This window comes from Halobacillus sp. HZG1, assembly GCF_035818575.1.
Classification (GTDB): Bacteria; Bacillota; Bacilli; order Bacillales; family Halobacillaceae; genus Halobacillus; species Halobacillus litoralis.
In genome coordinates this window covers 56,182-112,367 of record NZ_JAYLVQ010000070.1, presented here as the reverse complement: position 1 = coordinate 112,367, position 56,186 = coordinate 56,182, and the positions used below count along the sequence as shown (strand labels likewise).

The window sequence follows — 56,186 nt, the reverse complement described above, 5'->3', positions numbered from 1 at the left end:
AAAGAACCAAGGATTAGAACTCGGGACTATAGAAACAGGACAAACGTTCCCTTTTGAATCATTTTCTGAATATTTATTCACATTCAGGAAATCTATGGTATATTGTTTGTGAAAGCGTTTGCACTAATGATCGCGTATCGCTCTCAGAAACTCATATAAGGAGGATGAATGATTTGAGGATGAAAAGACAATGGTGGAAAGTTGTCATCAGTGTTGTGCTCGTATTTTTGCTTGCGGTTCCGACTTCTTTTTCGTCGGTCACTTCAACGAAAATTTTTGCGGAAACTTATGAAACCGTTACCATTCACTACAAACGATTAGATGGAAATTATGAAGGGTGGGGGCTGCACCTATGGAATCAGGACGCTTCCAATCCTGCGATTGAACAAGGGACGGATTGGTCGGACCCTGTGGAGTTTACGAATGAAACCGACTACGGAGTATCCGTGGAGATTCCGGTCATCGATATTCAGAACGGATTGAACTTCATCGTACATAAGGGGGACATGAAAGATACTCCGAACGACAGAAGTTTTCCAACGAGCGGTGAAACGGAGTTCTGGCTGGTCCAAGGCAAGGAGGACGTTTATTTGGAAGAACCTGTGCTGACCACTTACGTCGAGTCTGCGAAAATCAAGGACGATACGCTCATTTCAGCAAAAATGAGTCAGGTGATCGAAAGTGCAGATCGTTCTGACTTTGTTCTGAAAGGCGCAGATGGAGAAGAGGTCATGATTGAGTCTGCAGACGTAGATGGACAAGATGTACAGCTGCAAACAGCGGAAGCCCTTGATCTTACTCAAACGTACACCATCCAGTATGGAGAAGAAGTAACCAATGTCATTGTCGACTGGAAGCTGATGGATGAAAAGTTTGCGTATGACGGGGATGACCTCGGTGCGACGTTACATGACGACGGTACCGCTGAGCTGAAGCTTTGGTCACCAATCGCGACGAATGTCTCTGTCGTTCTTTACGATAAAGACGACCAGTATGAAGTCGTGAATCAGGACATCCCGATGGAAAAAGGGGACGATGGCGTCTGGTCTGTGACGCTCGATAAATCCAATACGGGAATCAAAGACCTCAATAGCTACTATTATCAATACAAGATCGAAGCTTATGGCGAAGAGAAGCTTGCTCTCGACCCATATGCGAAATCGATGGCGGCTTCGAACAATGAGGACAACGATGATGTCGGAAAAGCGGCGATCGTCGAACCTTCTGACATCGGTCCGAAACTTGATTTTGCCAAAATCAAAGGCTATGAAAAACGTGAAGATGCGATCATCTGGGAAGCACACGTCCGTGACTTCACATCTGACCCGAGCATCGAAGGAGAACTCGATTCCCAGTTCGGAACGTTCAATGCTTTTGTAGAAAAATTGGATTATGTAAAAGAGCTCGGTGTCACCCACATACAGCTGCTTCCTGTCATGAAGTATTATTTCGGAGATGAGTTCGACAGTAGCACGCGTGAACGGGAGTATTCTGCTTCAGGGAACAATTACAACTGGGGCTATGACCCTCACAGCTACTTCGCTCTTTCCGGCATGTATTCGGAGCGTCCGGAAGACCCGGAAGAAAGAATCGAAGAGTTCAAGAATCTGATTGATGAAATCCACAAACGCAAGATGGGTGTCATTTTGGATGTCGTATACAACCACACGGCAAAAGTAAGCATCCTGGAAGACCTTGTCCCGAACTACTATCATTTCATGGATGAGGAAGGGAATGCCAAAGTCGGTTACGGCGGAGGAAAAGTGGGAACGACGCACGAAATGTCCCGCAAGCTTATGGTCGACTCCATCGAATATTGGGTCGATGAATTCAAAGTGGACGGGTTCCGCTTCGACCTGATGGGTGATTTGGATGCCGAAAGTGTCCAGGCGGCCTACGACGCAGCGGAAGCCTTGAATCCGAACATCCTGATGCTTGGAGAAGGCTGGAGAACGTATGCGGGAGATAACGATGGCGAAGGTGTTCAACCGGCCGACCAGGATTGGATGGATGAAACAGATGGAGTCGCTGTGTTCTCTGATGAAATCAGGAATGAACTGAAGTCCGGTTTCGGCAGTGAAGGCGAACCGCGTTTCATCACAGACGGCGCTCGTAACATCGATACCATTTTCAACAACATCAAAGGTCAGCCTGGAAATGTGACGGAAGATGACCCGGGCGATATCGTGCAGTACATCGCAGCTCATGACAACTTGACGCTTCATGATGTTATTGCACAGTCTATCAAGAAGGATCCTGCGAAGCATGAAGAAGAAATCCAGAAACGGATTCGTCTTGGTAATTCTATGATTCTGACAAGTCAGGGAATCTCTTTCCTTCATGCCGGTCAGGAATACGGCCGCACGAAGCAGTGGAAAGCCGATGGCGTTCCAGAAGATAAGTGGACCTACATGGAAGATGAAAACGGGAATCCGTTCGAGGATCCTTACTTCATCCATGATTCCTATGATTCTACCGATGTGATCAACCAATTTGACTGGCAGGCGGTATCACAGCCGAGCATCCAGCAGGAAACGATGGAATATACGAAAGGTTTGATCGAATTGAGACGCTGGACAGACGCTTTCCGCCTCGGTTCTGAGGAAGCCGTCGAACAAAACGTCACGCTATTGGATGCACCTGAAATCCAGGAGACGGATTTGATGCTCGCCTTTAAAGCCGTCGATCCTGGCAAGAAAGCAAAAGGAAGCTATTACGTATTCATCAACGCCGATGACGAAGAGCGTACGTTGACGCTTAGTGAGAACTTGAATAAAGGAAAAGTACTCGTCGACAATGACGAAGCTGGACGTAAAAAAGTGAAAGATCCGTCCGGTTTCGAGCTCAGCAAAGATGGCATTACCATCGATCCATTGACGACGGTTGTGATTCATACGAAATAAAAAGAAACCAGCTTCCTCTTGGGGAGCTGGTTTTTTGATATGGCAAAGTGACTTAACGGAGCGCTAAAGTGCCCTAACGCACGACCAAAGTGACTTAACGGGAAGTCAAAGTGCCCTAACGCACCACGAAAGCGACCTAACGCCACCTCAAAGTGACTGAACGATCAAGAAGCGGACTTCTCCTTGTACCGAGCCGTCTTCTTTTTCGATTCATTCACTATGATGACTGATAAAAGGACGAGCACGACGCCGGCATATTGGTAGACCGTCATCACTTCCGCATAAACGAAGTACCCGACAAGGGTCGCGACGACCGGTTCAATGGTGGCGACGATGGAAGCGCGGCTCGATTCCACATGCTGTAGCCCTTTCGTGTAAAGAAGAAAGGGCATAACCGTCGAGATGAGCCCAAGGCCGAGGATCAAAAGCCATACCCGCCCATCAGTCAGGACATCTGCATCGTTCCATAGACGGCTGAAAGGAACGACAGCGATCGTTGCAAAGACGAACGTGTAAAAGGTAACCGTCAAGGATGGATACTTCTTCAAAACGACCTTTCCGAAGATGCTGTAAAGCGCGTAAAACAAGCCGGAACCCAGTCCGAACAGGAAGCCGGCCAGCGACAAGGAAGCTTCCAATTCCGGAAGCAACCCGATGACGAATGTACAACCGATAAACGTGGTGACAAGAGCCATCAGTTTTCTTCCTGTCCACGTTTCTTTGAAGAACATCCTCGAAAAGATGGTCACGAAAACAGGCGCTGTATAGAGGAGCACGAAAGCGATCGACATCGAAGTGGCTTCGATCGCGCTGAACAGACACCAGTTGAACAGGGCGATGCTGATGACCCCTGTGCCGAAGAAGTAGCTTGTATCCGCGGGCTTTATTTTCAAAAGTGCTGTATTGGAAACGAGGATATAACTGAACAGCATCACCATCGCAGAGGTCACCCGGAGAGCGACGACCTGGATGGGGGAGAGGCCATATTCGTACAATTCGTTCACAAACAGGCCGATGATCCCCCATAGGGATGCGCCGAGAAATATGAGGATAAACGCGCGGTTTCTCGTCACCTGGATCCCTCCTTCTTCCATGAATGTCCGTCTATTATACAAAAATTTAGAAAGGTTTGAATATAGCTGTTGCAAAAAAATAGAAATTCTTGTTTGATAGAGGATAAGGATGAAATCGAAACACAAGGGGATGGAACAATGAATCCAGTTATGAGAGATATTAAAACACACATCGAAACCGAACGGCTGGTCCTGAAAATGCCGGAGCCAGGAGATGGAACAGCAGTCAATGCGGCGATCCAGAGATCTGTGAATGAACTGAAACCATGGCTCGGATTCGTCCAGGAGACACCGACCGTCGAAGATACGGAATCGAACGCAAGAGAAGCGCACGCGAAGTTCCTGCTCCGGCAGAACCTGAGGTATCTCGTTTTTCTAAAAGAGGATATGACCTTCGTCGGTTCGACAGGTTTTCATCGAATGGACTGGGATGTGCCGAAGTTTGAACTAGGCTACTGGATGGATACCGCTCATAGTGGAAAAGGATACATGCGGGAAGCGGTGGAAGCTTTGACGACCTATGCGTTGCATGACCTGGGGGGAGCGCGGGTGGAAATCCGCTGTGAATCGGAAAACAAAAGAAGCCGCGCCATCCCGGAATCTCTCGGCTTTGAACTGGAAGGAATCCTGCGCAACGACGATCTCTCTGTCGATGGGAAGAGTTTAACCGATACGTGTATCTATGCCAAAGTCCGTGAAAAAGGGGAGTGATCCCGTGTATGACATCACGATCATTGGTGCCGGCGTCAGCGGAGTATTCCTTGCTCACACGTTAGTCAAGGAACATCCGGATGTGAACATCCATGTGATCGATAAAGGAAAACCTCTGGTTGAACGGACGTGTGGATTGCAGCAGGATGGCTGTACCTGTGAAGGCCCGTGCGACCGCTACATAGGATTTGCCGGGTTGGGCAAATCGGAAGGGAAATTCAATTATACGAACGACTTCGGAGGACAACTGGGAAAGAAGATCGGGGAAGAGGCAACGCTCTCGCTCATGGAAGAAGTCGATGAGCTTTTATGTTCTTATGGTGGTGACCTTGTGGAAAAATATAGTACGAAAAATGAGAAACTCTCCAAAAAAGCCGCCCAGCACTCTTTACGGGTTTTCTCAACAGAAGTCCGCCACCTGGGAACGCAGCTCGCCCGAGGGGTTTTTCAAAGCATGTATGAGGTGATGGCTGAACGGATGACATTTACCTTCGAAGCGGATGTGACGGCGGTCACAAAAGAAAGCGGTCGATTTTCCATTGATACCAACCACGGGCGGTTCCAAAGCAGGAAAGTAGTGTTCGCAACAGGCATGAGCGGGGGAGAATGGCTGAAATCCATGACTCAGGATTTAGGGCTGAGAGCGGGCGAGACACGGTTGGATCTCGGGATTCGGGTGGAGATGCGCGGCAATCAGCTTGATGCCATCCTTCAGGAAACGTTTGAAACGAAACTGCATTACATAAACGAACGCTTTTCAGCGACCACTTACTGCATGAATCCACGCGGGAGAATCATACGCAAGTATCAGCATGGCCTGGTGATGGCAGATGGTCAGAATAAGAACGAGGAGGAACCGAGTCAGAATTTGAATTTCACTCTTTTCGTACCGCGGTATTTCAAAAATCAAGCCGAAGCTATGGCACAAGCTCATCGTGTCATTGGTGGTATCAATCAAGGGCAGGACAGGATTGTGGCTCAGAAGTTGGGAGATCTATTGGCAGGAAAAACGTCGATTCGTCTTGATTCAGAAGTGATCCATCCTTCGCTGGAAGCAGAAGCAGGAGATCTCCAAAATGAAGTTCCGCCTCTTTATTTAGAAGCGCTTCTTGAGTTTTTTGAGGCATTGGAAGGGCTGCTGGGAGAGAAAATCGATCGTGACACCATCCTATATGGAATGGACAGCAAATTCTATGAAGCGAAGATCTTTACAGATGAGCATTTTGAAACGGAGCTGCAAGGATTGTATTTGATCGGGGACTGCTCCGGGGAGACACACTCTTTGTCGCAGGCGGCAGCGAGTGGCATTTACTTAGCCCGCTGTATGGAAGCTTAGCCTTTTTACAAGGAGGCTAAGCTTTTTTCTACGGTTAGGATTGCTTCTTTCACTTGGGCTTGCGTTTGAATTCCCATCAGGTGAATCGATTCGCTGGGACGAGTGGCATAGTAGGAAATGGTCTCGATATCCTCCAGGGAATCTACATCCAGCTCTTTGAGCGTGAGAGGGAGCCGCATGGATTTGTAAAAGGGAATCAGCTGCTCGATTTGATCGGTTTTCCCTTCAAGAGCCAGCTGGACAAGGATGCCGTAGGCTACTTTTTCTCCATGTAAAAACTTATGTGTTCCGGGCACTTTCGTCAGGCCGTTGTGGATGGAGTGCGCGCCGGATATACGACCGTAACCATCTCCAAAACCCCCGACCATACCTCCAGCCATGATGATCGTTTCAGTGACTCGTGTAAATGAGGACGTGCATTGAGCGTTTTCATTGGCTACTACAGCGTCTTTTCCTTCCTGGAATAGAACGTCTCTGCACAATTTTGCAGCGTGGAGAGCCATTTCCAAGGGGAGAGGCTTTTCTTGTATATGGCTCGTCAGGACATCGGCCTCATACCATTTGGCGATCGTATCTCCAATCCCTGCACGGAGGTATTCTACTGGTGAGGTAGCGAGCATATCCGGATCGACGATGACCATGTATGTACTTCTTTTGTAAATGATATATTCAAGGAAATTCCCATCTTCATCGTAAAAAACGCTCAAAGGCGTCCATGCGGCACAGTTGGATACCAGGGTGGGGATCAGAATCACAGGCAGGTCCAGGTGAGCCCCGCATGCTTTCGCAAGGTCGAGGATTTTCCCTCCTCCGACACCGATCAGGACATCTGTGGTTGTGATTTTCTCCGCGATCCTTTTCACTTCTTTATGTGTGCATTCCCCTTCATAGAGGATGGTTTCGACAGCAAATGGAAATTCAGGGATGTAAGGTTTGGCCATGCTCCATGAATCGCTTCCATGGATGATGGTCCCATGCGTGAACGTTTCATCCTTCACGAGTTCAGGTACTTTTTGCAAAAGGCCGGGTTCGCAACGGTAATAAGTCGGCGCCCCTTGTACTTGGATCGTTTCCATTCAAAATTCCTCCCTCTAAGATATGACCATTATTATCCATACCTTAAAATGCCATGTCAACGGAGAAAAAATATAATTGAAAAAATTGAGAAAATTATTTACAAAACCTATCACTTGCGTTAAAGTGTTAAAACATAAACGAAATTCTTATCAAGAGTGATTGAGGGAAAAGGCCCGTAGAGATCACAGCAACCTTCCATTTGGAGTGGTGCTAATTCCTGCAGAATATTTTTATTCTGGGAGATAAGAGTTTAGCAGTCTTTCATGCGAAACTCTCTCCCTAAAGGGCGGGAGTTTTTTTGTAGGACTTGAATTTGTTAAATGAAGGGGGAAGCCGATGATTTCATTGGAACAACTGAGCAAAGTCTATCCATCCAAGGAGAAAACCGTAATCGGAGTCGATGACGTCTCCTTGGACATCAAGAAAGGTGAGATTTTCGGAGTCGTCGGGTACAGCGGAGCTGGTAAAAGTACGCTGCTGAGATGCATGAACATTCTGGAACGCCCGACAAAAGGGAAGGTCATGGTTGATGGAATCGATCTCATGACATTGAATCCTAAAGACCTGAGGAAGGCGAGGCAATCCATCGGGATGATCTTTCAGGGTTTCCACCTGGCGATGGCGAAAACCGTTTTGGAAAATGTCGCCTTCGCTTTAAAGGCTTCAGGCGTCAACCGCCAGGAAAGAAAAAGGAGGGCCCAGGAGCTCTTGGACCTTGTCGGTCTGTCAGATAAAGCTGATGCGTATCCCGCCCAGTTAAGTGGAGGTCAAAAACAGAGAGTGAGCATTGCGAGAGCGCTCGCCAATGACCCGAAGGTGCTTTTATGTGATGAAGCCACTTCTGCTCTGGACCCGAACACGACACAATCCATACTGAAGTTGTTAAGAAAGATCAACCGCAAACTCGGACTCACAATCGTTCTCATTACCCATGAAATGGAAGTCGTGAAAGAAATCTGCGATCGCTGTGCCGTGATGGAAGACGGAAAAATCGTAGAGCAGGGGTCTACGTACGAAATTTTTGCAGCACCTGAAAACGAACTGACGAAACGCTTCATTCAAACGGTGATCGACTTCCGGATCCCGGAAAAGATTCTCTCGGAAAGAAAGGGGACCATCGTACATATGACGTTCAAAGGGGACTCGGCGAACGAATCGATTGTGTCAGACCTCTTGCAAGGATTTAAAGTACGGGCCAATATTCTCCACGGGAAGATCGATTACATCCAGGACCAGGCGCTCGGTAACTTTGTCATGGAATTGACTGGAGAACAGAAAGTTGTTAAACAGGCGATCGATGATTTGAAAGGGAAACTTGGAGAAGTGGAGGTGCTGCAAGATGATCGAACAGCTGATCAATCTCTGGCCAGAGCTGAATAAATCATTCCTGGAAACACTGATCATGGTAGGTATCGGACTCCTCGTCGCTTTAATTGCAGGGCTTCCGCTTGGATTACTTCTGTTTGTGACAGACCGTGATTTATTTTTGGAGAATCGAACGATCAAAAGCATCGTCGGCGTCGTAGTGAACCTGATCCGTTCGGTTCCGTTCATCATTTTACTCGTCTTTCTTTTTCCTTTTACCAACTTCCTGATCGGAACAACGACAGGGCCGGTGGCGGCATCCGTAGCCCTTTCTGTAGCTGCGATCCCTTTTTACGCAAGGATTGTGGAATCATCGGCGCGTGATATTGACAAAGGGGTGATCGAAGCGGCCATCGCCTGCGGGGCTTCTCCTTGGTTGATCATCAAAGATATCATTTTCCCGGAAATCAAACCGGGGCTGATCAGCGGATTGACCATCACTGCCATCAGTTTGATCGGTTACTCGGCCATGGCAGGGGCCATCGGGGGCGGTGGAATTGGAGACCTGGCGATTAGGTATGGTTACTACCGTTACGATAATTTTGTCATGTTTACAACCGTCATCCTGCTTATTGTTCTTGTACAAATTGTTCAATACACAGGCGATTACATTGCCAAAACGGTAAAAAAGAATTGAAGAAAACTTAGGAGGTACCATCATGAAAAAACTCATTTTGTTAGGTGTTACATTATTATCCATTGCCTTTCTAGCAGCATGCGGGGAGGAAGAAGAAAGTGCGGACGCTTCTGGAAAAGACACGATCCGATTCGGCGCTACGGCTGGACCGTACAGCGACATGGTCACGAAAGCGATCGCTCCATTGTTGGAAGAAAAGGGATACGAGGTGACGAACAAAGAATTCACAGACTATGTTCAACCAAACAAAGCCCTTGCCAATGGAGATTTGGACGCCAACCTTTTTCAACATAAAATTTACTTAGAGTCGTTCGCCAAGGAAAACAACCTGGATCTATCCGAAGTCATCATCGTACCGACCGCACCAATGGGGATTTATTCCAATACATACGAGGATATCGAGAGTATTGAAGAAGGAAGCACGATGGGCGTACCGAACGATCCGACGAATCTTGCCCGTGCATTGATTGTGCTTGAAGATGAAGGCCTTGTTGAGGTTGATGACAGTGTCGATCCTTTACGTGCATCATTGAACGACATCACGAAGAATAAGAAAGACATCAAGTTTGTCGAAGTTGAAGCAGGGCAATTGCCTCGACTCGTTGATAGCGAAGATTTGTCCATGGTTCCAGGGAACTATGCTTTGGCAGCCGGAATGGACCTTCTGAATGCTCTAGCTTTGGAAGACATGCCTGATGATTACCGGAATCGCGTCGCAGTGAAGACGGAAGATTTGGACGCTCAATTTGTGAAAGATATTAAAGAAGTGGTGGAGTCAGAGGAGTTTGAAAAAATCATCGATGAAGAATTTAAAGGCTTCGGAAAACCACAGTGGATGAAAGAATAGAAAGGAAGGCTGACGTTCACTCGTCAGCCTCTTTTTTATATCGTTCCAGACAACCATCCGCTTTGTTTGGAACAGGTCAACATTACTTCAATCATCGGAGAGTACGTTCATAAAAAAAGAACCGCCTGGATCTTTATGATTCAGGCGATTCTCACTATGCTCATCATTAATTTCTTTGAATTTAATCCTGCCAGGTATTGTGCCTGATTTAAAAAGGATTGGTCGCCCATTGAAGCGACTGTTTGATGAAGATTCTAGGGTGTAATTTCAATTGAGAAACCATGTACTCAGCAAGGTCCTCGGGCTGCATGTACTTCTCTTTATCCTGACCTTCCATGTCTTCGCCTAAAGCGAGTTCTGTCGCGACAAGACTCGGGTTTAAGGTGAAGACGCGGATATTATCTCTTCTTACTTCCTGCATGAGCGCTTCCATCATGCCTTGAAGAGCGAACTTCGACCCACTGTAAGCCGTAGAACCGGCCGTCCCTTTAAGCCCGCTGCTTGAAGAAATATTGATGATATCCCCTTGGTTTTTCTCCTTCATCATTGGCAGGACCGCTCTCGTGACATGGTATGTACCATAAACGTTCACCTCAAACGTCCGTTTCCATTCTTCCGGCTCGAGATCAAGGAACTTCCCGTAAACACCGATCCCTGCATTGTTGATGAGAATGTCCGCTTCACCAATTTCTTCTTTTAACTGCTGTATGGCTTTTTCAACTTCTTCAAGGTCAGAAATGTCAGCGGATGCCACTGCTGCCTGTACACCATAGGAACGGGCTTCTTCTGCAACCTCCTCAAGACGGCTTTCGGTCCGGGCGATCAACCCGACATGAACGCCTTCTTTTGCCAACTGCAAAGCCGTAGCCTTTCCGATTCCGCGACCTGCACCGGTAACATAAGCGATTTTTCCTTTGATTTCTTGTGCCATGATACTCACTCCTTTACCTATTCTTTCTTCAAGTCTAAGAGTTTCCTTTTTTGAAAGCAAAAGATAGCATCTACCTTCAGGAGGAATCCTTTGATAGACTAGGATAGGGATGAGGGATTTTATGGAAACTTTTGAGCTTTTGAGACCACTCTTTCTATTATTAGTGACGGCCTCCGTACTGCTTACTCTATTTATCATGTTTCAAAAGGAAGAGAAGGTGAATGGATGGACACTCTTCTTCATTACATCGATGAGCTTAATTATGGGCAGCGTCTGCCTGTAAAGCAGCGGTTTTTTTCGTGGATGAGTTCGGAATGAGTGGCAATCCTGTTTCGTTCTATCTATACATCGCTTTATTCCCTGTAAGTCTATTGAATGTTTTGTTGTACACTTTTAAACCGAATCATAGGGTAGAAGCCTGAGATGGAGCACTTAATAAAGTGGGCTAACCAGCGGTATTCATGAATAATGGTTTTGAACATATGGTTAAATATTCCAACTATTAAAAATGAGGGAATCATTTTGAGGATAAATTTGAAAATTACAACTGTCATTTCAACTATGATTCTGTTGTTCCTTTTAATAGGATGTGAACAGGGAACAATGGATTTTTATGAAAGAACAGAGGGGATTGACCTCTCTGGTGAAAATATCGATTCTATATCAATACATTCTTCTGAGGACGATGTACTAAACACTTTTGGAAAGCCAATGGAAGTCGAGGAAATAGAAGATCCAAAATCAAAATATTTAAGTTACGATGGGGTGGAGTTTGGGTTTGTCGATGACAAGGTAATTCGATTATTCGTTCGGAGAACACACGAAAACTCCAAAATCTATGAAACTGCCAAAGAAATTAAAGTCGGGGATACAAAAAAACAGGTAATTAAAGAATACGGTGAGAACTATTACGAAAGGGTTGAAAGTGGCTTGAATACCCTTGGATATTTTGATAAAGACAATAGGATAAATATAGAGTTTGGGTTTAATGAAAAAGAAGTGATCGCTGTTATTATTAAAGAAATTGGTTGGAAGGAAGATCATTAAGCGAACAATTAGTGGAAGTCAGTGATTAGTTCGTTAAAAGAGGTTAACGAGAAGGTATTTTGGAAGGAAAATAGAAATATTATGTAAGCCACTCATAAGGAGGAAAAGTAATGGAATTAGGAGCATTTTCCGTTAGTTTAAATGTGAAAGACATCCATCGATCCAAAGAATTTTACGAAAACCTCGGGTTTGCAGCCACTGGAGGAAATATAGATCAGAATTGGCTGATCATGAAAAATGGGGACAAGGTGATCGGGTTGTTTCAGGGCATGTTTGAGAAAAACATTTTGACTTTCAATCCAGGGTGGAATAATAATGCTGAAGAGCTGAACGGTTTTACAGATGTTCGTGATTTGCAAAAAGAACTGAAGGAAAAGGGAGTAGAACTGATTAAAGAAACTGATGAATCTACAGAAGGGCCGGCCCATATTACATTAGAGGACCCGGATGGCAACCCCATTTTAATCGATCAACATCGATCATAATAAGAGGCTATGGAAGTGGAAGATTTGTGATAAGAGTGGAAATGGAAACTTGAAGGTAGCCAAAGTATATGGGGACTTTTTAGGGTTTACATACATATCACTCGAAACAGGAATTTGTTTTAGTGGCGAATTCTGCTTCCACATCTTTTTCATTTATTATTCAACGCCACTCCCTTGGATGATCTACAATAATGCAGTCCTCCATGGTGACCATATTATCGCTGGTATAGAAAAGCAGGGGAGACTTCCTGCTTTTTTTGAACCTGCGGAAGAGGTGTAGGTTGCCCATAATATCTTAACATCGAGTCTTCAATAACAAAGGATGTAGTTCAATAAATCTTTAGATCTTTAATTACATAAGACTGAAATATATCGAGGTATGGAGCTATTAGACTGATAGAACAAAACCTTCTACAAAAGCCGTGGAACTTAGAGGTTTGGCAGTAGCGATCTAAGGAGTGGTGTATGGTTATGAAAAAAACTCTGATATTATTTGCAGGCTTGTTTTTGATTTCTGTACTGGCAGGATGTATTGGTGAAGATTATGATGTTGGGGTTCCGACGGCTCATTTAAATATAGAGGCTCACGTGCTTAGTCAATCTGTACAATTACCAGAAGCGAATATCCATTGGTATTCATCAAGCGGGAAAGTAGAAGAAACGATAGAAGATATCGAAGAATATGCACAATCACAAGAGGAAATAAAAGTTTTCCCGGGCCAGGACGCTTCTTTAGATTTTAAAGAGAATAAAGAAAATGGCGGAGATATATGGTCGGCCCCAACGATCTCAGCTGTTCTATGGAAAAATGGAGAAAAAACCGAAATTGAGATGAATGAGCAAAGAGAATTTCAGTTTCCGACGGAAGAAGGGAATTATATTTTTGAAGCTTCATTTAAAGATGGAAGTAACGAGGCCCATTACGTAGGGAATATATTTATTAAAGATGATACACAGACTTCCCGTTAAGCTATCAAGAATTAGAGAATCAAAAGAGTATGTAAGAGAGCCGGCATGAATGTGGGCTCTCTTATTTGTGATAAGCCTAGTACCGGACGTTTTGCTCAAAAAATGAATTAGTTAAATGGTTAATTATGTTAAACTTACCCCAGTGGTCCTGTCATTGATTAAATAATGGAGAAGTAAACATATGTAATTGCGCAGGCCGTGCCACTAAGTGCAAAGACGTTTTTTAATGAAACTATCCGTTTTAGTAAAATGGGCGATTAGAAGGAGAGGTTATATGGTAACTGTCCTTAAAATCATAGGTATCCCGCTCTATATTTATGGAGTGAGTTTGTTGATCTATCCGCTCTTTGATGTGGATGTAGGTGGATTAGGACAGGTCGTATTAGTGATCCCTGTTACTTTAATCGCGTATTGGCAAGTTTTCTTTGCAAGGAACAATGAAAAATAGTTATTCACGGTTTTGTTTCTCAGGTGTCGCTGCTACAAGATAGCGATCGAACACTACTTAGTAAGTTTACATGATGTAAAGTGACCAAGGTAAGATTGAACGTGTAGAATGAAAATCCAATAGAGCCTTTACTTTTCCAAATGGTGTAGAAAGGTGTAATGAAGCGAGGTGGTATGATTAGAAAATCAAACGTCATGCAAAGAAAGAACTCTCTCCTGCTCCTATTTGGATTGGGCATCTCTACATTAGGAGACTTTATTTACCTTGTAGCCATCAATGTTTTAGTGTTAAAGCTTACTGGCTCAGCCGCTGCCGTCGCCGGTTTATGGATGATGGGACCGATCGCTTCCTTACTGACTAAATTCTGGTCTGGAAGTCTAATTGACCGGCTGAACATCCGAAGGATCATGATTGGAACTGATATTCTCAGGGCGGCACTGGTAGCTATGATTCCTTTCTTCCAATCCGTCTTGCCGATTTACATATGTCTGTTATTTTTATCTGTTTCTAAAGCGTTTTTTGAACCTGCCGCCCTTACATACATCACCTATGCTATTCCTGCGGATGACAGAAAGCAGTTCAATTCTTTTAGAAGTTTGATTACTTCGAGTGCTTTTTTAGTCGGTCCGGCTATTTCCGGAGCCTTACTCCTCGTTACTTCTGTTAATATCTCCATATGGCTGAACGCTGTTTCTTTTGTTATATCAGCTATCATGGTGTATTTCTTACCAGACGTAAATGCTAGCACTAATCGAACAGTGCAAAAGATTAGTTTCCAAATGCTTAAAAGTGACTGGGGTGAAGTGTTTAAATACAGTCACAATCACCGATTCATTGTAAAAGTGTACTTCCTGGCGCAGTTTTTTATGATCATCGCCCTTGGTATGGATGCCCAGGAAGTTGTTTTTACCCAACAGGAATTAGGTTTATCTGAAACAGATTACGGTTTGCTTATAAGTCTCACAGGAGTCGGTTCTATTTTAGGGGCGGCTGTGGTTTCCTCCCTTGCTAAACGAATATCCATAAAGGCTTTAATGATCAGTGGCTATTTGATGGTTTCGATCGGCTATCTCGTTTATGCTTTTTCCTTTTCCTTTGTGTCAGTAGCCCTGGGGTTCATGGTCTTAGGTTTTTTCAATTCCTTTTCAGGGACTGGATTTATGACATTTTACCAGAACAACGTACCCGTAGGGATGATGGGCAGAATTTCAAGTATATTCGGTATTTTCCAGAGCTTACTACAGATTCTTTTTATTCTTCTAATTGGTTTCACAGGGGAGATCATTCCCATTAGGTACAGCATTATTGGTGCCTCGACATTAATGCTGTTCGTAAGCATGTGGCAGATCAAGCTCGTTCTTATGCCAGACAAATCGGATTACTTTGAAGATCGATCCGTACTTAAAAATACGTCTTGAAATCGTTAGCTGAACAGGGAGTATGAAGTACAGTGTTTACGAATCATCTAAAGAAATAAAGAAAACAGGAGTGGCGTATGGATAATTACAAATTCAGGGAATTTCTTACAATTGCACAAAAACTAAATGATATAAAAATCATTCCATTGTTGATGGGATCGGTGGGACTTGAAGTCATAACAAACATGAATTGGGAAGCCCAGGACTTGGATATTCATGTTCCAGGGGATAAAAGGGGATGGGAGGTATCTCCTGAATCGAACATACATAACTGGGATGATATTGTAACGGTGATGAATTCGATGGATTATACTTTGGTTGATCTGCATGAACATGAGTTTGCAAAACTGGGGTTATCGGTTGAGTTTGGAATCATGGATACGCTGCCGAGTTTCGCAGGCATCCACCTGAATGAATTGGAGATGCATCATTGGGGAGAGGCCACATATTATTTACTGAACCGAGAGCAATATCTTAGGGTTTATGAATCTTCATCCAAGGATAGTTACCGGGCGGATAACAATAATCGTAAAGACTTTAGAAAAATTGATGTCTTAAAAGGAATCATCTAACGGAAGAGGTTACTCTACGGGGCCATGGTTTATTCTCATGGATGTCACCGAAAAGATCATCGACCGCCTGCTTTCCCTATAAAAAATATGTCATGGATTTAAGGGTTTTAAAATTCGATGTTACATTCTTTTCGTTCGATTAAATTAAGTTTAAAAATATTTGATAAATGATGAAGGACTAACAATATCCGTTAGAAAATCTTGTATAATGGGTATGAAGTATAAATCGGTATTCAGGAGTAAATGGACGGAGTATTAGAAGGGGACCTTGCTTTTTGTGGTTTTTTCCATCGAGATGTTTCCGGTTAAGTAAAAATCCAGAGGAGGTGCCGATGATTGAATATGATGAACGATAAAGATAAAGAGACCTATGACAACCTTATACATTCCTTTAAAAATGCTGTGTCGATAGAGGAGAGCCGCTATTATTTCGGGGAAATCCAACTTTATTTGGACAACCTTCAATCAGCCGACGAACATTCCATAACGAAACCCCAATTGGAAGAGTATCAACGGTTGAGAAAGGAGTTAATTGAGGCAACGTCGAAAAAGGAAGTAAGGTATTATGAAGACCAGATCCATGAGTGGTTAAATAGAATTCATTATAGTAAGCTGACATAAGTTGTTATTGCAGTCAAAAATTTGCAAAATAGTATTTATTTTCTGATAATAATAGTGTAAACTATAGTCAAGGTGTTCATTATAGTGGGAGACCTGTATTTAAAAAAATAACGGACTTAAACGGAGCGGCGAGCTTGGTTGAGGATTTAGTGCATAGTAGCGTATGTTTCTAAGTTTCTACCAACTGCCGCTCTTTTAGTCTAGGGGGAAAATTTCTTATGAATACACTAATCATTGCGGGGTGTATTGGAGGACTGACAGGTATTGTCGCTCATTTGATGAGAAATGGAAAAGTTCTGATTTTTCCTAAAAAAAGAGCACGTCCCAAGGGAATTTATCTAGGGTTCCTGGCAGATTTCTTTATTGGGGCGGCCGCTTCCATTTTCGCCGTCACCTATCTGACCCCTGAGTCGGATGCGTTAAGATCGCTTATTGGAATCTCTATATTAGCGGGGATGACAGCCGAAAATGTGTTATTAAAAAGGGAATTGAATGTAGAGAAAGCGAAAGTAGAAGGATTGGATCGTATCAATCAGAGATTAAAATAAATGCTCAACTGGTCCAATCCTTATTTTTTCTTTCGAAAGAAATCCCCACTCGTATCCTCACTTTTATCTACTCCTCAAACAAAACGCCTCTGGTCAATCCTTAAATGGAATTCTCATAAGCTAAACCCAAAGTAAAAGACAGATGCAACCACAAAGCTGACAGCGAGCGCTGCTTTGACCAGCTTTTTTATCGTCTGCTGATTCAACTTTCCAAGTAATTCATAGATCATGGCAAACGATACGACCACTATGATCATTTCATTTCCGAAAGTAAGATAAGGAAAAAATAAAATCCATACCGTAGAGCACAAGGGCAAATATAGACCCAGCTTTATGAAAAACTTTCCTACTTCCAACCGCTTCACCATTTTATTGATGACCAGGGATAACGGGAAGAGTACGACCAGCAGGAGAAGAAACAATGCTATGTAAGTGCCATGTATTTCTTCCAGCGGAAATTCGAAATAGTGCTTATCATATGGAATTCCCGGTGATGTTGTGAACCTTGGAAGCAGCATCAGAAAGGCAAGGTTCCAAACGATTAAAACGGCTAGGAAATTCCGCAATTGCTACACTCCTTCTTACCTATTGTCCTGATATCCATACTCGATCTGTCGATTTTGACTAACCTCCACTTTTCTTTACCTACACAAATATATCTTGAAAATAAGTCATAAACAAGCCGGGTTTAGTGAAGTGAATAGACAAAAGAGCCCGCATTTTTGCGGGCTCTTTTGTCTATTGGAATACGTGTTTTCACTTAAGCTTTCGTTTTATAAGAGGTGATGTGATCCTGCAGCGTGTCGTCTTTGCCGAACAGGAAGTGTTTTTCCATATCCGGGGAATACGTGGAGTTCACAGCTTTGCGGCCGACGGTTTCTGCTACTTCCCGGAGCATGGCAGGGGAAGCTCCACAGCAGAGTCCAAAGTAGTTCACGCCAATGCTTTGCGCTTCTTTGGCCCACTCTGCGAGTTCATACCGGTTCGTGTAGAGCGGATCCAGGGACGTAGGGAACGTGGTTTCCGTTGGGAGTGTACAAGCACATCCACCATCCGGCAGGTTGAAGAAGGTCGGGTGTTCTTCTGTCGTCCGGTAAGGAATGGGAAGGGCACCTACATATCCGTCCACCGTCTGACGGATTTTCTCTACATACGGCTGCATCGTCGCTGGTCCGCGGAAGCAGTTCATCCCGACGACAAGCGCTCCTTTTTCTTCTAATAAGCGGCAGGCTTCTTCCACTTCGTAACCATCTCGGAGAATATTTTCGCCCATCAGACCGAAGGTGATCACAGCAGGCAGGTCCTGCTTTTGAATTTCCTCGAGGGCGATCAGCGCTTCTTCATAATAATAGAAGGTTTCGCCGTTCACAAAATCTACGCCTTCTTCCTTACACCAGCCGATCATCTCGGCAAACATGCTCCTCGTTTTTTCAACAGCTTCAGGATCATCCGGATTGAACAGATTCGTATTGGAAATGTTCCCCGCAACGAGTGCTTCTTCTTCAGGGTGCTCCTTGGCGACTTCTTTGGCCAGGCGGATCGCCTGACGGTTAAGCGGCTCCAGCAATTCCTCTTTGCCGATGATTCTCATCTTCTCGCGATGGCCATTATAGGTAAAGGCTAAGACGACGTCAGAGCCTGCGAGCATATAGTCGCGGTAGGTTTGTTTAAGAGCCTGTGGGTTATCGAGAGCCACCTCAGGTACAAACGATCCGGCCTGTAAATAGCCTCTTCGCTCGAGCTCAAATAAGTATCCTTCTCCACAAATCACGGGTCCATCTTGTAACCTTTGTTCTAATGATCTTTTCATGTCCTTGCACAACCTTTCCATTTTGTAAGAGTTATTTATTTAGTAAGCGAATGTCCTCTTTAGACACGGTGACTTTCTGTCTGTGAGGGACTCCATCATTTTGCGCCCGAGAGCTCTTTTTCGAAAAAAATAAAAGGACCTCCCTGGATAAGGGGGTCCTTTATATATAAAGAGTCTCCTTATCTTCAAGGTATAACAACTACCTTCTGGATTTAGCACCGTGCCAATGGCTGGTGGCTGAGGTATCAAAGGGCCAGTCCCTACACCTCTCTGGATAAGTTTGATGGATATGTAGTTTTTGGAAAAACAATTTCGCTTGCGATTTACATTACAGGAAATCGGAATAAGAATCAATAGAATTTTCAGAAAAAGTTTCGGATTACTTTTATGAAAGTGCTTGCAGGGTTTGGATGGATCACTGGGCCTTGCGTTTTGGTGCTTCTGAGTGTGTTCGTAGACTTATTCATGAAAATAGCACTCGATTGGAGGTGAAGAAAGCTCTCTCCAAAAAATTAGAAACTTATGGTAATCTTGGATTTAGTAGACGAAAGGGAGAGGATTCCCAGTCTGTTCCTGGTAACAGTTTCAGTATGCATGAGGCTGTAGCTTACTCGTAAAGGTGATGAGGAGATGAATAGAATAAAGGATTTCACAACATTTCAATGGATCATTGATGAAACAGAACGAATAGATTTTGAAAATGGGGTAGGGAGCAGGGTGGAAAACTTTATCCCGAGCCGATTCACTCATTACGCTAAACTCATGCATCCAATCTACCTCGATGAAAATATCAAAGATACCAGCATCTTGTGGAGTCAATGTAACCCGGATGAAGAAGTGAGCTTTAATTTTGGTGAGCGCATCCTTATGAAAGATCTGGCTGAAGCCTATGAACTACGATACACAAAAGAGTTTAGCTTCGCATCGATTTATCATTGGTTAGGTGGTTACCCCAGATATATTCTCGGACCAGCAGAAGATACCATGGATGAGAAATTGGTTCCAGAAGTCGTTCGCGTACTGCAGCCCTTTACAGGCGTCCCCTGTTATTTTCAATATGATCTAGTTAAGGTGAAGAGGTATGAGGAAAATCATGGCTATGGGTATTTGTATCGAGGAGAATTAACGGAGGTTGAACAGTTCACTGGTTATGAAGAGGTGCACGATTTCCCGAATTATTGGTACCCGGAAAGCAAGAACTGGTGCCTCTTCACAGGAATAGACTTCAATTTCACGTTATTCGGTGGAAACAAAAAGATGCTGGAAGCACTTCAAGCAAATGCTGAAATTGAATGCATGGAAGTAGATAAAAGGACGAGAGTCGATGACAAAGCAGATGTACACCATTTACCTTAGGTTCGAATGATAGTAAATAAATGGAAAACGAAAATCGGCTCCACGGGGGAGATGACATTGTTTCAAAAAGGAAACGTAAACGTCCGTAAGTTAAAAGAAGAAGATAAATACTTGTTAGCAAAGTGGCTTTCAGACCCGACGGTACTTGAATTTTATGAAGGTAGAGATCAACCTTTTGATTTAGCGAAAGTGAATCAAGTATTTTATAGTTCGGGGGATTTTAAAGATAAATGTCTGGTAGAGTTTGGAGGCAAAGGGATAGGATACATACAATTTTATCAACTAGATGATAAAGCAAAAAATGTGTATGGATTGACCAACGGGAATGTGTATGGAATCGACCAATTTATTGGTGAAATAGAACATTGGAATAAAGGGTTAGGGACATTACTTGTTACATCCATGGTTCAATTCCTCATCGAAAATAAAAAAGCTGATCGGGTCGTCATGGACCCGCAGACAAGCAATATGCGGGCGATCCGGTGCTATGAGAAATGTGGTTTTAAAAAAGTTAAGCTTCTGCCAAATCGTGAGTTCCACGAAGGGGAGTATAAAGATTGTTGGTTTATGGAGTATTGTAAAGAATCCATATAAGTGCTTTTTTCATGCTCTTTAATTTTATTACTACAAATAATAAGGGGATCACTTATGAAGTGACCCCCTTATTATTTACCTCTGTCATTTAGTAGATTTTATTCCATATTCATTAAAGTGGAGGATCGTTACTCTTTCTTTTTACTAATTTGAAGAGGCTGCTCCTGAAGAGGGAGCCCCTTCTCGATACTACCGATGTCACAAAGAGGTACAAAACTAGTTGTCCCAGGTACGAGCAGATCTTCAATTTCAAGGACATAGTTTTCCAAGCTTCTGAATCTACCTGTAAATATTCCTGCACCTTCATCTACGAAAAAGGTGATCCCGATAGTATCCCCACAACAAAATCGACTGGAAATGATATGAGCCAAACCAGTAACACAACAATTACAGGTTGTCGCATCATTATGATCATAAGAGTTACAACTTCTATAATTAGGGTTGTTATTCACAAAAATACACCTCCCCTGTTGCAAGATATATTATTCTATGAGGTCGCATGCATTCTTGTATAGATTAATAACCTGCTTGTCCTCAATATCGTAGAGAAAATAGACTATAGACCCTCTTGATTACATATAAAAGATGGGAGCCAGCCATCTATTCTGACATTTTTATACTTAATGCCCCAGTGAACAATAGGGTGTATGGATAATGATGTTAAACTTAGCCAAGTAGGGTTAACCACTAGACTTCAAGGGGTTGGGGTGAACCAAAGTTCAAATCTATTAGAATTGAGAGGTAGGATATATGGACATCAGTATTAGAAACGCCGAGCTGAACGATTATGAATCATTATTGCCTTTATTCAGGCAGGTTCACGAATTCCATGTGCAGGCAAGGCCGGATGTGTACAAAAAGAATTCGACTCCGGTTCAACAAGCGTTTTATGAAAACCAGGTGAAGGATAACAAGCAACACCTTTTTGTGGCGGTCACAGGCAAGGAGATCATAGGAGTGATCGTGACGCAGGAAGAAGAAATACCTGAAAATTCTTTTGTCCGAGCGAGGAAAGTATTAACTATCAATAGTTTAAGCGTGGCTGAAACGTATAGGAACAAAGGTGTCGGAAGGAAGCTTGCGGCCTATGTTTTTGATTTTGGAAAAAGCCTTAACGTTGAAAGTGTTGAATTGGGAGTATCTGAGAGCAATCCATCAGCCATCGAATTCTACAGGTCCCTCGGAATGACAACCAAGAGCAGAAAAATGGAGATGGTGTTCAATGAAAGGGACACTTAAAAAGAGATCCTCCACGATCTCGCAGAATCGAATCGTCTAGAGGGAGCGTTCATGCTAAGATTTCAGCGGGATGTTGAATCTTACTAATCGTATGTTCTTGCGGTGAACATATCGCTTTTTGATGGAAGGAAAGTTGAGAATCCAAGGATATAAGTACTTGGGTAAGGGTGTTTATTCGTTTATTGAAACATATGTTATACAAATCAATCCAGATGTGATATTTGGGAATGCGAAACAAAGGGATCCTTTTCTTTTATAGAAGTATGGTTTGGCAGCCTTTCATTCATGATGTTCATTACATCAGTCATGAGGTATGTGGAATTCATTTGGTTATAAGTTCTATGAAAAGGTGTGGGTGCTGTGGTCTTAATGTTTGATAAAGATCGATTCGTAGATGAACGTTTGTTGAGTGTAAGTGTAAAGAATAAAGGTCTTAATTATGGATTAGGCTGCCTGGATGGAATTCGGGCTTTTTGGAACGATGAGAAAGAGCAATTGTTTATCTTTCGATTAGAGGATCACATGAAAAGGTTGCACGGATCCGGGAAGAGTTTGTTTATAAACATCCCTTATACCGTAGACCAATTGTCTTCCATAACGAAACAGTTGCTACTCTTGAATCGAGTCACTCAGGATGTTTACATCCGCCCCATTTGTTTCAAGGGAGCCAATACGTTGCGTCCGGATTTAAATGATCCTTTCAATCATCTGGCTATCTATACACACTATACTGAATATGAACCGAAGCCATATTTGAAGGTCTGTATTTCTTCATGGACCAGAATAGGCAGTAATATGATTCCTCCTCAAACCAAACCCACCGCAGGCTATATGAATTCTGCTTTGGCGAGTGAAGAAGCGGCGACCAATGGATTTGATGGAGCAATCCTGTTAACCGCAGAAGGCAATGTCAGTGAGGAAGCGACGGCAAATCTATTCATTATCCGAGATGGTCAAGTGTACACTCCTCCTGTATCAGATGACATTCTTCCAGGGATCACCAGAGATACAACCGCCCAAATTTTTATGAAAGAGATGAACATACAAGTACGTGAGCAAAGTTTAACAAGGGTCGAATTATATGAAGCGGATGAAGTGTTTTTAACAGGAACAGCGATGGGGATTAAACCTGTAACCGAGATCGATCGTAGAGTGATTGGAAGCGGGCAGGTGGGCCCAATGACAAAGAAAGCTCAAGAAATCTATCAATTAATTGTGCGTGGGAATCTGCCTTCTTATATGAATTATTGTACTCCTGTGTATGAAAAAGAAGAGAAGTTTAGCTGATTTATTTATTCCTAAGGTTTTGAACACGTTTAAGATCTCACCTTGATCGTTTCATGATCATCATTTCTTAGAGGTGTAGGAGCGGATAGCTTTATTTAAGCCAACAGACCAAAAATGGCAGAGGACCATATAAATAATATGTTCTCAAACAACTTGAAAATTTTCACCCGCTTAGTAAGGAAGACCAATCATAATAAATGACAATCACCAGAAAGTTAGCATTCAAGTGATGAGAAAATAGGCACGATCCTTATTTTACTGCGTTAAAAAATACCGAAAGAAATCAATGATAATGTAACAGTGATAAGGAGAATCAACACGCCCACAATATTTAACCACAGGGCATTGACGTGGTTACTTAGTGTTTCTCGATTATTCATAGCAATCAAAAGGAATAAAACGATAAAGGGTAGAATCAATCCATTGGCATATTGAGCAAAAACAATCAGCTGGATCGGGTCATAACCCAGACTGGCAAAAATAGTACCTACAAGAAGCACTCCAATCCAAACCAGGCGAAATTTCGTTGAACGTAAATTCCTTTCCCATCCTAAAGCGCCTGCAGTAGCGTAAGCAGATGCTAAAGGCGCTGTCATAGCAGAAGATATTCCGGCAGCAAAAATACCGATACCAAATACATATTTAGCCCATGATCCAAGTAGTGGCTTCAATTGGTCCGCCATGACACTTGGGTTTTGTATTTCTGTACCCAATGGGAAAGCGGCAGCGGCCGTAATGATGATCGCAACAGAGATGATTCCGCAAATGGTGATTGTAGTAACCACATCAAAACGGCTGTCGTTCAACTCTTCTTCTCCTTTGAAACGCTCTTGTACGACAGAAGATTGTAAGAATAAGGTGTAGGGAACGATGGTTGTCCCGATAAGCGATATAATAAATAAAGTGTTGCCAGTAGAAACCTTAGGGACCAGCCCCTCCGTTATAATCGCAGATAATTCCGGCTGGATGACAATAGCTGTAATGACAAAGCTCAGTGTCATTGTCAGAATCAGTACAATAAAAACGCGTTCAATAATTTTATATTTCCCGATCCATAATAGAGTACCGGCCATCAAGCCTATGATGATAGCCACAATTTCAGTGGAAAGTCGTGTCAATGCAGCTAACCCCAAAGCCCCGCCAACAATATTCCCCGCTTCATAAGCCGCACTTCCAATGACAATAGCCGAGATGATCAAACAAATCGTCAACCATTTCAGCACGGGATGGGAAAATTGTTCTCGCAATATCGTACTTAAATCCTTTCTTGTAATGACCCCTAATCTAGTCACCATCTCCTGAAGAAACATCGTAGCCATAACGGAAAAAATCAAGGCCCAAATCAATGCATAGCCAAACTGCGCTCCAACATTACTCGCTGTCGTCACCGTTCCTGGACCAACAATGGCTGCAGCTACAATAGCACCCGGCCCAATATTCTTCATCCGCCTCTTGAACTTCCCTTTTTTCGCCATTCATTATCTCCTTTCGTGATACTGGTCTGAATAAGAACCGTACATATGAACTTTCACTGATTCAATTCCCTAAAAATGGAATTTGAATCCTGTCTCCAACGGGCATTTTCACTTGTGTAAAATTATTCAAATAATAGTTGATTATGGCTATTCGTGTGTATATAATGTGTATATAGTATATGTACATTATATTCAATAGACAGGAATGAAAAAGAGGGATGACAATGCAGATCATTATATCCAATAGGTCCAAAGAGCCGATTTATGAACAAATTACAAATCAGATTAAATCTTCTATCTTAGCAGGTGACCTGCATGAAGGAATGGCGTTACCTTCCATCCGTCAATTGGCCAAAGATTTACAGATAAGTGTGATTACAACAAAACGCGCGTATGAAGAACTGGAGAAGGCAGGTTTTACTTACTCTATCGTGGGCAAAGGATCATTCGTCGCTGAGCAAAATTTAGAGGTCATAAAAGAGAGAAAGTTTAAAGCGATGGAGGATCAGCTGAGTGCCGTCATAGCCAACAGCCGGGAGCTTGGGCTTACACTTGATGATTTACAGCAATTATTAACTACCTTATATGAGGAGTGAAATGATGGAGAATGTGATTGAATTAAGAAATGCAACAAAGAAGTTCAAGGGGTTTTCTGTAGAAAACATCGATTTACAAGTGAAGCAAGGCTTAATTACTGGTTTCATCGGAGAAAATGGAGCCGGAAAGTCAACAACGATAAAAATGATGATGAATCTATTAAAGCCGGATGCTGGGGAAGTTAAGGTTTTCGGATTAGACTTCAGGACACATGAGAAAGAAATAAAGGAGCGTATCGGCTTCGTATACGATGGGAATGTGTATTTTGAGGGATTGAATTTAAAAGATATAAGAAGAATCGTTGGCCCTGCTTATAGTCAATGGGACGATGATTTATTTTATAAATATGTGAATCAGTTTGATTTGCCTCTCAACAAAGCCATAAAAACCTTTTCAAAAGGAATGCAGATGAAAGCGTCCCTGGCAATCGCATTATCGCATCATGCTGAGTTGATCATCATGGATGAGCCGACGGCCGGATTGGATCCCAATTTTAGAAGAGAGCTTCTGGAGCTCTTGCAGGAGATTATGGTGGATGGGAAGAGAACGATATTTTTATCGACCCATATGACGACAGATTTAGATCGAATCGCCGATTATATAGCGTTTATCCAGCGAGGGAAATTGGTCTTCAATCATTCCATCCAGGACATCTCTGACCAATATGCCTTAGTTAAGGGGCCTTTGGACCTTCTGGATCGGGACACGGAGAAGGATTTTGTCCATGTCCATCGATTTCAAACAGGTTTTCAAGCCTTAACGGATCGTGTGAAAGCAGTGGAAGATACCTTCGGAAATTCTGTTGTCATCGAACGAGCGTCTCTTGAGGAGATTATGTATTTCATGAAAGGGGAGAGGCAGTATGTTTAACTTAATTCGCCGTGATGTCATTTTGCAGAAGAGACAGCTGCTTTTCTTTATTCCATTTATTTTGTTCTTCATTTTTATGAATTCCCACCCAATCATGACATTTCTTGTGGCGAGTATCTTCATTCCTTTTAACGCGTATGCTTATGATGAAAAAGCGGAGACAAACGTTTTATTGAATTCTTTGCCTTATACAAGAAAGGAGATTATCGCCTCACGTTATCTAGGTGCTGTCTTGTATATGATTTTGGCCATTGGCCTATCAAGTCTGGCATTATTTTTATTGGATAAACCATTTACGATGAGAGATATGGCCATTGGAAGCGGGTTGTTCTTAACCTTTTCCGCATTCACATTTCCACTGTTTTACATATTCAAGCAGGGCTATATATTTACAATCGTATTGATTTCTTTTCTTGTGTTAGCAGGGATCGGTCCTTCCATCCTTAACTACGTAGGAAAATATTTGACGCCTTTGTCACAATTTCTCGCAAACTTATCCGGCGAGACTTTATATATCGGAGCATTGCTCAGTGCGTTGATCGTTTATTGTTTATCGTGGGGCTTCTCACAAAAGATTTATCAAAGAAAAGCTTTCTAAAAGTAAGAATAATTGTAGGGAGGCATTCTCTATAGCTCATCGTCGACATTCAATCTAACGTACTTAAGCCAGAGTTAGAATAGCAGGAATGTCGTCCTTTTATAAACTTTTGAAACTTCTCCCAGCTAAACACATTCCGCTAAAATTACAGAAAACCTGGGGTTGGACCTTTATTTGAATTAATTGAGAAGAACAAGGAATGAATCCTTTCTCTAATTCGTTGTTTTCTTCAGAATATTTTGAGATGATGGTTACCGAAAAAAGATCACCCATCGACGGAGGTGAACGATATGGAGAACTTTTATACCCCGGTGGGGAAGACGAGAGCAACTCATGCAAAGCCTGTGAATAGATGGCGATTCTTTGCATGGGGATCAATGGGTTAATATCGTCATAAGATCGCTTATTCATTTGGCTTTGCCCCTTATTATTTATTGAACATAAAAATAAGGAGCTGGCGATAAATGAAATATGTGAATGCCAAAGAAGCTTTACCGGCCGAGTTGTTAAAAGAAGTCCAGAAATATATCCAAGGGGAGACCCTTTATGTGCCCAAATCTGCGAGTAACCGCGGAAAGTGGGGGGCGCGGACAGGCATTAGAGAAGAATTGACGGAAAGAAACAGGATGATCAAAGAAGAATATTCGGATGGAAAGTCATTGGAAGAGATTTCATGCAATTACCATCTGTCCGTAGAAACCATTAAAAAAATCATCTATTCCCGAAAAGAGATTACCTGAACAGGTAATCTCTTTTTGATGGTTTCTATTCTAAATAAAACTCTTCCTATTATTAGTCTCCTGTTTACCGTTATGATAAGACCAGGATCGATAAAGGAGGAAGGGTTATGGGGAAAGACAGTATAAAACTGTTAGAGGACGAGCGGGTTTATTTAAGGCCATTGGAACAGGAGGATCTCGGTTTATTTTATACAAAAGCTCTCTGGGATAGAGAAGGAAGAAGGCTTACGGGCACACAAGCGGTGTTCAGTCGACAAGGGGTCCAAAACTGGTTCGATCGAATCGCATTGGATGATTTAAGGATCGATCTTGTCATCTGTTTACAGGAGACGGACCAAATAATTGGAGATATCGCTATGCTGGACATCGATTATCAAAACAGAAAATCTGTCGTGAGGATTTCAATTTTTGATAAAAATAATTGGGGGCAAGGGTATGGTACCGCCTCCCTGTCATTATTGATACGGTATGGGTTTGAGATGTTGAATATGAACAGGATCGGACTGGATGTGTTTTCATTCAATGAGAGAGCATGGAAATGTTATCAAAAGTTAGGTTTTCGAGAAGAAGGCAGGTTGAGAGAAGACTTGTTTTACGATGGGAAGTATCATGACTCCATAGTAATGAGTATCCTGAAGCGGGAATTTTACGAGTCTCCATGACCTACAGCCTGATAAGAAATTGACTTAGAATATACATGAAAAGTAAGATGCCGATGCCTGCCAAACTGTAGCCTAAACGTTTCCGTTCAGATAAGTGCTCTCCTTTAATTGCTTTCCAATCAGGGTAAAAAAAGCTGATGACCCGGACAGCTATGATTCCGATAGCGATTAAAACTACAGCCAGTACTTCCATAGGAAAGCCTCCTTTTTACCATACTCGTTTCCTTACACGGGCGAAGTAAAACCAAAAGGAGAAGACAGGTCAATCATATAATCATCAGATTCAATAGAAAGAGGAGATGGAAAAAGTGGATGCCAAGATTCGTGAAATCGCAGAAAGAGTAGGTTTTTTAGGTTCCGTGGTTGTTAAACAGGGAGAGGGAGTCGTCTATTCAGAAGGGTTTGGTTACAGAAATATTGCCGAAAAGCTTCCGAATCAAAAGGATACAAAATTCGGTATAGCTTCCGGCAGCAAATTGTTCACAGCTGTAGCTATTGCTCAGCTCGTGGAACAGAATCAGTTCGCTTACGATACACCCGTCCATCAGTTATTGGAGCAACGCCCCCATTGTATCGATGAACGAGTGACCATTCACCACTTATTGACACATACGTCAGGAATCCCTGATTACTTTGACGAAGCAGTCATGGACGACTTTTCAGAACTGTGGGAAGAGAAGCCGATGTATAAGATGGAAAATCTCGAGGATTTCCTGCCGATGTTTGTAAATAAGGAGAAGATGTTCGAACCAGGCGAGAGATTCCATTACAATAATGCAGGTTTCATCGTTTTAGGGTTGGTGGTGGAAGCGGTAGCGAACCAGTCTTATGTCACATATGTAACGGAAAACATCTTCAAAGCTGCTGGCATGCAGGATGCTGGTCATTACCGTTTGGATCAGCTGCCTGGCAATACTGCTCTTGGATACATACAAAAAGATGGGGTTATCAAAACCAATGTGTATGACGTTCCAGTCGTCGGAGGATCGGACGGAGGAGCATTTGTTACAGGTCCGGACATGACAGTTTTTTGGGAAGCCTTGCTGGGTGGGAAACTTATGGGTGCCGACCATGTCGAGCGGCTTTTAACGAAACATATAAAAGTCAAAAGTAGCACTTCATATGGATATGGCCTTTGGCTCGATGATGTAAAGGAACAGACCGTTTACCATGTGATGGGCTATGACCCTGGGGTTCAATTCCATTCTTGTGTTTATCCAGAACAGCAAGCGATTGTGACGGTTCTTTCCAATAAAGGGGGAGGGGCATTTAAAATCGTCCAAGCGGTGGAAGAACTTTTTCAGAAATAAACAAAGGGAGGGGAAACCTCCCTTTACTCTGTGTTGAAGTTCTGGGTGCCGAAGTCTGTAACTTCTGTGGTTATTTCAACTTTGAAATCCATGTCAGGAAAGATTTCGTTCCATTCTTTTTTATGTTCTTTCCAATACTTCGGTTCGTGGATATTTACCCATTTGGATAGATTGAGAAAATCGATTTGGTATTCCTGCTGGGCGAGTTTCAGCACACGCTCCACTTTTCTCTGGATGACTGTGTTCGCAGCTTCTTCAATCCCTTTTTTCCATCCCTTATTGTAAACATTTCTGCCTGTTCCCCAGTCTTCTGCCAGAACTGTCGATGTGCTGATCTGAATTGTCATCTCCGGTTTATCTCCGCTCACTTTGGTCTTGAACTTCGTTTTCGACCCCTTGATTTCAAGGACAATCGGTCCGTCATCAACGTTTTCTTCGTCTAAATAGAGGAAGCCGCCTTGCACCGTGTTCTGGATATAGCGGACTCCTTCCATATCCTCACTATCAATCCAACCGATATACTTAGAACTCTCCGCTTCGATGATTCCTGCTCCGGAGGCTTTGATTTTTCCTTCATTCAATACAATCCCTGGGATTAAAAAGCTTTTCTTTTCGGAAATCATCTGTGACATGTCTCCAATTGTGAAGTTTTTCGAATTCTTATTATTTTTATCCGAGTTTTCACTGAGAGATTTGATTTGAATGGAAGGAAAAAACTCCTTCACTGGATTGGTACTCAGAATATCAGGGACTGGGTCCCGGGTCAGATAGACAGGCGTTGTTCTTCTGAACTCATGGTCACGGATGAACAGGTCGATCACTTTGTCTGCGCGTTCTTTTTCAAATAAGGCCGTAGAGGAGAGGATCGACTTCAAGTGTGTGTAATTGGGAGGTCGATTGCTTTCCAATGAGTTGTTACGGATAATTTCAAAAAAGGTTTTCCCGGACTGGGAAATGTTTTGATACGGGACCGTTTGCTGAGAAATGGTTTGCTGTGTCGGAATCTTACCCGGAACGACATATTGGTTGATCATCGTCAGTTCATTCTTTTCTTTATTGACATCCAGACCCATGCCCGTGATGATTCCGACATCCTCAATCTCTTTGATATCCCAGCACCCAGACAACACAAAGAGCATCAGCAAACAAGGGGAAATGATTTTACGCAGCATACGTATTCCCCCTGATCAAAGAGACAATCAACAGAAGTGCTGGTAAGACGACGATCGCTGCGACCGAAATCAATTGGATCTGCGGCGAGTAGTGGAAAACTTCCGTAAGACCTTCAGGGATTAAGGTCAAAGTAAAAATCAGTACACCAGCGACCGGCAGAAACCAACCAGTGGGTGTGAACATATTTTTCAGCCCTAAAGTCAACGCGTACATATAAGCCGTGAAGGAAGTAAAGGCCGTCGTCAACCATCCGAATATGAAAATCAGCTCAAAACGCTCGAAAAAGAAACCTTGAAATTCGATGCTCTTTGCCATTTCAATCGTTGGGAACGTGATTTCTTTCAGCTCTTCCACACCAAGCACTCCAATCGATATGATATGGAAGACAACATAAATGAGCGCGGTCAACCCGATACTCGTCCACATCGTGATCAGCAGATGTTTGGCTTTCTTCTTCTTGATCAGTTTGGCGAAGATCAATAGAAGTTCCATGCCTAAAAAAGAAAAGAACGTGATCTTCACGCCACTGATGGTGCTCCATATATTGTTTTGCAGGACGGGCCGTACATGGTTGATGTCGAAGTTTTTGATACTTAATAAACAAAGGACAAGGAACATCACCATCATGATCGGGAAATAGAGTTGGAAAAATCGGACGATATCTCCCGCTCCGTTATAGATCAAATACATGCTGACGAGAATAAAGGTTCCAATGACCACAGACAGAGGCGTTGTATCCAGCAGGTAGTTCTTTATGATTCCTCCGGTCACTCTTAAGATATAGGCAGCAACGATGAGCGTGTAGACAGTGAAGAGAAAGTTGAAAGTGAAGCCCATGAACTTCCCGAGGATTATTGGGCTCATTTCATAAAAAGTAAGACCAGGATAGCGGACAGCCAGAGCTACATATATACAGGAAACAACAGAAACCGCGACGGCTCCAAAAATAATACTCATCCATAAGTCCTGAGAATTTACAGTATTGGCAAGGTCCCGAGGCATGAGGATGATGCCGATGCCGATCATGGAAGATATGAATACGACGACCATCTGAAGCATGGTCAGTTGTTTCAAATCACTCAATGCGTCCGCCTCCTTTTTTCAACTTGAATCGGATTAAGGAATCTTTCCAACGTTTCACATAGAAAGGTGTGAATGGTTCCATATAGGGCACGGAGAAGCTTTGCAGATGTATAAGGTGAATGCTGACGATGAACACGGCTAAAATCAAACCATATATTCCTAGGAATGCGGCAGCAAACAACATGACGAAACTGATGGTTCTAAGCGCAAGACTTAATGCATAATCAGCGATGGTGAATGAACAGATGGCTGCGAAGGATACGACAATGACCATCAAAGGGCTGACTATTCCTGCTGTTACAGCTGCTTCTCCTAATACAATCGCACCGACAATGCTGACGGCAGGTCCAATCGGTTTCGGTAGTCGGATGCCGGCTTCTCTCAATGTTTCGATGGTGAGTTGCATGATCAACGCTTCCATAAATGAGGGAATCGGTACACCTTCACGCGTCTTAGCAATGGAGATGGCAAGATCCGTAGGAATTAAACCATGGTGATAGGAGATCAAGGATATATAAATTGAAGGAAGCATGACAGAAAAAAAAGCCGCCATAAACCGCATCAACCTGATGAGAGAAGCGGGAATCCATTTGAAATTGTAATCATCCGCCTGTTGAAATAGACTGTTTAAGGTTGTTGGAGCTAGCAGCACAGAAGGAGAACCTTCTACAAAAATCGCTACTCTTCCTTCTACAAGGGTGCTAGCTACTTTCGTCGGTCTTTCCGTTTCCTGAATTTCCGGAAACAGCGAATAGTTGTTCTTTTCAAGTAACTGTTCCATCACTCCACCATCAGGGATGTAGTCCTCCTCGATGGCATGAATCCTTGCTCGGACGTCCTTCAACAGTTCTTCATTGACCGTACGATCCACATAGGCCATGGATACATTGGTGAAGGACCGGGTACCGACGGTGAATTCTTCAAATTTCAAGTCTGTCGAGCGCAGATGTACACGCAAAAGAGCCACGTTTTGCTCAAGTGATTCGATAAATCCGTCTCGGGATCCACGCAGAGTCATTTCAGCAACGGGTTCCTGGATGGAACGGTACGCAAATTGTGCCGTGTCGATCGCATAAACGGTTTGTTGTTCGATCAGCAGGGTGAAACCATCAAGCAGATATTGATCGACGTCGTTTTTTTTCTCTAGCAGCAGTAAAGGTTCTGCGGAAAAAGCATGGGGGAGGGGGCTTTCTTTGTGATTCCACTCTTGAAGTGGTAGGAGGATCGCATCCTGGATTTGTTTAACATCCGTGATGGCAGGTATGTAAATGACGTGGACGGGGTGTTCCTCCAACTCTAGTTTCTTGATGGTCACGTGATGGTTTTTCTGCTTTTCACGAAGGATTTGTTCGATATTCAATGATTGATCCATATACTCACCTCGAATCCCTGTCGTGTTTCTTTAGTATGTACAGTTGTTTTTTATTTAAACGAGCGCAATATTTTTCATTTAGTGTAAATTTACACTAATTGGTGTGTTAAGCTAATCTATACAAAAAGGAAGGGAGCATCTGTATGAAGCGAAGAAAAATGGCGGCTTGGATTTTTACGATATTGTTTGGATTGCTTGGATGGTTTGTTTATGGTCTTGCACGAATTCTTTCTTCGGGAAATGAATACATGTATGTCGGTTTCCTGTGCATGGCTGTCTTTTTTGCAGGCAACTATTTCATCCTGCACATACATATGAGGGTCAAGCAGAAGTGGACGTGGGCCATAATGGTTTTGATATTCATTGTTCCTTCTCTTCTTTATGGGAGTTATGACTGGTACATAAGAAGCATTGAAATTGCCAACGCAGAGGTCGATCTGTCTACTTATCAACCGTACAAGCAAGAGTCGGATCTTGCTCGTCTGGATGAGCCTGCTGCTCTGCAGCTGGATGAAAATCTTCCTGAATTAGATGGAGCGACTGCCTTATACCCTGTCTATGCTGCGTTCGCAGAAGCCGTTTATCCCGAAGGGACCTATTCTTATGAGGATCGTAGTGAGAGTCCGGTAACTGTATCTAAAACGAATGGAGCATTTCAACGGTTATCAAGGTTTCAAGCGGACATCATTTTCACAGCCGGACCATCCGACGAGCAGCAGGAGACCTTGAAGCAAATGGAGAAGACAGCGATAGGGAAAGAAGCCTTCGTATTTTTTGTACATAAAGACAACCCCGTCGACTCTTTAACATTGAAACAATTGAGAGGAATCTATGCTGGTGAAATCACCAATTGGGAAGATGTTGGCGGAAGAAACCAAAAAATCATCGCTTTTCAACGGCCGGAAGGAAGCGGCAGTCAAACAGGATTGGAGAACATGATGGGAAAGACTCCGATTATGGACCCACCTAGAGACCAGCGAGTCAACGGGATGGGCGGGGTGATTGAAAAAGCGTCTGATTACCGGAACCATCGTAACAGTATTGGCTTCAGCTATAGATTTTTCGCTACAAAGATGGTCGAAGGACATCACATCAAGCTGTTGAACATCAATGGCATCGATCCGAGTGTCCCTCATATCAAAAGGGGTGACTATCCTTTGACCGGAAACTTTTATGCGATTACAAATGGAACAAAAAATCCTCACGTTGAACCTTTCATCGAGTGGATCTTGTCGAGTCAGGGTCAGCAGCTGATTGAAGATACGGGTTATGTCCCTGTGAAAGAAACCGATCTCCCTTAAGAGCTGGACTACTTGATTCAGCCCTTTTATGATGTGGGTGTTATTTCATTACATGGATTTTCACACAACATCACAAAATAGAGGAGAAGGGAGGTCTTTGCACATGGGTAAAAAAGCGAAAAACAAGAGTAAAAAAGACCTGAATGCACTACGCCGTGAAAAAGGGGAAAAGAACGGTACGGGCAAACAGGATCCTTATCGTTAAGGCCTATAAAAAAACGCCTGCTTCCAAATGGGAAGCAGGCGTTCCTTGTTATACCGTTTGTGGTCGTTGTTCGATCGTATCGTTCAGCTTACTGAACTTATTCTTGATGACAGATGTATCCGCAAAAAGATCATGGATCCCTTGGTGTCGCTTCGTGAAGGCGACGACTAAATAGGGGATGCCGAGAATCGCCATGCTGATGTAACGGCCGATGCACTCGCGGAAAATGATCTGACCATTCGATAACGATTCTCCTTTTAAAGAAACGACAGATAATCCCATTATCATTTTTCCTAACGTCGCACGGAAAAACTTCGTCATCAGTATGAAATAAGCAAAAAAGATGATCGATGTCGTAATATTCGCTGCGCTGAACATTGGTACCCATAGCTCGGCGTCTTCAAGGTTCAAGAGCCGCAGCAAAGGGCGGGTCACAATGCTATTGACGCTCCAAATGACAATCAAGTCGATGATGTAGGCGAGGAATCTGGAACCGAATCCTGCGTACAGCAGTTTTTGGAGGTCGTTTTTCTGATGATGGACCAACGATGATAGCTGTCCATCGTTTTCGTTATGATTGGTGTAATCCATACCGTTCCCTCCTTAATCTGTGTACATATACATCATACGTGGTCCCTGGCGCTTGCTCATCAAGTCTTCGATGTAGCGGATTTCACTATTCGGCATCAAGCTTTCAGCAAGCGGCAGGTTGAAGAAAGATCCCATGGTGTTTTTGTACTGGAACACCTGCGGGTCGCCGCCAATTTCTTTTTTCAATGCCTTCAACGTGTCTTCACGGAATCCGATGTCGTCCACCAGTCCGTTCTCAACGGCCTGTTTCCCTGAGTAGATGCGTCCATCGGCCAATTCTTTTACTCGGCTTTCAGACATCTCGCGTCCTTCAACGATGACGTCGACGAACTGCTGATAGGATTCATCGACGAGCGTCTGAAGAATCTCTCTGTCCGCTTCGGTCATTTCCTTCGTCGGGCTCATGATATCCTTGAATTCACCGCTCTTGATGGTATTGAATTTCACACCATATTCATTGGCGAGTTCCTGATAGTTGATGCTTTCCATGATGACACCCAAAGAACCTGTGAACGTATCATTACTCGCAAAAATACGGTCAGCTGGAGCTGAGACATAATACCCGCCGGAAGCGGCCATGTTCCCCATGGACACGTAAATCTTCTTATCTGCTTCTTTTATTTCAAGCAGTTTGTCATGGATTTCAGCACTTTCATACACGCCGCCACCTGGTGAATTGACATACAGGTGAATCCCTTTAATAGAGTTGTCTTCTTTGATCGCTTCTAACTTTTTCATGAAGCGATCATGCTGATATCCACCGCCACCGAATGGATTCGGGTTCGTACTCGGGTTGTCGATGATGGCGCCTTCCAGGTTCAACTCCACAATCCGTTTGCTTCCGGATCCTCGTTCAACGATTTTCTCTTCTAAATTCTCACTGCTCGCGAAAAGGCCCATCGCCTCATTCTCTGCTTCTTCCCCGGTGAAGACGGTTCCGATCAGCTGGACGACAAGAGCGAGAATCAGGATCGTAGCCGCAATGATGCTTGCTGTTATTCTTTTGCTCATATGTAAACTCCTTTCTGTCTGATGTTCAGAATTCAACCATACCATAAGGATATGTCCAAAGGATACAAAATGAACCTTTCCTTGTTTCTGAACACCTTTTCTACGATTGAGGATTTGTAAGGTTTCATATTTGATTGATTTTTTACGCTTATTTTTTTTAAAAAAGAAAACGTTCCTTGCCCATAATAGTTGATGGAGAAACTCTAAGCATAGATGTTTGAAGGAACGGGTAGAGAAGGGGAGGAGGGATGGAACATTGAGTCAAAATAAATTAAGAGTGATCATCATTACGATCATTGTTGTCTTTTTAATCGGACTTGTTGGATTATCCATACGAATGGCTCTTCAGCCGCAGACCATCAATGGAGAAGGGACGGAAGTGGTTTCCGTCCTTCAATCCGGGTTCACGTGAACAAGCTGGAACCTCTCGCAAACGAGATCCATATCTTCGCTGTATTCATATCCGAGCTCTTCCGCTTCCTTTTTGAAGAACTTCTTATGAACCTCTAACCAGTGTTCATATGAGAGGTCTCCTTCTCCTTCCGCTCTTGCAAATGCTTCGGTCACTTCATTAAAGGGAACCACTTCCACTTCTGTCGTTCTGATGATGGCGGCAGGTTCATCTTCCCCATTAAGGATGATGTTATATTCTCCGACTTCAGGTAGTGCTTCTTTTTCAACCTCATACGCTTGACGTGCCGAGCATGTGGCAGTCTTGACACCGTCCATCACCAGTCTTGCCATACGGTCAGGGGCAGTTCCGAATGACCAAGCCTTGACGTGTTCAGGTTTTTCCTGTCCTTTCCAATATCGCTCCCAGTACTCTTTTGCCTGTTCGTTCATGTGTGAACACTCCTTTTACAAATAGGGATAGACTTATCGTTTACTTTCATTATGGGATGTTATAATGAATTCCATGCACTTTTTCCATTTTCAGGAGGGAGGAGTTTGATGTATCAAGCCAGACCACCACGATGGGTGATTCCCGCATGTGCCCCCATTTACATAACAGACCTTCGTGAACAGGATCTCACTATTCTCACACTTGTATCTTTTGCAGTGGTGCTGCTTATCTTTGGAGGCTCTTATCAATTAAAGGTGGATCAAACGATACAATACCACGTCTGTTTCTTTCACCTCAGGGTTTTGGGGAGTAAACTGCACCCCGAGGATATACATAAGATTGTTTTCAAGGATGCCGGCTGGGGAAAGCCCGCCGGAACGATCAAAAGGAAGAGGGGACTTCCAATTCGTGTGATGAATTTTAACTCGGTAGAAGTGCTGGCCGAACTCAAATGTTTTGCCGAGCGTCATCAGATCAGAGTAGAGGAGAGAAAATACTACAGAACGGTTTATGATCAGAAAATGAATAAAGAAAAGCAAAGAGCGTAAAAGAATATATGGTCTATGAAGAAGTGGCTCATCTCAGCGGGAATTACATCGATGTGGCTGAGTTTGTGTCCTTATGGCTGACAGGCGGGAATATCTCCGTGGTGGCGAGACCGGTTATAAAGGTGGAGAACTTTCTAGGGAGATGGTTCTCTCGGTCGCACTAACAGTTGATTTCCATATTATTGACGGGAATATTAAGATTCATTTACATCTCTTCGAAAATCCGCCTGCAGCGGTGTATTTTCCATTAGAATAGGGCATGCAACACGTAACACACATCAAAGGAGATACCGACGATGAACGTTGAACAGATCATGCAATTACTCAATCAAAATACGAATAAGAAAATAGATGCTCATTCGCTCATTACCGGTGTCACTGATGACTCACGGAACGTTAAGGAAGGGTATGTCTTTGTAGCCGTCCGAGGTTATCAGGTCGACGGCCATGACTTTATTGAAGAAGCGGTCGAAAAAGGTGCTTCTGTCGTAGTCAGTGAAGAAAAAGTGGAGCACGACGGAGTGGTTTGTCTAGAGACCGATAACGGCAGGAAAGCGCTGGGACAGATTGCCTCTGCTTTTTATGGAAATCCCTCTGAGGATAAAATCGTGATCGGTGTTACAGGTACGAACGGAAAAACGACAACCTCTCATATGATTAAGCACCTTTGCGAAAAGAATGGCTATTCATGCGGGATGTTCGGAACCATCGATTATGTGGTCAATGACAAAGTTGTTCCGGGAATTCAGACGACACCAAGCGCTCCATTGCTGCAAAAGCTTCTCGCTGAAAGCAAGGATGATGTCGTCGTGATGGAAGTTTCGTCTCATGGACTTGCTCAGTACCGTCTGGAAGGAGTCACGTTCGATTTCGCCGTATTCACCAACTTATACAAAGATCATTTGGATTACCATGACTCGATGGATTCTTATTTTGAGGCCAAATCAAAGCTTTTCCATATGTTGAAACCTGGAGGAAAATCGATCATTAATACGGATGATGCCTGGGGGGAAAAGCTCGCGAACCGTTTGGAGCAAGAAGGAACGTCCATGTGTAAGGTGGGTCACCATCTGGAAAATGAGATGATTGTGCAGGAGATCAATACTGATGATTTCAGCGCCTGCATTCAATATAACGGGGAAGAACGAAATGTAAGGTCCCCGCTTCAGGGTACCCATAATGTCTATAATACCTTGGAGGCCTACGGAGTCGGTCTTCAGCTCGGTTTCTCATTCTCTGACATGGAGAACGCGCTGCAATCTTTACCTGGGATCCGCGGTCGATTTGAACTTTATGAGTTTGAAAACGGCCCAACCGTCGTCATTGATTATGCCCATACGGCAGACAGCATTGAACATGTCCTGGATACAGCAAGGCAGCAGGGAGCTGCTTCCCTGACGCATGTATTCGGTTTTCGTGGGGACAGGGATGTGTCAAAAAGGGGAGAAATGATCGGTGCTTCCTCCATACGATCAGACCATTACATCCTCACGCTTGATGATCTGAATACAGCGGGCTATGAGGAAATGGTATCCACGCTTGAAGACCTGCAGAAAGAATATGGCGATTCGAAGGGCAGGATTATTCCCGATCGGACGCTCGCGATTGAAGAGGCTATCATGAACAGCGGAGCGGAAGATTGGGTGGTCATCACTGGGAAAGGCCATGAGAACTACCAGCAGGATTACCATTATCCAGTGAAGTCGGACAAAGAAATGGTAGAGGATATGAAACGTAAGTCGAAATCAGCAAAAAAAGACATGATGGCGTGAACCTGCTTTTAGCAGGTTCTTTTTTTATCCATTGAAAATCTCAGCTGGAAGAATGGTAACTCTGGACCAACCCTTTGATCTTATGAAGGAACTTTAAGCGCATGTAGAGAAAGGTACAAGTGAGAACAAAAAAGGATGTGAGTGAATGGGGAAAGAAGTATTAATCGTCATTGATGTGCAAAACGCAGTCATGGAAAACACCTATCAGTGTGAAGAGAAAATCAACAATATGAATCGGGCCATTCATCGGGCGAGAGAAAAGCAGATTCCAGTGGTTTACGTGCAGCATGAATACCCGGAAGGTCCGATGAAACGTGGCGCAGAGGGCTGGCAACTGCATCCGGACCTGGAGAAGCCTCTGGAGCAGGATGGAGTGATTTTCAAATCGGTTCCGAACGCTTTTGTGAATACATCCCTAAAGAAGGCGCTTGATAAGGCTGAAGCGGACCATCTCTTTATTTGTGGGGCACAGACGGACTATTGTGTCGACTCTACTTCACGGGGAGCTTTTGATCATGGCTATCGCGTTACGTTAATTTCAGACGCTCATACCACTTGTTCGAACGAGTTTTTGACAGCTGCTCAGATTATCGACCACACTCAACATACGCTGACAAATTTCTGGAGTGAAACAGCAGCTATTGATTTGAAATCTTCTCATGAGCTCGGGTGGGAGAGAGTGAAGTAATCAAAGAGGTCACCATCCGTGGTTACTTTCATTTTGAAAGGAGTTGAACCCATGTGGAAGGGAAGCTCAGTGATTGAATCGTTGAGGATCGATTATCCAATCATCCAGGCGGGTATGGCGGGTGGAGTGACGACACCCGAACTTATCGCAGCGGTTTCAAATGCTGGAGGATTAGGGAATTTGGGAGCCGGTTATCTGGCTCCTGAAGCGATGGTACATAGGATTAGGGAAATCAAGCGGTTGACAAGTCGAACGTTCGGTGTGAATGTCTTTGTACCGGAATACCCACAAGCGTCAAAGCAAGAAATAAAGGAGGCGAATCGATGGCTTGCTCCTTATCGCAAAGAGTTGAATATTCCACAAGAACCGATGCCGGAGCAGGACGCTTCTCTTTTTGAAAAACAAATCGAGGGACTGATGGCTGCACAAATTCCTGTTGTCAGTTTCACATTCGGGGTGCCGCCGCGTGAAGTGATCACAGATTTGAAAAAAGAGGGAATCGTCATCATTGGAACGGCGACCACAGTAGAAGAAGCGATCATCAATGAAGAGCATGGGGTCGATATGGTCGTCGCCCAGGGAAGTGAAGCAGGCGGACACAGAGGAACTTTTAACGGAGATTTCGGTCGAGCCATGATTGGGACGATGTCGCTTGTACCCCAGGTGGCTGATCATGTGAAGATTCCCGTTATTGCGGCCGGGGGAATTATGGATGGACGGGGAGTTAAGGCCGCACTTGCTTTAGGAGCTCAAGGAGCGCAGCTTGGAACCGCCTTTGTCACTTGTCGGGAAAGTGGAGCAAAAACTCAACATAAAGATGCGATTTTGAAAACGAAGGAGACGGAGACGGTTCTCACTTCAGCCTTCAGCGGTAAACCAGCAAGAGGCATTCGGAATTCTTTTATCGAGGAAATGGAAAAAGGACAAAGTCACAAACTGTTAGCTTACCCGCTTCAAAATATGTTGACGAAAGAGATTCGCAAGGAAGCAGCCAGCCAAAATCGTCCGGAATATTTATCGCTTTGGTCTGGGCAGAGCCCCCGTTTAAGCCGGGCCCAATCCGCATCAACGCTTGTGGAGGCGATCGTTTCCTATGTAGAGGACGAATCACTTTAAGAAGCCTCTATCTTTTTAGAAAAAGCTCATGGTCAGCACGTGCAGATTAGGGTTCTTACCCTTGTTTTTCAGAGAGCAGGAAACTTAGGATGAACAAACACCGATGATTGAAGGAATGAATTCAGCTGGAGGAGACGATATGATTGAAATCCTGAACGTCTATATGACGCCCTTCTGTGAAACGAGAAGAATAAGCGTTTACCTGCCGCACACGTATCATCCTAAAGGCAAAAAGCGTTATCCTGTCATCTATATGCATGATGGTCAGAACGTCTTTCGTGATTCGGATGCGTTAGGTGGCTCTTCATTATCGCTTGAAGACTACTTAGATCACAATCACGTCGATGTTATGGTTGTGGCCATCGATCAGAACCCCGATGAGAGAATAAATGAATATTGTCCATGGGTTAATGGGGATTTCAGTGAACATATGCTTGAGTATAAATGTCATTTAGGGGGCAAGGGGGAACAGTACATTGATTTCGTTACGAAAGAGCTAAAGCCGTTCATCGATCGTAGATACCTTACCCTGAAAGACAATACCTCAATGGTTGGCATCTCCTTAGGGGGACTGATTTCTGTCTATGCAGCCTGTAAATATCCGCATATCTATAATCAGGTCGCCGTTCTCTCTTCGGCTTTTTGGCGTAACCAGGAGAAAATGGAGGAGCTTATCAGTAAATCTGACCTATCATCGATCCAGCGACTTTATATGGACTGGGGAGACTGTGAAAGTGAGGATGAAGAGATCAATCGGAAATTTCACGTTTCAAACGAAAGGGTGGCCCATTTGTTGAAAGATAAAGTGCCCAATTTCACATCTTCAGTCATCGTTGGCGGGGCTCATCATTATACAGCTTTTAAGAGCAGGGTACCTCAGATATTCGCTTGGGACAAACACATAGGATACTAAGGGGAAGACGATTCCTTGAAGACCGTGCAGAACGAGAGAATTACTTCTCTCGTTTTTTCCACTTCCATCCATTCGTAATCACTCCAACTAAGCCTGATAAGGTAAGTATGTAAGCGACATAAAGTGGGACATCTTGAAGTTCTGCGGTAAATAGCCGGAACAAACCGACCATGAGTATTAAGAAACTGCCAATCAGTGCAATCCCTATTTTCATCTCTTGATTCATAGGATTTCTCCCCTTTCTTTCCATTACTAGATTAACATACCTGGCTGCTTTCGTTCATGCTATAGTCGCCCGCGGAAATGTGAGCGGCTTCTCCGAACTGAAGGGGCAGTCGAACCATGCACATCCTGACCTATTCTTATAAATCCATAAGGAAAGTTTCCTTGTTACTTAAACAAATGAATAAAATGTGATGCACTCTAGTACCCTCTAATAGAAGGTTGAAGGGGGTACGTTATGCAGAAATGGAAGAGTCGTTCACCGCTCGGGCAATTACCGGCATTCAAAAAGGATCCACTCGCCTTTCTCATGGAGATGGAAGAGACACAGAAGCCGGTAACAAGGTTCAGGTTTGCTCACAGGCCGGTTTTCATGTTGATGCATCCGGCTTTGATTCAGGAAGTACTCGTAAGAAAAGCCGACTTTTTTTACAAATCCAAACCTTTTCAGGAGTTGGAACCTCTACTTGGTAAAGGGCTTCTATTGAGTGAAGGGAATCTTCATCGACAGCAGCGCAGAAAAATCCAGCCTTTCTTTACCCCGAAGCATATTCAGCGCTACTGTGAAACGATGGGGCGAGTCGTTACGGAGCATACGTCTCTTTGGAAAGAGGAAGAACGGTTGATTTCTGAAGATATTAGAAGTCTCACCCTTCAAGTGATCACCGAGACCATGTTCGGTACAGAGGTGAAAGCACACCATGATCAGGTTGGGCAGCAGCTGGATACCGCTATGGAAATCGCCTCCCAGAGAATTCGCAGTGTCTTCAAATCGCCCCGATCATGGAAAACGGTCCGCAATCGATTGTTCGACGACGCGGTGGAAAAGTTGGACGAGGTCGTCTATTCCATCATCCATGAAGATCAGGGAAGTGAAGAGCACCTTCTCCATGTCATGAAGGAAGCAGAAGATAAAGAAGGTCATAGAATGAGTCCTCAACAACTCCGTGATGAAGTGATGACGGTTTTTCTTGCCGGCCATGAAACGACAGCCTCAGCGCTGACATGGACGCTCCATTTACTCATGGAGCATCCCGATTGTTATCAAAAAGTGGAAAGTGAAATCGAACAAGTCCTTTCCAGTGATACGCCGTCCGTGGAGGAAACAGGGAACCTTTTGTACACAAAAAAAGTGATTCTCGAAAGCATGCGCCTGTATCCTCCTGCCTGGGTATTTGGCCGGCGGGCCAGGGAAGATGTGAACATTGGGTCCACGTTCATCAAAAAAGGAGCGACCGTTATGGTGAGTCCTTATCTGATGCATCGGCACAGGAAGTATGTCGATTATCCAGAGGAATTCCTTCCTGAACGCTTTGAGGACGGACGTCTTCTTGGAGGACCTGATTATTTATATTTGCCATTTGGTGGTGGGCCCCGCGTATGTATCGGGCAGCACTTCGCTATGCTCGAAATGCTTGTCATTCTCTCGTCTCTCATTCGATCATTCAAGTTTGCCCCTTCTTCAGAGGCTTTTCCTGTGGTGGTCGAGCCATTAGTGACGCTGCGCATGAAGCATGGCCTTAAACTCCGTCTCTCAAAAAAAGAAACGGGAAGCCGGTAAGTCGTTGTATTCTGTACCCTGTCCTTTTGTTCATGTATAATATTAACAGGTGAAATGACAGGGATTGTAGGTGTAACAATGAAAACAATCATTATTGGAGCAGGAATATTAGGAGCGTCGACAGCTTACCATCTCACTGAAAAAGGAGAAGAAGTGGTGGTCATTGACCGGAATGATCCGGAACAGGCGACGCGGAATGCGGCGGGAATCGTCTGCCCGTGGCTGACGAATCGAAGCAATCAAGTATGGTATCCTCTCGTTACAGGCGGGGCGAAGTATTATCCTTCCTTGATGGAAAAACTTGCGGAGGCAGGTGAAACGCAAACCGGCTACAAGCAGGTAGGAGCGATCAATATTTTCGATACAGAAGAAAAGCTGGAAAAGAAACGGAAGGTGGCTCTCGAAAGGAAAGAGCAGGCACCGGAAATGGGGGAGATCTCCTGCCTTTCCCCGAAAGAAACGAAAGAGATATTTCCACCTGTAGCTGAACACTATCGAGCGCTTCATATTTCAGGGGGCGCCCGCGTGAACGGAGCGGAAGTGACCTCCTCCCTATTAAGGGCGGCCAGAAAAAAAGGAGCGGCATTTATAAGTGGAGAGGCTTCCTTCCTTTATGAAAACGAGCGAGTCGAAGGCGTATATGTGAATGGGGGAAAAATCTTTTCTGATCGGGTTGTGGTCGCGAACGGGGCTTGGACGAAGCCGTTGTTTGAGCCGTTGGGAATGAGACCAAACGTCACTTTTGAAAAAGCACAGATTGTCCATGTGGATATGAAAGACTTCGATACAGGGAATTGGCCTGTAATGCTGCCGCCTTTCAACCACTATATCCTCTCGTTCGGTAAAGGACGGGTGGTCATTGGTGCAACGAAAGAAAAGGCGTCTGACTCCCGAGTCACGGCAGGTTCTGTTCATCAATTGATGGATAAGGCCCTTCGAGTAGCTCCTGGACTTGCAGATGCTACTTATGTCCAAACAAAGGTCGGATTCCGGCCGTTCACCCCTGGCTCAACCCCAGTCATTGGGAAAGTTCCTGGTCTTGAGAACGTTGTGGTGGCGAATGGTTTAGGAGCCTCTGGTCTGACAAGTGGACCTTATATTGGAGCTGAGCTTGCGAAGTATTTAGTAGAGGTAGACACGGAACTTGATTTTTCCAATTATACAGCGGATCATTTATTCAAATAACACAAAAAAAGTTCCCTCATTAAATGATGAAGGGAACTTTTTCATGGCTTTTTTAAAAAGATTTGTACCTGTCAAAAATGATGGTGTTCAAAAATCTACGCGAATTATTGGCTTTCAGCGTTTTGATATTGGTTTTCTCCGGTTTCATCAACTTGCTCTTCATCTGGTGGATAGGTCCGCTTCACGAAGAAAGCCAGAACCAATCCGGCAAGGGATAAAGCGGTGACGATGAAGAATGCGATATTCACTCCGTATATCGATGGATGATCGATCGACGGATTGCTCTCGGCGGTTTGAGCGGTTGTCGTCATCACCGTGACAAGAATCGCTGTACCGACGGAAGCTGCGACCATTCGCATCGTGTTGCTCATGGCCGCGCCGTGCGGAATGAGTTTTTTAGGCAACTGATTCAATCCAGCCGTCGTCACAGGCATCATGACCATCGATAACCCGAACATCCGGATCGCGTATAACACGGTGATCGTTGTAAAGGTCGTTTCGATATTTAAGAAAGAGAAAGCAAGGGTAGCCCCTGTGATGATCGTGAGTCCCACCACAGCAAGGAGACGCGCTCCTATCTTATCAAAAATACGGCCCGTAATTGGTGACATGAGTGCGGTAATGACCGCTCCCGGCAGCAGGGCGAGTCCCGATTCGAAGGCAGAGAATTCACGCATGTCCTGCATAAATAAAGGAATCAAAGTTTCTGCACCAATCAAACCCAGGAATGTAATCATCGCGATGACGGTCGTAATAGCAAAGACAGGGTACTTGAAGACGCGAAATTCAAGCATGGGATGGTGCATCCGCAGCTGTCTCAGGATGAACAAGGTCAAAGTTACAGCGCCGATGGTCAAAACAGTAACCGTGTCGATGCTCGTCCATCCCTGGTTCCCAGCAAGTGTGAAACCGTATAAGAGCCCCCCGAAACCTACGGAAGAAAGAATGATAGAAACCGGATCGACTTTAGGATAAGAGAGTTCGGTTACATTTTTCAGAATGAAGTAAGCGAGAACAATGATTAAAATAGCCAAAGGCAAGATCATCCAGAACAAATATCTCCACGTATAAGCGGAGGTGATGTAGCCGCTGAGCGCAGGTCCGATGGCTGGTGCGAATGAAATGACGAGTCCAATGTATCCCATAGCCGCCCCGCGTTTATGAACGGGAAAAATCATGAGAAAGACGGTCTGCATCAAAGGAAGCATTACACCTGCACCTGCAGACTGAACGACTCTTCCCAAAAGAAGGAGAGGGAAATTTAAGGCGAGTCCGCCAAGGATGGTTCCGAAGGCAAATACACTCATGGCCGATATGAAAAGCTGTCTTGTGGTGAACCGTTCGATAAGGAAAGCACTGACAGGGATCATCACACCGTTCACCAGCATGAATACAGTGGTCAGCCACTGGGCTGAGTTCGCTGTCACATTCATTTCATCCATAATGGGAGGAATGGCTGTGATCATAAGCGTCTGGTTTAATATCGTAATAAAGGAACCAGCGAGTAAAAGTGCAGCCATCAGCACTTTATTGGTACCTTTGGATGTCATAATGTCGTCCTCCTATGAATCAACTAATATACCATTATACTCCTCGGCGGGATGGGAGGACAACTCATCCAACTCAGTTTACTTGTTTTATATTATGTAAACTAGATGGTAGTTTTTTATTCTTATTAGGAAGGATAGAATGTTTGATCCTTTTCCATCATCCTGTCAATCGGAAAAAGCAGAACCACGATGCATGAATGATGCATCGTGGTTCTGCTTTTTTATAAACAGGCAAGGAGACAGAAGATTCAAGAGTGGGGCACAACAAAGCTTAAAGCCTGGAGGACGGCTTGTTTGACCGGGTTCCTTTATATGAAGAACGTCCTACGGAATGGTACTCAATGTTTCTCCCTTCGAGGTCTTTCCGTGTATAGCAATTACGCCCATCAAATATGACAGCTTCCTTCATTGTGTTTTCGTACACTTCCAAAGGTAAGTCACTAATAGAAGGCCACTCTGTACAAATCATCGCAAAATCAGCCCCTGTTAAAACTTCTTGGATGCTATCAACGACAGGACAGAAGGGGATGCTCCTGACCACAGGATCATAAGCGATGGGGACGGCCCCCAGTTCCTGAAGGCGTTGAGTGATCGAAAGAGCGGGAGATTCACGGATATCATCGGTATTCGGTTTAAAAGAAAGGCCAAGGACCGCTACAGTCTTCCCTTTTAAGCTGCCATAACGTTTTAACGCTTTTTCAATCAGGAGATTCTTTTGCCTTTCGTTCACATCCATGACTGTAGACAGAAGCTTGAAGGAATGTCCGGTTTCTTTGGCGACCTGGACGAGAGCTTTCGTGTCTTTAGGAAAACAGGACCCTCCGAATCCGATTCCTGCCCGGAGGAATTGTTCCCCTATGCGCCGGTCCATCCCCATCCCCTGGGCTACTTGCTCGATGTCAGCTCCTAACTCTTCGCAGATTGAAGATATTTCATTGATGAAGCTGATTTTTGCAGCTAAAAAAGCATTGGACGAATATTTGATCATTTCCGCACTTAAGGGATCCGTATGGAGCCGGGGTGTTTTTATGCTGCTGTAAAGGTCTTCGAGGAATTGTGCTGCTTCTGTTTCTTTAGAGCCGATGACGATACGGTCCCCATAAAAGAAATCATGGATAGCCGATCCTTCTCTCAAAAATTCTGGATTCGTTACGACTCGGAACCTCCGCCCAGCATGGAAGTGCATCCAGGAACGGACTTTGTCATTGGTCCCAGGGGGGACCGTACTTTTAATGACGACAATCGTCTCGTCGTTGATATAAAGTGAGAGGTCTTTGACAGCGGTCTTCACATATGAAAGATCAGCCGAACCGTCTTTATTTTCCGGGGTGCCGACGGCGATGAAAATGGCTTCTGCATGCTGGACAGCTTTTCTTAGATCAGAAGTGAATTGCAGCCGCTTTTCGTTAAGGTTGGATTGCATCAAAGAGGAGAGACCGGGCTCGTGGATAGGGCACGTTCCATCTTGTAGAGTGGATATTCTTTTTTCATCAATATCCACACAGGTGACTTCATGACCCAGACTCGCAAGACAGGTTCCTGTGACCAGACCGACGTATCCTGTGCCGATAACCGCGATTTTTCTCATATTCATCTTCTCCTGTCTCTAAGCGAAAGAGGCGAGCTTCATTTCGCCAATCACATCTTTGTAATCGTTGAGTAGTTGTTCAAAGATTTCATCCCATGACCTGCCTAAGGCTTCCTGCCGCGCCTGTTTCCTCATAGTATCCAGTCGTTCCGGGTCTGATAGTAGTTGTGTGATTCCTTGAGTGAACGAATGGACATCATTTGGGATGCATAACAATCCTGTATTTCCATGGCTTACGATTTCTTTTACACCACCGGCATTCGCTGCCACCACAGGTGTTCCGGAGGATAGGGATTCGAGGACGACATTACCGAACGTCTCAGTAGCTGAAGGGAAAACGAATAGCGTAGAAGTTGCATAGATGCGAGCAAGCATCTCTCCATCCTGAAAACCTGTGAACGTCATGTTTTCAGGAGCGATGGAGTGAAGATGATTTCTTAAAGGTCCGTCGCCTACAATGAGCCAGTGAATGTTTTCATTCATTCTATGAGGGAGGTTTTTGGCCACTTTCATGAGGGTGTCCAGCCCCTTCTCAGGTGCGAGTCGTCCGACATAGGTTAATAGAATGGGCGCGTCGATCGAGAAATGTTTTCTCACATCCTCACTCTTATGAATGGGAGAATAGAGCTGATGGTCCACACCCCTCTGCCACAGTCCGAGATTATCGAGCCCTTGCCGCTCCAATTCTCTTTTCGTATGAAGGGAAGGAACAAAGGTTTTTTTGAAGGACTGATGAAACCACTGCATATATTTCCAGACAAAAGGGGAGAGGAAAGACAATTTGTAATAGTCTAAATATTGATCGAAGTGCGTATGATAAGAACCCACGAGTGGAATGTCCATCTTCTTGCCAAGATGCAGCCCGGCGAGGCCCAGGTTGAAGGGAGTGGCGATATGGATCAGGTGCGGTTGGAATGCTTCAAGGTCTCTTTTGATTTTCATCAAATTAGGGAGAGCCAGACGGCATTCCGGGTAAAGCCAGAAAGGGACGCTGTTAAATCTATGGATGTGATCCGCGTACTCTTCTTTACTTTTTAAGTCAGGCGCATAAACCCTGTAGGGGATGCGTTTTTGTTCGAGGTATCCCGTCCACCGTTTTAATGTACGAGCGACTCCATTGACTTGTGGTACATACGTATCTGTGAAAATGGCCACTTTCATCTTCCGTTCCCCCTTTAAGCAAAAAGCGCTGCGACCTTGTCCTTCGGTACTTATCTATTCGCAGAAAAAAGGGTTTATGCAGGAGAAGGAAGAAAGGAAAACAACTTTACGTGAAATTGACAAAAGAAGAGAACGACAAAAAAACCTGCCTGCGCAGGTTTTGTCAGAAGAATATAGAGGCTGCTTCCGGGATGTGTTGGAAAGTATGGCGATGGGATGAAGAGAGTATCGTGGAAGGCTGTGTATAGTTACGCTGATTTTTTTGTAAGAGAGTGTTGGCTTACGGCTTTTAATAGAATCATCTTGTCTTGGTTTGTCAACTTGTTCCAAATGCCCACTTTGATGTTCATCTTTAGTTTCCTCCTCAGAATTTAATGGGGCCAGCATATTTTTGACGAACAGACATCACCGCTTTGTTCATACTTAGCATATACCGTCATTTCATCAAGATTAAACAACAAAAATATCTACAATATTCGAGGGCGTCAACGTTTTGAAGAAGGTTCAAGCATAAACATGTCGAATATGTATAATGAGCCTGTAAAAATATAAGGAATACGGGCTCAATACCTGAAAATATGTAAAAAAGAAGAGGAGGAAGTTTTTATGATTTCTTATCAAGTTCAATCAGAAAAAGGTTTTTCTGAAAAGATCGGGGAACTCGTATGTATGCTTGAACACGCACGTGCGGTGACGATCCAGGAAGTAGCGGACCTCACGCAGGAAGAACTTGATGAGTGCGAAACCGGTGGGAACTCCATTGGTATGCTTCTCTCCCATATGGCAGCGATTGAGTTTGTCCATCAGGTCATCAGTTTTGAAAACCGTGATTTAACGGCTGATGAAGAAGAAGAATGGGGAGCGGCACTTGAACTGGGGGACAAGGCCCGCGCAAAATTCCATTCTATACCGGTGGATGATTATTTGGATCTCCTCGAGACGACGAGAGATATGACACTTGAATACTTGAAAGAAAAAGACGATGACTGGCTGTTTGAGGAACGTTCCTGGCCGAACGGAGTGAAGTACAATCCCTATTACTTATGGTTCCACGTCATGGAAGATGAAATCAGCCATCGCGGACAGATCCGTGCAATGATCCGTTCGAAGAAACAAAAAATAAAACTATAAGAATAATAACCTGTTTCATGATGATAATCCTATAGAATTAAAGAAGCGGCCGGTGGCATTTGCACCTGGGCCGCTTCTTTATCTATGTTTTCATTAGAATATTGAACTGCCTCTGTCATTCTGTGCACTCTTATCGGTGGGTTTTGTTCATTTATCCATACGTTTTACCCTTTTATCGGTGACTTTCCGTTTTTATCAGTATGCATCTTAAATGTTAGTGGAACACCCTTTTACGATAGATAGCTTTCTGTTCTCCTGATGTATTCTTCTATGGCCTCCTGCAATGGCCGGAAAGACGCGTTCCAAAATTCCTGCTTTGTCAGATCTTGACCAAGAAAGCCTGAACAAAGTTCATCCATCGGCAGATCTCCCGAGTGACTTAAGAGCTCATCGTACTTCTCAGGAAATGACGCAGGCGTTTCTTTATACTGGGCGTATATGCCATTACTGAACAGATAGCCGATCGTGTAGGGAAGGTTATAAAACGCTTTTTCAGTATCATAAAAGTGAGGGATGCTCATCCAGTTATAAGCATTCACATGCTCCAGATGATCTCCGAACCATTCCCGCTCTTTTGCTTCCATCAACCCGGTGATCTCCGATGAGGAAAGCTTTCCTTGTTTCCGCTTCTCATAAAAATCCTTTTCAAATTCAAATTTTGCCGGGATGTACGTGGTGTATTTCAGTCCGTTGATAATTTTCATTTCCAGCAGGGAAAGGGCATCTTCTTCTGTATCAGCAAGATCAATAGCAGCGTCCAAAACGAGGTTCTCTGCGAACGTGGAGGCTGTTTCCGCAAGCCCTGTACCTGCACTCTGGGCAAATCCGGGTTGTTCATGCAGCAATGTATTGTGATAAGCATGTCCAAGTTCATGCGCCATGGTCACGACATCCTGATAGGTTCCTTGGAAGGAAAGGAGCACCCGGCTTTCTTTTGCATGGGGAAACGAGGCACAAAAGGCACCGTGACGTTTGTTTTCGTGAGGCTCAGCATCTACCCAGCCATCATGGAAAGCTTGTTTGGCGAAGTCTCCGAGTTTCCGGCTGTATTGAGAAAATTGCCTGACCACAATGTCCGTTGCTTTTTCATATGTAAGTGTTGTCTTAGCGGTGAAAGAAGGTGCATATAAATCATACCAGTCCGGTTTTGTGATGTTCTCGATCTGGGCTTTTCTTTTTAAGAATCGATACAAAAGATCCTTATGCTCATGCAGAGCTTTCATCATGGTACTGACAGCGGCTTCCGGAATTCTGTTCTGCTCATACATTTCTTTCAGAGGGTTGTGCCAGCCTCTCAGCTCATATAAGTCATTCCGGAAACCGGAGAAGTGGTTAAAAATAAGGGCGAAACGATCCTGATTCTGTTGGCAGACCTCAATGAGGGACGCAGCTATGCTAGACCTGACAGAACGATCCTTGGATAACATCGCCTTCATGAAAGCCATATCAAAAGAAAGTTCCGTTCTTTCACCATCTTCTTCCGCAGGTACACGGAGATTCGCGAATTCGTGCTCGAATAGGTCTTCCCATCCTTCGAATCCGTTCAAGGATAACGTATGGATGGCCTGTTCCAATTGAGGCGCTAATCGGTCTTTCACTTGTTTTCTACGTTCCATTAAAGAAGTGCGGACTTCAGCCAGTTCCTCAGCTTGTAGCCACTCATTCCAAGTAGGTTCGCTGATTGCTGCGATATACTGGTTGAATGCGAGCATCAGAGTTTCCATCTTTGCTTTTAATCGTTGACTTCGATCCATAAGTTCGTGTCCATTGCGATCCTGCATATTTTGAGAGGAGAGGCAGATGGCGTATTCATCGATGGAAAAAACGTCGGAGTAAAGCTTTTGCATTTCCTCGACTATCACCAGGAAATCTTTAAAGTTATCAGGAACTTGTGATTTCTCTAACTGCTCACGAAAAGCTTCCGTTTGTTCATTCTTTCTGAGCAGGACATCTTCCAGCCCGTCAGGAAAAAGACGCTCCAAATCCCAATGTTTCATAACCGTGTTCTTCATATGATTCCTCCTATGGTTTTGATAGTATTAGTGTAATAGACTTTGGAAAAATCTTCATCATCCTCAAGACGGACGACAACTCCTATTCCCGACGCATGGTGCATTGTCAAAATTCGATATAGCAGGATTGTGGAAGGCTCAGTTTCGAGATGGTCAGGGAGTGTGTGGGTCGGGGGGAACGAGTCGCTTTCCGCGGGAATCTCCCCATTCCCCTCCGCCCCTTTTAAAAAAATATTCTCGAAACAACTTCTGAAATCATATGCTTTTGCTTACAGCGAAACTTGAAAAATATAGACTTCTGTCGATCTTTTGGATTTGAAGGATATATATAGCGTTTTATCTCTTTTTCCAAGTGGGATGGAAGACAGGCACATCCTCTTTCTTGGTATAAGGTTCGTTTCTATTTATACGGAATGGGGTGATTGGGAAGCTGGGAGACTCCCGCGGGAATGGATGGGCTTGAGAGACCCCACAGAGCGGAGCTCGAGGAGACTCTCCGTCATCCCCGCAGGAAAGAGAGCGGCTTCCCAACCACCCCTGTTTCTCAATTAGGTAAACGAAACCGTATTATCTCGAAATTACGTCTTCCGAAATTGGGAGGAGCAAAATGATGATTTTAAAGGAGGAGAAGTAGATGAAGGTGCCATTCATAGATGGACATAATGATACGATGATGAACTTTGAAGATGGAGTGAAACCCTTTTTTACAGGTACGAAAGAAGGACATATCGACTGGCCTAGAGGGAATCGTTCCGGGATGGCCGCAGGCTTCTACGCCGTATTTTGTCCGAACCCTGACACGGATCCACTTCCTGTCGCCTACAAAACCGAGAAGGGTTACGAAAAACCATTTCCGAGACCGTTGTCTTATCCCTATGCTTGCATGTACACCCATAAAATGATGGCCCGCTTCTTAAAAATGGAAGCAGAATCCGGTGGGAAATTTAAAGCAGCACGTACCGTCGGGGATTTAGAAAGGGCGATCGCAGGAGAATACATGGCCGGCATTTTACATATCGAGGGGGCAGAGGGAATCGATGAAGACTTGCATGCACTCTCTGTCTTCTATGAAGCTGGCCTGCGTTCCGTCGGTCCTGTATGGAGCAGAGCGAATGTATTTGGAGAGGGTGTTCCGTATCGTTTCCCTTCTTCTCCAGATACAGGGCCAGGTCTTACCGATGCCGGGAAAAACCTGATCCGCGAGTGTAACCGATTAGGGATTATGATCGATCTCTCCCACTTGAATGAAAAAGGATTTTGGGACGTCGCCTCCATCAGTGATGCTCCGCTTGTAGCGACTCATTCCAATGCTCACCAAATATGTCCAGTCACCAGGAACCTGACTGACAAACAAATCGATGCGATCGGGGATTCGAACGGATTGATCGGAGTCACCTATAGTATCAATCCTAATATGGTGACAGAAGATGGTGGGAATAACGAGGGAGCTTCTTTGTCTGACATTACGAAACATATCCATTATATAATCGATCGTATCGGAATGGACCACGTCGCTTTGGGTTCAGATTTTGATGGTACTCGGATACCTTCCGCTCTTAAAGATGTGACGGGTGTTCCGAAAATCCTTGAGCTATTGAAAAAAGAAGGATTGAGCAGGGAAGACATTGAGAAGATTGCCTATAAAAATTGGCTTCGTGTACTTAAGGAGACATGGAAAGACCATAGCTGACTTGAGCTTCCAATGAAAAAAAGACGAGGGTGCCTTTGCGTAGGGCATCCTCGTCTTTTCGTTTCATCTATATTAGGCTCTATGTTTTTGATAGGTGATGGCTTTTGTCAGAGCTTGCATTTCCTTATAAGTCTGTTCGGTCAACGGTGGAGCCTCAAGGTAACGCAGGTTATCCCTCAGTTGTTCTTCGGAGCTTGCTCCAAAGACGGCGGTCGCGACCGTAGGATTTTGCAGGACATATTGAAGCGCAAGTGTTTCAGCCGTTTTCTCATCAGTGGTGAACGACTGCCATTGCTTCGCAATTTCCAATACTTCTTCCTGGCTGTATTCTAAAAACCCATCGGCTGCTTTCTCTTCAGCTTTCTCCAGTCCTTTTGAAGATAACATCCCTTTCGCCAGCGGACCCCGTGCTAAAACGCTAATCTCATTGTCTGCAAGGAGCTGGAGAATTTCTTCTTCCGGACGACGGTCGAGAGCATTGTACTGCATCATTACACTGACGATGTTGGATTTTTCTACGTATTCTTTAATGACATTCGGGCGGATGGAAGATATCCCGTATTCTCTGATCAAACCTTCTTGTTTAAGGTCTTCAAATGCTTCAATGCTTTCTTCTATCGGATCATCGATGGTTCCCCCATGCAGCTGGTAAAGGTCGATATAATCGATTCCCAGTCGTTTCAGACTGTCTTTCACCCCTTCTTTGATGTGCTTTTTGGACGGGTCCCAGTGCCAGTCTTCCTCATCAGCATTGAAATTGTTGCCGACCTTCGTGCCGATCAACAGGTCGTCTCTTTTTCCTTTGACCGCTTCTCCTACGATTTTTTCATTTTCCCCAAAATTGTATAAATCGGCCGTGTCTAAGTAATTGATTCCCGCATCGACGGCCCGGTCGATGATGTCTTTGGCTTTGTTATGATCGGTCCCGAGCGACATGCACCCTAAACTGATTTCTGATACATATAAATCGGAAGATCCTAATTGACGTTTGTTCATGTAATCATCCTTTCCATTTTAAGTGTAGCGGATTGTTCCGGTTCCATGCCACTCCTGTGATAAAATAACGATAGGAACAAGAGAGGATGAATGTTTTGAAGAAATTCGAAGAGAAAACTTATGAAACCGAAACGATTTATAAAGGGAAAATTGTTCAATTGGATGTCGACAGTGTTACTTTACCCGATGGGAATACATCTAAACGAGAACTGATCCGTCACCCAGGTGCTGTCGCTGTCATTGCCGTGACAGATGAAGGGAAGCTTGTTTGTGTCGAACAGTACAGGAAACCGATGGAGAAAAGCATTATTGAAATACCTGCAGGTAAGCTTGAACCGGGGGAAGAACCGAAAACATGCGCCCTCAGGGAATTGGAAGAGGAAACGGGGTACACATCCGATAACCTTGAGTTCATTACCTCTTTCTACACATCCCCGGGATTTGCTGATGAAATTGTCCACCTTTATTTCACAGACCAGATCAAACCGATGGAGCAGCAGCCGGACGGAGATGAGGACGAGTTCGTCGAACAAATGGAACTGACGGTGGAGGAAGCGGAAGTTTTGGAAAAAGAAGAGCGGATCCATGACGCGAAGACGGCCTATGCCATCCTATATATGAAATTGAGAAATGCGAGATGATGGATACGTTTTTCGTCGATCTACATATTCATATCGGAAGGGACTGGAACGGAAAGCCTGTGAAAATTACCGGCTCAAAATCGCTGACCCTCTCGAACATCTTTGAAGAAGCGACGAATCGAAAAGGGCTGGATATGGTTGGGGTCATTGATGCGCAAGCACCTGCTGTTCAGGAAGAAATGCAGGATCTGATCAATCGTGGGCAGGCCGTGGAATTAAAGGAAGGAGGGGTTCGTTATCAAGACACGGTCCTCCTTTTGGGCTCTGAAATTGAAGTCTATGATGCGGCCTGCTCAGGCCCCATCC

At 44.1% G+C, this 56,186-nt stretch carries 60 protein-coding genes and 2 riboswitches (1 of these 62 running past the window's edge); of the genes, 39 read left to right on the top strand and 21 right to left on the bottom strand.

Going from position 1 to position 56,186, the window contains the following annotated elements:
• The first annotated feature begins 179 nt into the window (after window positions 1-179).
• Complete coding sequence (locus VKA52_RS13765) at window positions 180-2,903, top strand: pullulanase (protein ID WP_326316218.1); 2,724 nt, start codon at window positions 180-182, stop codon at window positions 2,901-2,903.
• 164 nt (window positions 2,904-3,067) lie between these two features.
• Here VKA52_RS13765 and VKA52_RS13760 read toward each other — a convergent pair whose 3' ends face one another.
• A complete protein-coding gene (locus VKA52_RS13760) occupies window positions 3,068-3,976 on the bottom strand; it encodes a DMT family transporter (protein ID WP_326316063.1) in 909 nt (302 codons plus the stop codon).
• 138 nt (window positions 3,977-4,114) lie between these two features.
• Between VKA52_RS13760 and VKA52_RS13755 the strand changes: the two genes are divergently transcribed.
• A complete protein-coding gene (locus tag VKA52_RS13755; RefSeq protein WP_326316062.1) occupies window positions 4,115-4,687 on the top strand; it encodes a GNAT family N-acetyltransferase in 573 nt (190 codons plus the stop codon).
• 4 nt (window positions 4,688-4,691) lie between these two features.
• A complete protein-coding gene (locus VKA52_RS13750; protein WP_326316061.1) occupies window positions 4,692-6,023 on the top strand; it encodes an NAD(FAD)-utilizing dehydrogenase in 1,332 nt (443 codons plus the stop codon).
• 5 nt (window positions 6,024-6,028) lie between these two features.
• Here VKA52_RS13750 and VKA52_RS13745 read toward each other — a convergent pair whose 3' ends face one another.
• Window positions 6,029-7,099: an iron-containing alcohol dehydrogenase family protein gene (locus VKA52_RS13745; protein WP_326316060.1), complete on the bottom strand. Its 1,071-nt coding sequence runs from the start codon at window positions 7,097-7,099 to the stop codon at window positions 6,029-6,031.
• A gap of 144 nt (window positions 7,100-7,243) precedes the next feature.
• Window positions 7,244-7,349, top strand: a riboswitch (SAM riboswitch).
• An 87-nt stretch (window positions 7,350-7,436) separates the two neighbouring features.
• Here VKA52_RS13745 and VKA52_RS13740 point away from each other — a divergent pair.
• The 3 genes from VKA52_RS13740 to VKA52_RS13730 are packed head-to-tail and all read left to right on the top strand — an operon-like array spanning window position 7,437 to window position 9,949.
• Entirely contained in the window at window positions 7,437-8,480 is a 1,044-nt protein-coding gene (locus tag VKA52_RS13740; protein WP_326316059.1) for a methionine ABC transporter ATP-binding protein, read from the top strand.
• Entirely contained in the window at window positions 8,440-9,102 is a 663-nt protein-coding gene (locus VKA52_RS13735; protein ID WP_160914734.1) for a methionine ABC transporter permease, read from the top strand. The genes VKA52_RS13740 and VKA52_RS13735 overlap by 41 nt, the downstream gene beginning before the upstream one ends.
• Window positions 9,103-9,124: 22 nt before the next feature.
• The gene (locus tag VKA52_RS13730) at window positions 9,125-9,949 is read left to right on the top strand and encodes a MetQ/NlpA family ABC transporter substrate-binding protein (RefSeq protein WP_206945307.1); all 825 of its coding nucleotides are present in this window, start codon (window positions 9,125-9,127) and stop codon (window positions 9,947-9,949) included.
• A 208-nt stretch (window positions 9,950-10,157) separates the two neighbouring features.
• Here the strand turns inward: VKA52_RS13730 and VKA52_RS13725 are convergent, their stop codons facing one another.
• Window positions 10,158-10,880: a 3-ketoacyl-ACP reductase gene (locus tag VKA52_RS13725; protein ID WP_326316058.1), complete on the bottom strand. Its 723-nt coding sequence runs from the start codon at window positions 10,878-10,880 to the stop codon at window positions 10,158-10,160.
• 121 nt (window positions 10,881-11,001) lie between these two features.
• On the opposite strand from VKA52_RS13725, the gene VKA52_RS13720 reads away from it, so the two are divergent.
• The 9 genes from VKA52_RS13720 (at window position 11,002) to VKA52_RS13680 (ending at window position 16,988) form a co-directional block, all read left to right on the top strand.
• Window positions 11,002-11,163 carry a hypothetical protein gene (locus tag VKA52_RS13720; protein WP_326316057.1) on the top strand — a complete coding sequence of 54 codons (162 nt, stop codon included), beginning with the start codon at window positions 11,002-11,004 and terminating at the stop codon, window positions 11,161-11,163.
• A gap of 191 nt (window positions 11,164-11,354) precedes the next feature.
• Window positions 11,355-11,927 carry a hypothetical protein gene (locus tag VKA52_RS13715; RefSeq protein WP_326316056.1) on the top strand — a complete coding sequence of 191 codons (573 nt, stop codon included), beginning with the start codon at window positions 11,355-11,357 and terminating at the stop codon, window positions 11,925-11,927.
• A gap of 110 nt (window positions 11,928-12,037) precedes the next feature.
• Window positions 12,038-12,412, top strand: coding sequence for a VOC family protein (locus tag VKA52_RS13710; protein WP_326316055.1), 375 nt, complete (start codon window positions 12,038-12,040; stop codon window positions 12,410-12,412).
• A 471-nt stretch (window positions 12,413-12,883) separates the two neighbouring features.
• Window positions 12,884-13,381, top strand: a complete 498-nt coding sequence (locus VKA52_RS13705; protein WP_326316054.1) for a hypothetical protein — start codon at window positions 12,884-12,886, stop codon at window positions 13,379-13,381.
• Window positions 13,382-13,655: 274 nt separating this feature from the next.
• Window positions 13,656-13,829, top strand: coding sequence for a hypothetical protein (locus VKA52_RS13700; protein WP_326316053.1), 174 nt, complete (start codon window positions 13,656-13,658; stop codon window positions 13,827-13,829).
• A gap of 173 nt (window positions 13,830-14,002) precedes the next feature.
• On the top strand, window positions 14,003-15,247 hold the full coding sequence (locus VKA52_RS13695; RefSeq protein ID WP_326316052.1) for an MFS transporter: 1,245 nt from the start codon (window positions 14,003-14,005) through the stop codon (window positions 15,245-15,247).
• A gap of 77 nt (window positions 15,248-15,324) precedes the next feature.
• The gene (locus tag VKA52_RS13690; RefSeq protein ID WP_326316051.1) at window positions 15,325-15,819 is read left to right on the top strand and encodes a phosphoribosylanthranilate isomerase; all 495 of its coding nucleotides are present in this window, start codon (window positions 15,325-15,327) and stop codon (window positions 15,817-15,819) included.
• A 336-nt stretch (window positions 15,820-16,155) separates the two neighbouring features.
• Window positions 16,156-16,440, top strand: coding sequence for a hypothetical protein (locus VKA52_RS13685; protein WP_326316050.1), 285 nt, complete (start codon window positions 16,156-16,158; stop codon window positions 16,438-16,440).
• A 218-nt stretch (window positions 16,441-16,658) separates the two neighbouring features.
• Window positions 16,659-16,988 carry a DUF4257 domain-containing protein gene (locus tag VKA52_RS13680; RefSeq protein WP_160914758.1) on the top strand — a complete coding sequence of 110 codons (330 nt, stop codon included), beginning with the start codon at window positions 16,659-16,661 and terminating at the stop codon, window positions 16,986-16,988.
• Window positions 16,989-17,101: 113 nt separating this feature from the next.
• On the opposite strand, the gene VKA52_RS13675 is transcribed toward VKA52_RS13680, so the two are convergent.
• Window positions 17,102-17,554 (bottom strand): hypothetical protein, encoded by a 453-nt coding sequence (locus VKA52_RS13675; RefSeq protein ID WP_326316049.1) that lies wholly within the window; start codon window positions 17,552-17,554, stop codon window positions 17,102-17,104.
• Between the two features lie 194 nt (window positions 17,555-17,748).
• Window positions 17,749-18,798, bottom strand: coding sequence for a homocysteine S-methyltransferase family protein (locus VKA52_RS13670; protein WP_326316048.1), 1,050 nt, complete (start codon window positions 18,796-18,798; stop codon window positions 17,749-17,751).
• Window positions 18,799-18,974: 176 nt separating this feature from the next.
• Window positions 18,975-19,079, bottom strand: a riboswitch (SAM riboswitch).
• Between the two features lie 349 nt (window positions 19,080-19,428).
• On the opposite strand from VKA52_RS13670, the gene VKA52_RS13665 reads away from it, so the two are divergent.
• Together VKA52_RS13665 and VKA52_RS13660 are read left to right on the top strand one after the other, a co-directional pair.
• Window positions 19,429-20,154 (top strand): hypothetical protein, encoded by a 726-nt coding sequence (locus tag VKA52_RS13665; RefSeq protein WP_326316047.1) that lies wholly within the window; start codon window positions 19,429-19,431, stop codon window positions 20,152-20,154.
• 6 nt (window positions 20,155-20,160) lie between these two features.
• A complete protein-coding gene (locus tag VKA52_RS13660) occupies window positions 20,161-20,748 on the top strand; it encodes a GNAT family N-acetyltransferase (protein WP_326316046.1) in 588 nt (195 codons plus the stop codon).
• 128 nt (window positions 20,749-20,876) lie between these two features.
• Here the strand turns inward: VKA52_RS13660 and VKA52_RS13655 are convergent, their stop codons facing one another.
• On the bottom strand, window positions 20,877-21,200 hold the full coding sequence (locus VKA52_RS13655) for a hypothetical protein (RefSeq protein WP_160914768.1): 324 nt from the start codon (window positions 21,198-21,200) through the stop codon (window positions 20,877-20,879).
• Window positions 21,201-21,498: 298 nt separating this feature from the next.
• Between VKA52_RS13655 and VKA52_RS13650 the strand changes: the two genes are divergently transcribed.
• Entirely contained in the window at window positions 21,499-21,987 is a 489-nt protein-coding gene (locus VKA52_RS13650; RefSeq protein WP_326316045.1) for a GNAT family N-acetyltransferase, read from the top strand.
• 369 nt (window positions 21,988-22,356) lie between these two features.
• Window positions 22,357-23,274, top strand: a complete 918-nt coding sequence (locus tag VKA52_RS13645) for a branched-chain amino acid transaminase (RefSeq protein WP_326316217.1) — start codon at window positions 22,357-22,359, stop codon at window positions 23,272-23,274.
• A 263-nt stretch (window positions 23,275-23,537) separates the two neighbouring features.
• Here the strand turns inward: VKA52_RS13645 and VKA52_RS13640 are convergent, their stop codons facing one another.
• Complete coding sequence (locus tag VKA52_RS13640) at window positions 23,538-24,749, bottom strand: Nramp family divalent metal transporter (protein ID WP_326316044.1); 1,212 nt, start codon at window positions 24,747-24,749, stop codon at window positions 23,538-23,540.
• Window positions 24,750-24,973: 224 nt separating this feature from the next.
• Here VKA52_RS13640 and VKA52_RS13635 point away from each other — a divergent pair, with 224 nt between their 5' ends.
• The 3 genes from VKA52_RS13635 to VKA52_RS13625 are packed head-to-tail and all read left to right on the top strand — an operon-like array spanning window position 24,974 to window position 26,814.
• Complete coding sequence (locus VKA52_RS13635; protein ID WP_326316043.1) at window positions 24,974-25,345, top strand: GntR family transcriptional regulator; 372 nt, start codon at window positions 24,974-24,976, stop codon at window positions 25,343-25,345.
• 4 nt (window positions 25,346-25,349) lie between these two features.
• On the top strand, window positions 25,350-26,216 hold the full coding sequence (locus tag VKA52_RS13630; protein WP_326316042.1) for an ABC transporter ATP-binding protein: 867 nt from the start codon (window positions 25,350-25,352) through the stop codon (window positions 26,214-26,216).
• Entirely contained in the window at window positions 26,209-26,814 is a 606-nt protein-coding gene (locus tag VKA52_RS13625; protein WP_326316041.1) for an ABC-2 transporter permease, read from the top strand. The genes VKA52_RS13630 and VKA52_RS13625 overlap by 8 nt, the downstream gene beginning before the upstream one ends.
• Window positions 26,815-26,913: 99 nt before the next feature.
• On the opposite strand, the gene VKA52_RS13620 is transcribed toward VKA52_RS13625, so the two are convergent.
• Window positions 26,914-27,225 (bottom strand): hypothetical protein, encoded by a 312-nt coding sequence (locus tag VKA52_RS13620; protein ID WP_326316040.1) that lies wholly within the window; start codon window positions 27,223-27,225, stop codon window positions 26,914-26,916.
• Between the two features lie 53 nt (window positions 27,226-27,278).
• Between VKA52_RS13620 and VKA52_RS13615 the strand changes: the two genes are divergently transcribed.
• Together VKA52_RS13615 and VKA52_RS13610 are read left to right on the top strand one after the other, a co-directional pair.
• Window positions 27,279-27,554: a CD3324 family protein gene (locus VKA52_RS13615; RefSeq protein WP_326316039.1), complete on the top strand. Its 276-nt coding sequence runs from the start codon at window positions 27,279-27,281 to the stop codon at window positions 27,552-27,554.
• 107 nt (window positions 27,555-27,661) lie between these two features.
• On the top strand, window positions 27,662-28,216 hold the full coding sequence (locus tag VKA52_RS13610) for a GNAT family N-acetyltransferase (protein ID WP_326316038.1): 555 nt from the start codon (window positions 27,662-27,664) through the stop codon (window positions 28,214-28,216).
• Window position 28,217: 1 nt separating this feature from the next.
• On the opposite strand, the gene VKA52_RS13605 is transcribed toward VKA52_RS13610, so the two are convergent.
• Complete coding sequence (locus tag VKA52_RS13605) at window positions 28,218-28,409, bottom strand: hypothetical protein (protein WP_160914787.1); 192 nt, start codon at window positions 28,407-28,409, stop codon at window positions 28,218-28,220.
• Window positions 28,410-28,515: 106 nt separating this feature from the next.
• On the opposite strand from VKA52_RS13605, the gene VKA52_RS13600 reads away from it, so the two are divergent.
• Window positions 28,516-29,526, top strand: a complete 1,011-nt coding sequence (locus VKA52_RS13600; RefSeq protein ID WP_326316037.1) for a serine hydrolase domain-containing protein — start codon at window positions 28,516-28,518, stop codon at window positions 29,524-29,526.
• 23 nt (window positions 29,527-29,549) lie between these two features.
• On the opposite strand, the gene VKA52_RS13595 is transcribed toward VKA52_RS13600, so the two are convergent.
• Genes VKA52_RS13595 through VKA52_RS13585 form a run of 3 tightly spaced genes read right to left on the bottom strand, consistent with a single transcriptional unit; the run spans window position 29,550 to window position 33,154 of the window.
• Complete coding sequence (locus VKA52_RS13595; RefSeq protein WP_326316036.1) at window positions 29,550-30,698, bottom strand: Ger(x)C family spore germination protein; 1,149 nt, start codon at window positions 30,696-30,698, stop codon at window positions 29,550-29,552.
• A complete protein-coding gene (locus tag VKA52_RS13590) occupies window positions 30,688-31,782 on the bottom strand; it encodes a GerAB/ArcD/ProY family transporter (protein WP_326316035.1) in 1,095 nt (364 codons plus the stop codon). The genes VKA52_RS13595 and VKA52_RS13590 overlap by 11 nt, the downstream gene beginning before the upstream one ends.
• Window positions 31,775-33,154, bottom strand: a complete 1,380-nt coding sequence (locus tag VKA52_RS13585) for a spore germination protein (protein ID WP_326316034.1) — start codon at window positions 33,152-33,154, stop codon at window positions 31,775-31,777. The genes VKA52_RS13590 and VKA52_RS13585 overlap by 8 nt, the downstream gene beginning before the upstream one ends.
• Before the next feature lie 143 nt (window positions 33,155-33,297).
• Here VKA52_RS13585 and VKA52_RS13580 point away from each other — a divergent pair, with 143 nt between their 5' ends.
• On the top strand, window positions 33,298-34,455 hold the full coding sequence (locus VKA52_RS13580) for a PstS family phosphate ABC transporter substrate-binding protein (protein WP_326316033.1): 1,158 nt from the start codon (window positions 33,298-33,300) through the stop codon (window positions 34,453-34,455).
• A 253-nt stretch (window positions 34,456-34,708) separates the two neighbouring features.
• Here the strand turns inward: VKA52_RS13580 and VKA52_RS13575 are convergent, their stop codons facing one another.
• Entirely contained in the window at window positions 34,709-35,251 is a 543-nt protein-coding gene (locus tag VKA52_RS13575; protein ID WP_326316032.1) for an RDD family protein, read from the bottom strand.
• A 12-nt stretch (window positions 35,252-35,263) separates the two neighbouring features.
• Complete coding sequence (gene sppA, locus VKA52_RS13570) at window positions 35,264-36,262, bottom strand: signal peptide peptidase SppA (protein ID WP_326316031.1); 999 nt, start codon at window positions 36,260-36,262, stop codon at window positions 35,264-35,266.
• 256 nt (window positions 36,263-36,518) lie between these two features.
• On the opposite strand from sppA, the gene VKA52_RS13565 reads away from it, so the two are divergent.
• Window positions 36,519-36,674, top strand: a complete 156-nt coding sequence (locus VKA52_RS13565; protein WP_326316030.1) for a hypothetical protein — start codon at window positions 36,519-36,521, stop codon at window positions 36,672-36,674.
• Here the strand turns inward: VKA52_RS13565 and VKA52_RS13560 are convergent.
• The gene (locus VKA52_RS13560; protein ID WP_160914804.1) at window positions 36,656-37,105 is read right to left on the bottom strand and encodes an ASCH domain-containing protein; all 450 of its coding nucleotides are present in this window, start codon (window positions 37,103-37,105) and stop codon (window positions 36,656-36,658) included. The two genes, VKA52_RS13565 and VKA52_RS13560, sit on opposite strands and share 19 nt — an antisense overlap.
• A gap of 105 nt (window positions 37,106-37,210) precedes the next feature.
• On the opposite strand from VKA52_RS13560, the gene VKA52_RS13555 reads away from it, so the two are divergent.
• The 6 genes from VKA52_RS13555 (at window position 37,211) to VKA52_RS13530 (ending at window position 42,143) form a co-directional block, all read left to right on the top strand.
• Window positions 37,211-37,654 (top strand): hypothetical protein, encoded by a 444-nt coding sequence (locus VKA52_RS13555; protein WP_326316029.1) that lies wholly within the window; start codon window positions 37,211-37,213, stop codon window positions 37,652-37,654.
• Window positions 37,655-37,662: 8 nt separating this feature from the next.
• A complete protein-coding gene (locus VKA52_RS13550) occupies window positions 37,663-37,818 on the top strand; it encodes a hypothetical protein (protein ID WP_326316028.1) in 156 nt (51 codons plus the stop codon).
• A 132-nt stretch (window positions 37,819-37,950) separates the two neighbouring features.
• Window positions 37,951-39,426 (top strand): UDP-N-acetylmuramoyl-L-alanyl-D-glutamate--2,6-diaminopimelate ligase, encoded by a 1,476-nt coding sequence (locus VKA52_RS13545; RefSeq protein WP_326316027.1) that lies wholly within the window; start codon window positions 37,951-37,953, stop codon window positions 39,424-39,426.
• A 145-nt stretch (window positions 39,427-39,571) separates the two neighbouring features.
• Window positions 39,572-40,114, top strand: a complete 543-nt coding sequence (locus tag VKA52_RS13540) for a cysteine hydrolase family protein (protein WP_326316026.1) — start codon at window positions 39,572-39,574, stop codon at window positions 40,112-40,114.
• Between the two features lie 51 nt (window positions 40,115-40,165).
• Window positions 40,166-41,230, top strand: coding sequence for an NAD(P)H-dependent flavin oxidoreductase (locus VKA52_RS13535; protein WP_326316025.1), 1,065 nt, complete (start codon window positions 40,166-40,168; stop codon window positions 41,228-41,230).
• A 103-nt stretch (window positions 41,231-41,333) separates the two neighbouring features.
• Window positions 41,334-42,143 (top strand): alpha/beta hydrolase, encoded by an 810-nt coding sequence (locus VKA52_RS13530; RefSeq protein WP_326316024.1) that lies wholly within the window; start codon window positions 41,334-41,336, stop codon window positions 42,141-42,143.
• 40 nt (window positions 42,144-42,183) lie between these two features.
• Here VKA52_RS13530 and VKA52_RS13525 read toward each other — a convergent pair whose 3' ends face one another.
• Window positions 42,184-42,369, bottom strand: a complete 186-nt coding sequence (locus VKA52_RS13525; RefSeq protein ID WP_326316023.1) for a hypothetical protein — start codon at window positions 42,367-42,369, stop codon at window positions 42,184-42,186.
• A gap of 234 nt (window positions 42,370-42,603) precedes the next feature.
• Between VKA52_RS13525 and VKA52_RS13520 the strand changes: the two genes are divergently transcribed.
• Together VKA52_RS13520 and VKA52_RS13515 are read left to right on the top strand one after the other, a co-directional pair.
• Entirely contained in the window at window positions 42,604-43,926 is a 1,323-nt protein-coding gene (locus VKA52_RS13520) for a cytochrome P450 (protein WP_326316022.1), read from the top strand.
• Window positions 43,927-44,004: 78 nt separating this feature from the next.
• Window positions 44,005-45,111, top strand: coding sequence for an NAD(P)/FAD-dependent oxidoreductase (locus tag VKA52_RS13515; protein ID WP_326316021.1), 1,107 nt, complete (start codon window positions 44,005-44,007; stop codon window positions 45,109-45,111).
• 104 nt (window positions 45,112-45,215) lie between these two features.
• Here the strand turns inward: VKA52_RS13515 and VKA52_RS13510 are convergent, their stop codons facing one another.
• From VKA52_RS13510 to VKA52_RS13500, 3 genes are all read right to left on the bottom strand, one after another.
• Window positions 45,216-46,661 carry a DHA2 family efflux MFS transporter permease subunit gene (locus tag VKA52_RS13510; RefSeq protein ID WP_160913708.1) on the bottom strand — a complete coding sequence of 482 codons (1,446 nt, stop codon included), beginning with the start codon at window positions 46,659-46,661 and terminating at the stop codon, window positions 45,216-45,218.
• Window positions 46,662-46,932: 271 nt separating this feature from the next.
• On the bottom strand, window positions 46,933-48,255 hold the full coding sequence (locus VKA52_RS13505; protein WP_326316020.1) for a UDP-glucose dehydrogenase family protein: 1,323 nt from the start codon (window positions 48,253-48,255) through the stop codon (window positions 46,933-46,935).
• Window positions 48,256-48,267: 12 nt separating this feature from the next.
• Window positions 48,268-49,410 carry a glycosyltransferase family 4 protein gene (locus VKA52_RS13500; RefSeq protein ID WP_326316019.1) on the bottom strand — a complete coding sequence of 381 codons (1,143 nt, stop codon included), beginning with the start codon at window positions 49,408-49,410 and terminating at the stop codon, window positions 48,268-48,270.
• A gap of 606 nt (window positions 49,411-50,016) precedes the next feature.
• Here VKA52_RS13500 and VKA52_RS13495 point away from each other — a divergent pair.
• Window positions 50,017-50,541 carry a DinB family protein gene (locus VKA52_RS13495; protein WP_326316018.1) on the top strand — a complete coding sequence of 175 codons (525 nt, stop codon included), beginning with the start codon at window positions 50,017-50,019 and terminating at the stop codon, window positions 50,539-50,541.
• 230 nt (window positions 50,542-50,771) lie between these two features.
• On the opposite strand, the gene VKA52_RS13490 is transcribed toward VKA52_RS13495, so the two are convergent.
• The gene (locus tag VKA52_RS13490) at window positions 50,772-52,553 is read right to left on the bottom strand and encodes a M3 family oligoendopeptidase (RefSeq protein WP_326316017.1); all 1,782 of its coding nucleotides are present in this window, start codon (window positions 52,551-52,553) and stop codon (window positions 50,772-50,774) included.
• A gap of 634 nt (window positions 52,554-53,187) precedes the next feature.
• Here VKA52_RS13490 and VKA52_RS13485 point away from each other — a divergent pair.
• Complete coding sequence (locus VKA52_RS13485; RefSeq protein ID WP_326316016.1) at window positions 53,188-54,243, top strand: dipeptidase; 1,056 nt, start codon at window positions 53,188-53,190, stop codon at window positions 54,241-54,243.
• Window positions 54,244-54,315: 72 nt separating this feature from the next.
• On the opposite strand, the gene VKA52_RS13480 is transcribed toward VKA52_RS13485, so the two are convergent.
• Window positions 54,316-55,239, bottom strand: a complete 924-nt coding sequence (locus VKA52_RS13480) for an aldo/keto reductase (protein ID WP_326316015.1) — start codon at window positions 55,237-55,239, stop codon at window positions 54,316-54,318.
• A 95-nt stretch (window positions 55,240-55,334) separates the two neighbouring features.
• On the opposite strand from VKA52_RS13480, the gene VKA52_RS13475 reads away from it, so the two are divergent.
• Together VKA52_RS13475 and VKA52_RS13470 are read left to right on the top strand one after the other, a co-directional pair.
• A complete protein-coding gene (locus VKA52_RS13475; RefSeq protein WP_326316014.1) occupies window positions 55,335-55,880 on the top strand; it encodes an NUDIX hydrolase in 546 nt (181 codons plus the stop codon).
• On the top strand, window positions 55,880-56,186 hold the beginning of the coding sequence (locus VKA52_RS13470; protein WP_326316013.1) for an endonuclease Q family protein. The gene runs 851 nt beyond the window's last position; 307 of the gene's 1,158 nt are visible here — the first part of the coding sequence; it begins with the start codon at window positions 55,880-55,882; its stop codon lies off the right edge, out of view. The genes VKA52_RS13475 and VKA52_RS13470 overlap by 1 nt, the downstream gene beginning before the upstream one ends.

Excerpts from the sequence above, each read along its gene's own strand:
- VKA52_RS13755 (WP_326316062.1), top strand. The coding sequence starts at position 4,115 with ATGAATCCAGTTATGAGAGATATTAAAACACACATCGAAACCGAACGG.
- VKA52_RS13640 (WP_326316044.1), bottom strand. The coding sequence starts at position 24,749 with ATGGCGAAAAAAGGGAAGTTCAAGAGGCGGATGAAGAATATTGGGCCG.
- VKA52_RS13505 (WP_326316020.1), bottom strand. The coding sequence starts at position 48,255 with ATGAATATGAGAAAAATCGCGGTTATCGGCACAGGATACGTCGGTCTG.
- VKA52_RS13725 (WP_326316058.1), bottom strand. The coding sequence starts at position 10,880 with ATGGCACAAGAAATCAAAGGAAAAATCGCTTATGTTACCGGTGCAGGT.
- VKA52_RS13650 (WP_326316045.1), top strand. The coding sequence starts at position 21,499 with ATGGACATCAGTATTAGAAACGCCGAGCTGAACGATTATGAATCATTA.
- VKA52_RS13695 (WP_326316052.1), top strand. The coding sequence starts at position 14,003 with ATGATTAGAAAATCAAACGTCATGCAAAGAAAGAACTCTCTCCTGCTC.
- VKA52_RS13595 (WP_326316036.1), bottom strand. The coding sequence starts at position 30,698 with ATGCTGCGTAAAATCATTTCCCCTTGTTTGCTGATGCTCTTTGTGTTG.
- VKA52_RS13730 (WP_206945307.1), top strand. The coding sequence starts at position 9,125 with ATGAAAAAACTCATTTTGTTAGGTGTTACATTATTATCCATTGCCTTT.
- VKA52_RS13625 (WP_326316041.1), top strand. The coding sequence starts at position 26,209 with ATGTTTAACTTAATTCGCCGTGATGTCATTTTGCAGAAGAGACAGCTG.
- VKA52_RS13660 (WP_326316046.1), top strand. The coding sequence starts at position 20,161 with ATGATAGTAAATAAATGGAAAACGAAAATCGGCTCCACGGGGGAGATG.
- VKA52_RS13690 (WP_326316051.1), top strand. The coding sequence starts at position 15,325 with ATGGATAATTACAAATTCAGGGAATTTCTTACAATTGCACAAAAACTA.
- VKA52_RS13490 (WP_326316017.1), bottom strand. The coding sequence starts at position 52,553 with ATGAAGAACACGGTTATGAAACATTGGGATTTGGAGCGTCTTTTTCCT.
- VKA52_RS13560 (WP_160914804.1), bottom strand. The coding sequence starts at position 37,105 with ATGAACGAACAGGCAAAAGAGTACTGGGAGCGATATTGGAAAGGACAG.
- VKA52_RS13545 (WP_326316027.1), top strand. The coding sequence starts at position 37,951 with ATGAACGTTGAACAGATCATGCAATTACTCAATCAAAATACGAATAAG.
- VKA52_RS13550 (WP_326316028.1), top strand. The coding sequence starts at position 37,663 with ATGGTCTATGAAGAAGTGGCTCATCTCAGCGGGAATTACATCGATGTG.
- VKA52_RS13525 (WP_326316023.1), bottom strand. The coding sequence starts at position 42,369 with ATGAATCAAGAGATGAAAATAGGGATTGCACTGATTGGCAGTTTCTTA.
- sppA (WP_326316031.1), bottom strand. The coding sequence starts at position 36,262 with ATGAGCAAAAGAATAACAGCAAGCATCATTGCGGCTACGATCCTGATT.
- VKA52_RS13710 (WP_326316055.1), top strand. The coding sequence starts at position 12,038 with ATGGAATTAGGAGCATTTTCCGTTAGTTTAAATGTGAAAGACATCCAT.
- VKA52_RS13510 (WP_160913708.1), bottom strand. The coding sequence starts at position 46,661 with ATGACATCCAAAGGTACCAATAAAGTGCTGATGGCTGCACTTTTACTC.
- VKA52_RS13520 (WP_326316022.1), top strand. The coding sequence starts at position 42,604 with ATGCAGAAATGGAAGAGTCGTTCACCGCTCGGGCAATTACCGGCATTC.
- VKA52_RS13680 (WP_160914758.1), top strand. The coding sequence starts at position 16,659 with ATGAATACACTAATCATTGCGGGGTGTATTGGAGGACTGACAGGTATT.
- VKA52_RS13605 (WP_160914787.1), bottom strand. The coding sequence starts at position 28,409 with ATGGAAGTACTGGCTGTAGTTTTAATCGCTATCGGAATCATAGCTGTC.
- VKA52_RS13620 (WP_326316040.1), bottom strand. The coding sequence starts at position 27,225 with ATGAATAAGCGATCTTATGACGATATTAACCCATTGATCCCCATGCAA.
- VKA52_RS13575 (WP_326316032.1), bottom strand. The coding sequence starts at position 35,251 with ATGGATTACACCAATCATAACGAAAACGATGGACAGCTATCATCGTTG.
- VKA52_RS13765 (WP_326316218.1), top strand. The coding sequence starts at position 180 with ATGAAAAGACAATGGTGGAAAGTTGTCATCAGTGTTGTGCTCGTATTT.
- VKA52_RS13745 (WP_326316060.1), bottom strand. The coding sequence starts at position 7,099 with ATGGAAACGATCCAAGTACAAGGGGCGCCGACTTATTACCGTTGCGAA.
- VKA52_RS13485 (WP_326316016.1), top strand. The coding sequence starts at position 53,188 with ATGAAGGTGCCATTCATAGATGGACATAATGATACGATGATGAACTTT.
- VKA52_RS13535 (WP_326316025.1), top strand. The coding sequence starts at position 40,166 with ATGTGGAAGGGAAGCTCAGTGATTGAATCGTTGAGGATCGATTATCCA.
- VKA52_RS13665 (WP_326316047.1), top strand. The coding sequence starts at position 19,429 with ATGAATAGAATAAAGGATTTCACAACATTTCAATGGATCATTGATGAA.
- VKA52_RS13635 (WP_326316043.1), top strand. The coding sequence starts at position 24,974 with ATGCAGATCATTATATCCAATAGGTCCAAAGAGCCGATTTATGAACAA.
- VKA52_RS13515 (WP_326316021.1), top strand. The coding sequence starts at position 44,005 with ATGAAAACAATCATTATTGGAGCAGGAATATTAGGAGCGTCGACAGCT.
- VKA52_RS13540 (WP_326316026.1), top strand. The coding sequence starts at position 39,572 with ATGGGGAAAGAAGTATTAATCGTCATTGATGTGCAAAACGCAGTCATG.
- VKA52_RS13495 (WP_326316018.1), top strand. The coding sequence starts at position 50,017 with ATGATTTCTTATCAAGTTCAATCAGAAAAAGGTTTTTCTGAAAAGATC.
- VKA52_RS13720 (WP_326316057.1), top strand. The coding sequence starts at position 11,002 with ATGGAAACTTTTGAGCTTTTGAGACCACTCTTTCTATTATTAGTGACG.
- VKA52_RS13585 (WP_326316034.1), bottom strand. The coding sequence starts at position 33,154 with ATGGATCAATCATTGAATATCGAACAAATCCTTCGTGAAAAGCAGAAA.
- VKA52_RS13670 (WP_326316048.1), bottom strand. The coding sequence starts at position 18,798 with ATGAAAAGATCATTAGAACAAAGGTTACAAGATGGACCCGTGATTTGT.
- VKA52_RS13580 (WP_326316033.1), top strand. The coding sequence starts at position 33,298 with ATGAAGCGAAGAAAAATGGCGGCTTGGATTTTTACGATATTGTTTGGA.
- VKA52_RS13735 (WP_160914734.1), top strand. The coding sequence starts at position 8,440 with ATGATCGAACAGCTGATCAATCTCTGGCCAGAGCTGAATAAATCATTC.
- VKA52_RS13610 (WP_326316038.1), top strand. The coding sequence starts at position 27,662 with ATGGGGAAAGACAGTATAAAACTGTTAGAGGACGAGCGGGTTTATTTA.
- VKA52_RS13705 (WP_326316054.1), top strand. The coding sequence starts at position 12,884 with ATGAAAAAAACTCTGATATTATTTGCAGGCTTGTTTTTGATTTCTGTA.
- VKA52_RS13700 (WP_326316053.1), top strand. The coding sequence starts at position 13,656 with ATGGTAACTGTCCTTAAAATCATAGGTATCCCGCTCTATATTTATGGA.
- VKA52_RS13530 (WP_326316024.1), top strand. The coding sequence starts at position 41,334 with ATGATTGAAGGAATGAATTCAGCTGGAGGAGACGATATGATTGAAATC.
- VKA52_RS13740 (WP_326316059.1), top strand. The coding sequence starts at position 7,437 with ATGATTTCATTGGAACAACTGAGCAAAGTCTATCCATCCAAGGAGAAA.
- VKA52_RS13645 (WP_326316217.1), top strand. The coding sequence starts at position 22,357 with ATGTTTGATAAAGATCGATTCGTAGATGAACGTTTGTTGAGTGTAAGT.
- VKA52_RS13630 (WP_326316042.1), top strand. The coding sequence starts at position 25,350 with ATGGAGAATGTGATTGAATTAAGAAATGCAACAAAGAAGTTCAAGGGG.
- VKA52_RS13500 (WP_326316019.1), bottom strand. The coding sequence starts at position 49,410 with ATGAAAGTGGCCATTTTCACAGATACGTATGTACCACAAGTCAATGGA.
- VKA52_RS13615 (WP_326316039.1), top strand. The coding sequence starts at position 27,279 with ATGAAATATGTGAATGCCAAAGAAGCTTTACCGGCCGAGTTGTTAAAA.
- VKA52_RS13480 (WP_326316015.1), bottom strand. The coding sequence starts at position 55,239 with ATGAACAAACGTCAATTAGGATCTTCCGATTTATATGTATCAGAAATC.
- VKA52_RS13600 (WP_326316037.1), top strand. The coding sequence starts at position 28,516 with ATGGAAAAAGTGGATGCCAAGATTCGTGAAATCGCAGAAAGAGTAGGT.